Below are 57,671 nucleotides of genomic sequence, written 5' to 3' on the forward strand. Positions count from 1 at the left end.
GTCGCCATGTTGGACTCGAACCCGCTCGGATCGTCACCGCCGTACACCACGTGCCGGCCAAGCACGTCGGACCAGATCGCGGCGATCTGGTCGCCGGTGAGCGTCTCCGGGCCGACGACGTTGATCGTTGTCATCGGCAGTTTGCCCGGTGCCTCATCCCGACGGATCAGCTCTAGTGCGGCGAGCTCGGCTATGTCGCGCGCGTCGACCATGGCGACGCCCTTGCCGCCGATCGGTATTGGATAGACGCCGTGCTGCAAGATCACGTCCTTCACCATCACCTCGTTGTCGATGAAATAGGTTGGGCGCAAAATGGTCGCGCTGAAGTCCATTGCTTCGAGCATCCGCTCGGCACCGTATTTGACTGCGAAGTGCGGTACGTTGACCGCCCGGTCAGCGTCGAAGACCGACAGGTACACGATCCGCTCGACACCCGCCTCATGCGCAACGTTGAGGGTTACCAACGCCTGGGTAAACTCGTCGCCGGTCACGGCATTGAGCAGGAACAGCGTGCGGACGCCGACGAAAGCGGCACGCAGCCCATCGATGTCGAGCAGGTCTCCCTGGACGACCTCGACGTCGGCCGGGAAATCCGCCTTCGCAGTATCGCGCGTCAGGACACGAACACGGGCGTCGCGGTTCACGAGCTGGTCGACGACATGGCGGCCGACACGGCCGGTTGCACCAATCACGAGAATGGTCATTGGGTTACTCCTTCGATTTGTCTTGCTGACGAACCGAAGATGCGTGATCCATCCGCAAACGAATAGACGTGCAATCTGGACGCGCCGTCTCACCAGTGGAACGCTTATGGATCTGCTTGCGCTAGCCGACTTTACTCTTGTCGCCCGCCATGAGGGGTTCGGAAAAGCGGCGCGTGCGAGCCACCGCCCCAAGGCGACGTTGTCGCGACGCGTTTCCGAACTTGAAGCCGCGCTCGACGTGCGCCTGTTCGAGCGTGGTGCACGAACATTGAAGCTGACCGAAGAAGGCCGGGCGCTGTTCGCCCGTACTGGCCCATTGCTCGCCGAGTTGGAGGAGACCGCCGTCGCGATCGGTTCGGGTGGCGAGACGCCGCGCGGGCGGCTGCGGATCAGCGCGCCGCTATTGTTCTCGCAGACGGCCATGGGTCGGCTGGCCGCGGAATTCATCCGCCGTTACCCGGATGTTCGCCTGGAAGTGACCACGGACGACCGAATGGTGGACATGATCGAAGAGGGCTACGATCTCGTCATTCGGGTCAATCCCGCGCCAGACGATACGCTGGTCGGTCGTCCTTTCCTGCATGACCGACTGGTGGTGGTGGCTGGTCCCGGCATGGTGCGGTTGGCAGCGGGGATCATGCCCGCCGTGGTGCGCGGCAACGACCCTGAGCGAAGCTGGACCGTCGACACGACGGGCGGCCCTATCGAGATCGCGGTCAACCCTGTGCTGCGCCTGTCATCGCTGATCATGATCCGCGATGCAGTGCGTACCGGGGTCGGCGTGACCAAGCTGCCATTATCGCTCGTCAGCGAGGATATTGACTGCGGGCGGCTGGTGCCTTGGGGCAACGTTGCGAAATCTGAGATTGCGTTATGGGCGCTCTACCCAACGCGTCGGCTGCTTAACGCTCGCGTATCCGCCTTCCTGGATTTTCTGAGAAACTCCTTCCCGCGGGCCGCACCAGAAGAACTCGCTGCCTATCTAAAGAGGTAAGGCCGGCATCGACATGCTCCCAATTCGATCCCAATCAGAGATGCGTTACGCTGTTGCATGAGGCAGGACGTAGACGTCCGGATACCTTAGCAGTCGCTTTCCTACTTTATCGCTATGGCGGTGGGGACGCTAGAAAACGCGCAAGGCCTGATAGACCTGATCATGCCCCCTGTTCGAGCTTGTCTACGGGAGCAAGGCGCGCGCGCCTGTTGCACTTCGCCCGCTCAACTACGCTGATGACGAAGAACTCCCGATCATCTCCGCAACCTTGGCTGCCAGCCCTTGCATCGTGAAAGGCTTGGTGAGCAACGCCATCCCGGGTTCGAGATGCCCGTTACCGACCGCCGCATTCTCCGCATAGCCGGTAATGAAGAGCACCTTCAGGTCAGGGCGGAGAGAACGCGCCGCGTCAGCGACCTGCCGCCCGTTCATGCCGTTGGGTAAGCCGACGTCGGTGATCAGCAGCTCGATCTTGGCACCCGATTGCAACACCTTGATGCCTGCTGCGCCATCCGCTGCGCCAATCACGGTATATCCCTGCTCGTCGAGCACCTCGTCGATGAGATGTCGGATCGTCGATTCGTCATCGACCACCAGGATCGTCTCGCCGCTAGCCAAGGCAGCGGATGCGATCGCCTCTTCCTGATCACTCGGCAAGGCATCGCCCGCATAGCGAGGAAGATAGATGCAGATCGTGGTTCCCTGCCCCAGCTCGGAGGAGATCCTCACCTGTCCACCCGACTGGCGAGCGAAACCGTAAATCATCGAAAGACCGAGCCCGGTGCCCTGACCAATCGGCTTGGTCGTATAGAAGGGTTCGAAGGCGCGCTCGATCGTTGCCGGCGACATGCCCGTGCCGGTGTCGGTGACGCAGACCGACAGATATTGGCCGGGCGGCAGGTCGCGCTCCAGAGCCGCGCGATCGTCCAGCGATGTCTTCGCCGTATCGATCGTGATCCGCCCGCCTTCGGGCATGGCGTCCCGTGCGTTTATGCAGAGATTGAGAATCGCGCTTTCGAGTTGCGTCGCGTCGATCATCGCGGGCCACAGCCCGGCCGCGCCCACCACCTCGATATTGGCGGTCGACCCGACCGTCCGGCGCAGCAGATCCTCCATTCCCGCGATCAGGCGATTGACGTCGGTTGGCTTGGGATCGAGCGTCTGCCGACGCGAAAACGCGAGCAGCCGCTGCGTCAGGGAAGCGGCCCGCCGTCCGGCACCTTGGGCAGCGTTGATGAAGCGCTCGGCGTCGTCGAGCTTGCCACGTTCCAGGCGCAACTGGAGCAACTCCAGGTTGCCCATCATGCCGGTAAGGAGGTTGTTGAAGTCATGCGCCAGACCACCGGTAAGCTGGCCGACCGCTTCCATCTTCTGTGCTTGGCGTAGCTGATCTTCGATTTGCCGCTGCCCGGTCATATCGACGCCGACGCCGGTTCGCCGGACAGGTTTGCCGTTCTCGTCGAAATAGGTGTGTCCACGGGACAGCACCCATCGGACCGATCCGTCCGGATGAACCAATCGATATTCTAGCTCCAGATCTCCCGAGCGTTGCAGACCGCCAGACATTGTCTTCTGCAGCGAAATACGGTCCTGCGGATGAACGTTGGCGAGGAACTCCTCGCGAGGCAGGCCGGCGGCACCGCGCTCGGGGTCGAGTGCGTACAACGCCGAGACCGCCGCGTCGCAAAAGAAGAGGTCGGTGGCGACGTCGTAGGTCCACACGCCGACGCCCCCCACGGCCGACAGGGCGAGGCGCGCGAAATCCTGCTCGTCGTGCAGCCTCGCCTCCATCTCGCGCTCGGCCGTGACGTCGCGGCCGGTAGCGTAGGTGATGTCACCAGCCGGTGCGGCGACCCATGAGATCGTGCGGTTCGAGCCATCCTTGTGCCTATACCGGTTTTCGATTCTCAGCTGGTTCCCCGCCGCGGCCGTCTCATAGGCGTCGACCGTCTTGTCATGATCGTTCGGGACGACGAACTCGTTGACATGGTGTCCAATCAGCTCGTCGGGCTCATAGCCAAGAACCGTGGTCCAGGCCGGATTGACCCGGCGGAACATACCGTCGAAGTCGACCGCCACGAGAAGATCGGGCGAGGTGTCCCACATGCGGTCGCGCTCGGCCGTACGCTCATTGACCTGCCGCTCGAGCGTCGCGTTCAGCTTACGCAACTTCGCCTCGCTCGCTTGAAGAGCGGCCTCTGCATCGCGCCGGGCACTGATGTCGCTTGCCGCTCCGAACCATTCGATGATCTCGCCTGCCGCGCCCAGCAGCGGAACGGCGCGCGACTGCGTCCAGCCGACAGTGCCGTCCGAACGGACGACGCGATGTTCGAGATCGAACGTCGTCTTGAGCCGGATCGCGTCATCGATGGCTGCGGTCACCGCGGCGTGATCGGTCTCGGGAATATAGGACAGCAACCACGAACGATTCGGCTTCGACGAAGACGTGCTCGGCAGGAAGCCGCCGCCGTCGAGCTCCTTCATCTCTCCCCAGTCCGGACTCATTCGGTAGAGGACGTCCGAACTCGCTTCGGTCAGGAGGCGGAGGCGGGCTTCGCTCTCGCGCAAGCGCTGTTCGACGCTAACCGCATTCTCGGTCCGATCTGTCATAACGTCCTTAGCGCGCCGATCTATTCCAGCCATTTACCAACTGCCGAACACAGTGCAAATCGCACCTGATTACCTACGCAATTGAGGTGCTCCGATCGTTCCATAACGCGCCCGACCTCGGGCGGGTTCGAGCTGCGGCTTTGCGACTTTGCCGCGTATGCCGCTATTCGGATACGCGGTGTTTCAGCATGCTGGCTTTGTACAGAAGGCGTTCCATTTTTCCTATCGCGGCGCCCGACAACGTCAGGGGATCGTCGAGATCACCGGTGCCATCGCCGACGATCAGGCCCTCGACGGTCAAATGCAGGAGCCAACGGGATGCTACTGCGGCTGGAATGCGGTGCAACTCGCTGATGTCTCGCCCGGTCATGCGGACACTGCGCGCGTCGGCAATGAACAGTTCGAGAAGAAAGTCCCAGCTGGGTTCGCCGAACAGCGATGCGGGAAGTTCCTCGGTACGGCTGCGCCGGAAGGCCAGCATGAACGCCGCCAGATCGGCAGCTTCGTCATGATCGATCACCCCACGGCACTCCGATCTTCGCGTCTCTTCACAAACAACACCTACACGACGTGGTGGTTGCGACGGTTCAAGACGAAGGAGGAGTGGGCGCGTCCGCGACCGGTTCAAGGTGGTCACGCGCCCTACACATTTGGCAGCCATCACGGTCAAGTGTTCTCATCCCCTCGACCGACAGGCTGATATATCAACAGCCCGACCAGATCGTCCGCACCTGTCCGCCCCTGCCCCGCGCTTTCGTCCAGGTCGGACGCCAAACCCTCTGAAGACAGCCCCCTGAAAAGGCTCAGGGCTGCTCCCCGACCGGTGCGACATACTCGCCCATGTCGGGAGCCTCATCCTGCAACTCGCCGCGCTGCAGGTTCGAGTGGCGGATGCCATAGGCGAAATACAGCACCACCCCGCCCGCCAGGTACCAGAGGAAGAACATCAGGACCTTCATCGGCACCGTCGTGATCAGGTAGACGCACGACGCGATGCCCAGCAGGGGCACAACCGGATACAGCGGTACGGTGAAGCCACGCGGCAAGTCTGGCGCGGCGCGGCGCAGATAGATGACCGACAGGCAGACGATCGAGAACGCCGACAGCGTCCCGACCGAAGTCATGTCACCGAGCACGTTGATGTCGAAGAACCCCGCCGCCACCGCGGTGATGACGCCGACCAGGACCGTGTTGACATAGGGCGTCTTGAACGTCGGATGCACGGTCGCGAACACCCGCGGCAACAGGCCGTCGCGCGCCATCGTGTAGAAGATCCGAGTCTGGCCGTACATCAGCACCAGCACCACCGACGTCAGGCCGATGATCGCGCCGATCTTGATGAGCTTGGCGAGCCAGCTCCAGGTCGGGCCGAAACTGTCGACTACCACAGCGACCGGATCGGGCACGTTGAGCGCGGTATAGGGCACCAGCAGGGTCATGATCGCTGCCACGAGCATGTAGATCAGCGTGCAGACGACCAGCGCCCCGATGATCCCGAACGGCATGTCCTTCTTGGGATCCTTCGCTTCCTGCCCCGCCGTCGAGATCGCCTCGAAACCGACATAGGCGAAGAACACGATCGAGGCGGCGCGCATCACGCCGTCGACGCCGAACTTGCCGTCGCCCTGGCTGGCGGGGATGAACGGCGTCCAGTTGCGCGCGACCAGTTCGTTGAAGTGCGACAGCACGATCGCGCCGCCGACCGCGATGAAGGCGACCAGCACGCCGACCTTGATCGCTACGATGATCGTGTTGACCTTGGCCGATTCCGCTACGCCCCGCACCAGCAGCGCGGCAAGTGCGAGGCAGATCAGGAACGCCGGCAGGTTGAAGATCGTCGTCACAGGGTGTCCGTCGACCAGCACCGGCACGCCGCCCCGCATAAGCGGGTAACCGGCCGGCCCGGTGAACTGCGGCGGAATGTGCACGCCAAAATCGCCCAGCAGGCTGACGACATAGCCCGACCACCCGACCGCCACCACCGACGCCGCCAGCCCGTATTCGAGCATCAGCAGCGCACCCATCATCCAAGCGACGAACTCGCCGAGCGTCGTGTAGCCATAGGTGTAGGCCGACCCCGACACCGGCAACGTCGACGACAGCTCGGCATAGCACAGCCCGGCGAACGCGCAGACGATACCCGCCACGACGAACGACAGCAGCACCGCCGGTCCGGCATGCAGCGCGGCCGCCGAGCCGGTGCGCACGAAGATGCCCGCGCCGATAATGCAGCCGATGCCCAGCATCAGCAGGTTCCATTTGCCCAGCGTTCGCTTCAGCTCGCTCGCCGCGGTTTCGCGTTGCACCTGCGCAATGGATTTGCGCGCGAACATGCGCTCGACGATGCCCCTCGCGGCCTTGGTTGCCATATTTCCCCCGGGGTCAGATAAGCCAGCCAACGCGTCTAAGCGCAGCGACCAACCGGGACAACGCAATCTTCCTACTTTCTAGGGGGTTAGCGTTTCGAAGCCCGTGCCATTCACACAGCTGCCCTACGCTCCGTTACGCGACACAAGGCCAGTGTTGGTGATCGACTGCTGTCATCAATCGTATCCGAATAATCGATTGGACAAATGTCGGTCATTTCCTGCATCTTCCGATCACGCAGGTAACACTGATTGAGAGAGGACGCCGACATGGCCGATTACGAACAGCCCAAGAGCAGCGGTTGCCCGATGGGCCCCAATGGCGGCGGCGAGGTCAAGGCCCGCTCGCTGCTGGGTCGCACGAACAAGGATTGGTGGCCGGATGCGCTGCCGATCGACATGCTGCATCAGCATGGCGTCTCCCCCGACCCGATGGGCGAAGAGTTCGATTATGCCGAGTCGTTCCAGCAGCTCGACTATGGCGCGCTGAAGGCGGACCTGACCGCACTGATGACCGACAGCAAGTCCTGGTGGCCTGCCGATTACGGTCACTACGGCCCGTTCATGATCCGCATGGCGTGGCACGCCGCCGGCACCTACCGCGTGACCGATGGTCGCGGCGGGTCGTCGTCGGGCCAGCAGCGCTTCGAGCCGCTCAACTCGTGGCCGGACAACGGCAACCTCGACAAGGCACGTCGCCTGTTGTGGCCGCTGAAGCAGAAGTACGGCAAGAACATCAGCTGGGCCGATCTGTTCATCCTCGCCGGCAACGTCGCGATCGAGAGCATGGGCGGACCGGTCTTCGGTTTCGCCGGCGGCCGCAAGGACGTCTTCGCCTCCGAGGGCGACACGTTCTGGGGCGCTGAGGAGCTCTGGGTCAACGAGGGTGCGCAGACGCGCATCAGCGAGGATATGCCCGAGCTCGAAGGCCCGCTTGCTGCGATCCAGATGGGTCTCATCTACGTCAATCCGGAAGGCCCGGGCGGTGATCCGAACCCGCTCCTGTCGGCACGCGACATGAAGGCGACGTTCCTGCGGATGGCGATGAACTCCGAGGAAACCGTCGCGCTGACCGCCGGCGGCCACGCGTTCGGCAAGTCGCATGGCGCCAAGCCTGCCCCGCATTTCAAGGCTCCGTCTTCGGAATCCGTGCACATGCAGGGTCTCGGCTGGCTGACCGACAGCGAGGAGATCGGCCAGGGCCACATCACGACCTCGGGCATCGAGGGCGCATGGTCGAACAACCCGACCAAGTGGACCGGCGATTACCTGCGCCTGCTGTTCAAGTACGACTATGAACTGACCGAGAGCCCGGCCGGCGCAAAGCAGTGGCAGCCGGTCAACCCGGCACCGGAGGACATGGCACCCGACGCACGCGATCCCAACAAGCGCGTGCCGACGATGATGACCACCGCCGACATGGCACTGAAGACGGACCCCGAGTTCCGCGAGATCGCGCTGCGTTTCCGCGACGATCAGTCGGCGCTCGACGACGCGTTCGCACGCGCCTGGTTCAAGCTGACGCACCGCGACATGGGTCCGCGGGTTCGCTACCTCGGGCCTGAGGTTCCGGAAGAGACGCTGATCTGGCAGGATCCGGTTCCCGAGGGCACCGCGCCGTCGGACGCCGACGCCGCTGCGTTCAAGGACGCCGTGCTGTCGAGCGGGCTGACGATCGGCGAGCTGGTCAAGACCGCCTGGGCGTCGGCATCGAGCTATCGCCGGTCGGACCACCGCGGTGGTGCGAACGGTGCGCGCATCGCGCTCGCCCCGCAGAAGGACTGGCCGGTCAACGAGCCAGAGCAGCTGAGCAAGGTCTTGGCCAAGCTCAACGAACTTCGCGGCGATATGTCGCTCGCCGATGCGATCGTGCTTGCCGGTTCGGCAGCGGTCGAGAAGGCGGCGCGCGATGCCGGTCACGACGTTTCGGTGCCGTTCCTCGGTGGACGCGGCGATGCCACGCAGGAGTGGACGGATGTCGAGAGCTTCGTGTGGATGGAGCCGCAGGCTGATGGCTTCCGTAACTACCTGAAGACGCGTCACCCGGTGAAGACTGAGGAGCTGTTGCTCGACAAGGCGTCGCTGCTCGGCCTGTCCGCGCCGGAGATGACCGTGCTGGTCGGTGGCTTGCGCGTACTGGGTGCGAACTTCGGCGACGCGCCCGAGGGCATCCTCACCGAGCGTAAGGGCCAGCTGACCAACGACTTCTTCGTCAACCTGCTCGACAACGACACCTTCTGGGATCTGGTCGACACGTCGAGCGACGAGAAGTTCATCGGCTATGATCGTGGTGGTCGCGAGAAGAAGTGGCAGGCGACCCGTACCGACCTGATCTTCGGCTCGAACTCGCAGCTGCGCGCGACGGCCGAAGTCTATGCCGAGAACGGCCACGAGCAGAAGTTCGTTCGCGACTTCGTCAAGGCGTGGGTCAAGGTCATGAACGCCGATCGTTTCGACGTCACGGCCAAGCCTGTTTCGTCAAACCAGGCGACCTGAACTTCGGTGACATGAATATAAGCCGTGGTGGGTCGGACAATGTTCCGGAACACCACGGCTTAGCTATGACTGGCCTATGTAGTTCATAGGCAATTACACGGTACCCGCCCTCGCTCGTCGTCTGGGGCCATTGCGCTACACACGTATGCGAGGCGGTCTGCGAAAGCGCCGGTTATCAGATCTTCGCGAAGATGATCGCATTCGTCACGCCACTTCAGGAACGCCCAAAGTCACCCGTTTCGGCGGTAGACAGACGGATCGCGTGATCGTGACAGCGCCAGCCAGAGAAGCCGATTTTGACAGGTTCCTGGTAAAGCTCATCGACCCAACCAAAGTTACGCGGATGCCTTAGCTCACGGCGCAGTCCGTATGAGCATTTCGCGCTAAATCTTATAACTCTCGGCAAAGGCTCGGGAGGAGACGGAACCCTAACGTCTCGCAATTCTCGACGATGAGTTGAAGATCACCGTGCGAGCCAGCCGCCATCGACGGCAAGGATGTGGCCTTGCACGTAGTTGGCTGCCGCCGACGACAGGAACACCGCCGCACCGCCGAGATCGCTCGCGTCACCCCATTTGCCTGCCGGTATGCGGTCGAGGATCGAACGGTTGCGGGTCTCGTCCGCCTGGAGTGCAGCGGTGTTGTTCGTCGCGATGTATCCCGGTGCGATCGCGTTGACGTTGATGCCCTTGGCCGCCCATTCGTTCGCGAGGAGCTTGGTGAGGCCGCCGATCCCCGACTTCGATGCAGTATAGCTCGGCACGCGAATGCCGCCTTGAAACGTCAGCATCGAGGCGATGTTGACGATCTTGCCGCCACCGTTCGCGATCATGTGGCGACCGGCCGCCTGACACAGGAAGAACACCGACTTGAGGTTGGTGTCGATCACCGCGTCCCAGTCGGCTTCGGTGAAGTTGACCGCGTCGGCGCGGCGGATGATGCCGGCGTTGTTGATCAGGATGTCGAGACCGCCGAGCTTGGCCACCGTCTCGTCGACGACGCGCTGGACCGGTTCGATCGTCGACAGGTCGGCCGACACGATCTCCGCTTTCCGTCCGAGCGCGCGAATCTGCGCGAGGGTATCTTCGGCAGGCGTACGACCGACGCAGGCGACGTCCGCGCCGGCGGTCGCGAGCGCGAGGGCGATCGCCTGGCCGATGCCAGTGTTCGCGCCGGTGACGATGGCGACCTTGCCGGTGAGATCGAAGGGGTTTGTCATGCTTTCTCTCTCATTCCCCTCCCGCCTGCGGGAGGGGCTAGGGGAGGGGAAATGCGGACCAACGCTCGTGGACACGCCCTCCCCCGACCCCTCCCGTTAACGGGAGGGGAGCAGAAGTTACGCCAGCTGGCAGATATCCAGGACGTTCATGTCGGTATAATCCTGGTTCTCGCCCGCCATCGCCCAGATGAACGCGTACGCCTTCGTCCCCGAACCCATGTGGATCGACCAGGGCGGGCTGATCACCGCTTCCTCGTTCGCCATCACAATGTGGCGGGTCGCTTCGCCCTCGCCCATGTAGTGGAACACGCGATCCTTCTCGAGATCGTCGAGCTCGAAGTAGAAATAGATCTCGCTGCGACGTTCGTGGATATGCGGCGGCATCGTGTTCCAGACGCTGCCCGGCTTCAACACCGTGAGGCCCATCACCAGCTGTGCGCTGTCGCAGATCCCGGGAATGACCATTTGGTAGATCGTCCGCTCGTTCGAGTCCTCGAGGCTGCCGCGCTCCAGTGTCGTCGCATCACCGACCGAGATCACGCGGGTCGTGAACGCCTTGTGCGCCGGGCACGACGCCAGATAGAAGCGCGCGCCGTCGCCGGAAAACTGCACGTCCTTGGCGCCCATCGTCACGTACAGGCAATCCTTGTTGCCGAGCATGAACGTCTCGCCGTCGACCGTGACGGTGCCCGTGACCTTGCCGACGTTGACGACCGCGAGTTCGCGACGCTCGAGGAACGGGTGCCCTGCAGCCGATGCCGGCTCGGCCTGGTCGGGCAGCTTCACCGAGCCGCTTGCGACGGCGACGCCGCCGATAACGAAACGCTCGGCATGGGTGTAGTTGAGCACGCACTCACCGTCGCGGAACAGGTCCTGGATCAGGTATCGGTCGCGCAGTTCGTCGTTAGAGACGCACTCCATCATGTCGGGGTGCGTGGCGTAATAAGTGCGGTCGTACATGCGGGACTCCGATGGCCGAGAGATGGATGCCGGAAGCGACACCTCAGTTAATAGAACCGATACCGCTCCGCATATTTTGGCGCAAGTGACCACAATACGGGATTTTCAAATCAATCGCGACCGGCGTCGCCAAGACGGCGTTTGCCCAATGTCTCCGGCGATTGGATGGTCGCGCGGTCGAGCGCCTCGGGGATCAGCGCCATGCACTGGATCGCGGCGAGACCCCATTGCGCGGACGCGTTGGTCGAAACGCCGGGCCATTCGGTGACGTGCCCCTCGGTATGCCGCGGATCGGTCGGCCATGTACCAAGCCCCGCATCAACAGACAGGAATTCGCCCGCCGCTCGGGCAGCGAGTGTCGCATCCTGCGTTTCGTGCGCGACGTACGCGGTGAGCCGCGAATGCGCCTCGCGGAGGTTGCGTGGGCCGAACGGTGCGCCGAACTTCGCCAGATATTCGGCCTGGGGCGCGTTGTACCAGCGACAATAGTCGAGCCAGGCTGTCCGATAGCGCGGCACATCGAGCAGGCGGATCAGTTCGGAACTCACCTCGACAGCGCCGAATACCGCGTTCAGATGCGAGAGCCGGATACCGCGGTTCTGGTCGACGAACCGTCCCGAGGCGAGATCGAACGGCGCGCTGCCGGTCATCCAGCCGTGCGGCAGCCGCCCTATGCTATCGAGCCCGGCGACGATCCGGTCGCGCCAGCGGGAGTCGCCGGTCCGCTCCCATTCGGTCAGCCACGCCGCAGCGAGCGGGCACCAGGTCGTGCCGAAGGTCATCTCGATCGTTCCCGTCGGCAATACCGGCTTCTTCGCCCCCGGTACCTTCCGCCCGATCTCGACCTGCTGGAGCGTCTGGTCGGAGGTGAGCAGGTCGCGCATCAGGTCGCCGACGCGCTCGTCCGCGGTCAGGTAATAGAAGATGCGGCGATAGCTGGCGTTGCTGACGCGTGGCTGTTTCGAGCTGTCGCTCCAGTGCTGGACGCCGTGGCGCGTGCCCATGCCGGCGAAGCGACCGCCGTGATACACGTCGACCTCGCCGGTGTGGCGAGTCATCGCCTCGGCAAAGCGGAACGCCTGCGCGTTGCCGGTGCGCAGGACCGAATACCAGAGCCAGAGGTCGGGCGAGAGTTCGCTGTTATCCCACGCGAACCCGCCGATGTCGTACCGCCAGCGATGCCGGTCGCTGTCATAGGTATGCATGATGTCGCCGTGGTTCCAGAATCCGTACCAGGACCGGCGGTCCACTTCACCAGCGTAGAAATCGATCAAATTGTCGAGCTGGTTCTCGATCGCGGTGCGGTTCGGCGTCGAGCGATCGGGCAGGCCCCAATCGCCGAACACGTGCGCGGCGTGGAGGTGTTCGGGGCTCGCCATCAATTGCGGCGGTGTCGCTTGAGCCTTCGCCATCTGCGCGAGCGTCGCGGTGTCGGGCGTCGCAGGCAGCGCCCAGAGCGTCAGTTCACTGGTGCGGGCGATGCCGGATGCGTCGTCCCAGCCGGGCTCGTAATCCTCATAGGTGACGGACAGCCCCTCGTTTTGCGCGGCAAATCCCTCCATCCCCATTGTGCCGTGATACGGACGCAGGTCCATCGCTGGCGCCTCGGGCGACCATAGCCAGACGGTCAACTGCGCGGTGTCGTGGTCTGCGCCATCGATGTGAAGCGCGGTCGGATGACGCTGCCAGAAATAGCGCTGGCCGAGCGCGACGCCGCCGTCGGGACCGCCGACATACGCAAGACCCGGCGCCCGCGCGCCCTCGTCGGCGTCGATCCAGCCCTGGCCGGGCGCGGTTCGCTTGGTCAGTTGCCAGCCATTGGCGTTGGGCTGTTCGAGGCGGAAGTCGCCCCAGGCCGGAATCCGTTCGAGCGTATCGCGCACTGCGCGCGCCATGCCCGCAAGCGGCGGGGTGGCGTGACCGGCGATCTGCGCCTCGCGGAAGGTACGACCGGGATCACGGCGCAGGCCGGTCAGCGGTCGCACGCCCTCGGCGAACATCTGGCCGTCGGTGGCGATGCGGACATGGCGATCGTGGAGCGCGCCACGCATCGGCACGGACGCCTGCACGCCCAAGCTCGCAAGAAAGTCATGGCCCGCATTGCCGTCGAACACGAAGCTGTGGACGATCCGCAACGCCGCCGATCCGGCATAGGCATAGAGCCGCACCGTAAAGGGGAGCCAGCGACGATCGGCCATCGCGTGCCGTCCCTCGATCTTGACGACCGCGCGGACGGGTCCGCGTTGCTCGATGGTGACCTTTTCGATCTCGCCGGCGAACGACACGGGTTCGCCGTGGAGCGGGTCGGGCTTGACCGAACCGACCAGAGAAACGGCGCCGAGCACGGGCTTCCCGGACTGGCTGGCCGAGCGGACCAATGCGGGGCCGGTGCGACCGATCTCCCAGCGCAAGTCACCGACGTCGATGACCACTGCATCGGTCGACTCGGTGACCTTCACCGCGCGCGTTGGTGCCGTCGCCCGACCGCGCGTGACGATCAGGCCAGCGGGCGCGACATCGGCGGGTATCGCATGGGCGGTCCATTTGATCGAACCGTCGGGCCAGGTCGCGGTGGTCCAGGTCTGCGCGGGTATGTCGGCACCATCGGCGGTGCGAACCGCCAGCGCGGTGTTGCGCTTCAGAACGCCGCGCGGCCACGCGACGCCAAACGTCTGCCCCAAGTGCATCGTCGGCGCGGCCCCGTCGATCCAGCGGATCGGGGCGGGCTGGAACGCAGGCGCAGGCGCGGCATCGAGCCGGACCGGCAACAAAGCGGTCGCACCGCCGAGCAGTGCGACCTTCAGCGTATCGCGCCGCGTAGGGTTCATTGGGGTCATGATCGTCTCCATCAGCGGCGCGTGATCGACAGGTGGCGGATGCGCAGGTGGCTCCACGTGGTCCGCAGCCCGAACTGTCCGGACGCATAGGGTGCGGGATCGTCGAGCGTGAACACCCGCCGCCCGTCGCGCTCGACCGCCACCGTCCACCCGTCCGCGATCAGCCGGATCGTCGTCCAGCGATTGGGCTGAAGCATGTCGGCGATGTCGCGCCTGTCGTGCTGGGGCAGCAGCGGCCGGTCGCCGACGCGGCCGACATAGCGGCGGAAGCGGGCCGTCGTGTTCCGGTTGCCGCCGATACCGACATAATAGGTGCGCAGGCTGTCATAGTCTGCGAACGCACCACTGCGACGGTGCGTGAACACCGATCCGCCGTCGTCTTCGTGCGCCATCCAGAACGCGTTGAGGTCGCTGGTTTTGTCGTTCGCGCCACCTTCGGACACCGCCATCGCCTCGAACCGAATGACGACCGGCGCCGCGACGGGTTTGCGCCACCAGAGCGTCAGGCCCTTCGCGGTATCGATATCGATGATCCCGCCGCGTTCGGTGACTCGCGCCGCGGGATCCTCGGCTTCGACGACCCAATCGGCGAGCGGCTGGCGGGCGATCGACATCGACGGCACGCTGGCGAGGATACCCGCCGCGATGTGAAGCCGTGCATTCAAGAGCATGCTGCCCTCCCCGTGCGCTGTCATCGCGCTCCGCCATTGCATAGGCCGCGAAATCGCCGCCGCCAAGTTCGTGCCGAATATTAGTTATGCATTCCACATGATGGTTATTTCATCGAGATGCCGGTTGCTCTTTCCGGAACCTCGTCGCATCATGCGGGAAAGAAGACGCGGGAGAGTGTGGGTGAAGAACGGCCTGTTAATAGCCATCGCTCTGGGTGCGCCTTCATTGGGTGGTGCCTCCCCTGCCCCGATGCGGATCTTCATCGCCAGCGACTCGACCGCGCAGGATTACAAGGCTGACCGGTATCCGCAGTCGGGTTGGGGAACGATGCTGCGTTGTGCGGTGGCGCCAAACGTCAGCGTCGAGAACCGCGCGATCGGCGGGCGCAGCACCAACAGCTTCATCCGCGAGGGCCGGCTCGACAAGATCGCCGCGGACCTGCGGAAAGGCGACACGCTGCTGATCCAGTTCGGTCACAACGATGCGGGTGTCGACAAGCCTGAACGCTTCACGACTATCGAGCAGTATCGCGCGAACCTTCGCCGCTTTCTCGACGTCGCCAGCCATGCGGGTGCGAAGGCAGTGATCCTGACCCCGGTCGCGCGACGCGATTTCAAGGACGGAGTCGAGCAACCGAGCTTTCCGACCTATGCCGACGCGGCGCGACAGGTTGCACGCGAGACGCGGACGCCGCTGATCGACCTCGGCAAGACGTCACAGGCCTGGGTGCAGGCGGCCGGGGCCGACGCGGCGAAGGGCTATTATTTGCATTACACCGGGGCGGCAGGAGCGCCCGGCTATCCTACCGGCGTGGCCGACGACACGCATTTCAGCGAAATCGGCGCGCGGCGGGTTGCCGATCTCGTGGCAACCGGGCTCCACCGTCTGAAGCTGCCGATCGCGCGCTACGTGACGCCCGGGACTCCCGCCCTGACACGCGCGACGCCGGCGGGTGGCCCGTCGTGCAGCTGATCGGCGCGCTGGCTCTGGGATTTGCTTTGATGAGTACGGCGGCCGAAGCGCAGGTGCGACGGTTCGTGTTCGGTGGTGGCGCGGCCCCAAAGGACACCGTCTCGGTGGCGGCCGGGCGCGCTTATGCGGACGGCTTCGGTTTCGAGGGCGGTAACCCCGCGCTGTTCTCGGTTGGGGTCCCGCCGGGCAATTACCGGGTCACGGTGACTCTCGGCCTGCCCAAGATTCGTACCGACACCAGTATCAAGGCGGAGTCGCGACGGTTGATGCTCGATGCGGTCGTCGTGCCGGCAGGGCGATCAATCACGCAGAACTTCGTCGTCAACGTCCGTAACGCCGCACTCACCCCGCCGCCGCTGAATGCGCCGGGTGGGACCGGGGTGCTGCTCAAGCCACGCGAGCGCGGTTCGTTCAGTTGGGACGACCGGTTGACGCTGGAGATGCTCGGAACGCACACCGGGGTGACCGCGATCGCGATCGAGCCGGTGACGGTGCCGACGATATTCCTGCTCGGCGACTCCACCGTCACCGACCAGCCCGCCGAACCTGCTGCGAGTTGGGGGCAGATGCTCCCCACGTTCTTCCGTCCGGACATCGCCGTCGCCAATCACGCGGAATCGGGCGAGACGATGAAGTCGTTCATGACCGAATTGCGCTTCGCCAAGGTGCTGGAGTCGGCGAAGCCGGGCGATTGGGCGCTGATCCAGTTCGGGCATAACGACCAGAAGGCGCAGTGGCCGCAGACCTACGCCGCAGCCGAGACGACCTATCGAGATTACCTTCGCGCGTGGATCGCGGAGTTTCGTCGACGGGGCGTCGAGCCTGTGCTCGTGACCTCGCCAGAGCGGCGGATGTGGACCGGCGACAAGATCCGCCCAACGCTCACGGACTATGCCGCGGCGGTAAAGGCGGTCGGCGCGCAATTGCGCGTGCCGGTGATCGACCTGAATGCCGCGAGCATCCGCTTCTACGAAGCGCTCGGATCGACGCGCGCACCGCTCGCGTTCAACGATGGCGGCAAGGACGCGACACACCACGACAATTACGGCGCGTGGGTGCTCGCGCGGGCGGTCGCGGCGGGCATTGCTACCGCGAAACTGCCGCTCGCCGAGCATCTGAAGCCGGACCTGACAGCATTCGACGCGGGCCATCCGCCCGACCCTGCCACGTTCCGGCTTGCGCCGAGCGTGGCGCATGATTCCACCCGACCGGACGGAAACTGAGATGACCACGCGACGTGCGATCCTGGCCGGTGGTCTCGCGAGTGGGCTCACCAGCCTGTTGCCCCTCCGCGCGTTCGCACAGGATACGACGCTGGCGGTGGAGCAGTTCGCGCTCTGGCCAGGTGCCGCACCCGGCGGCCCGACACCGGCGATTATCGACCAGTGGGTCAAGCGATCGCCGACCGGCGCGGCGGACGACATCGCCTGGCCGCATGTCGCGACGCCGATGCTGACGGTAGTGCGGCCGGCCAAGCCCAACGGCGCGGCGGTGCTGATCTGTCCCGGCGGCGGTTACGCACGCGTAGCGGTCGGCCGGACCGGCGGCGGCATTGCACGCGATTTCGCGGCGCGCGGCATCACCGCGTTCGAGCTGCTCTATCGCCTGCCGCACGATGGCTGGGCGGCGGGACCAGATGCGCCATTGCAGGATGCACAGCGGGCAATGCGCGTGATCCGCGCGGGTGCGGGGACGCGCTGGACAGTCGACCCGGCGCGCGTTGCCGTCACCGGCTTTTCCGCCGGTGGGCATCTCGCGGCACGGCTGGCATCCCGGTCGAGTACGCCGACCTACACGCCGATCGACGCGGCCGATCGCCTGTCCGCAAAGCCCGTGATCGCCGGGCTCTTCTTTCCCGTCGTGACGATGCTCGACGACGGGGTGCACGCGCAGTCGCGTCGCGAATTGCTGGGTCCGCACGCCGCCGATCCAGCCTGGCAGCGGCGCTATTCGACGCAGATCGACCTTCCGGCCGACATGCCGCCGAGCTTCGTGATGGCGAACGCCGATGATCCAGCAGTGCCGGCGCGCAACAGCATCCTGCTGTACGAAGCGCTGCACGCCGCCAAGATCCCCACCGAACTGATGATATTCGAAAAGGGCGGCCACGGCCCCCCTGCCCCACACCGCGACGGGACGGCGATACCGTGGATGGACCTGTTCCTGGCCTGGTCGCGCGACCATGGCTGGCCTGCCTAACGAAGGATCTGACGATGCGAAACAGTGTATTCGGGCTGAGCATCGCGCTCGCCATCGCCGCACCCTCGATCGCGGCGAAACCAGTCTCGTGGGTCGATGCGAAGACTGGTCACCGGATCCTGCGACTGTCCGACGCGCCCGGCAATTACGCGCTCTATTTCAACTACAACGCCTACACGCCGCAGGGCGACCTGATGATATTCCAGACTGCCGACGGTATCTCGGTGGCGGATACGAAGACGTGGGCGGTCAGATCCTTGCTGCACCGGCCGGGCGCTCACCTGCTGTTCGCCGGTCACAAGACACGCACCGCGTATTTCTCCGAACAGGCCAAGGGTGGCGACGACGCGCTGATCACGATCTTTGCCGCCGACATCGATACGGCCAAGGTCCGCAGGATCGCGATGGTGCCGAAGGGTAGCCGCATCGATACGCTCAACGCCGACGAGACATTGCTTGCCGGGCAGGTCGCCTCGCGCGACATGCCGCTCCAGCCCAACGCGGCGGGGGTCGATATCAAGACCGGACAGACGGCGTACGCGGCGAACTGGCCCGACGGCCGGCCGATGGTCTATGCCGATGCCAAGGAATTCCGGCTGAACCAGCGGCTCGACGCCAAGATCCCGATGGAGATCTTCACCATCGACGTGACGACCGGGCAGCGGCGCAGCGTGGTGAAGGCGACCGACTGGCTCAACCACCTGCAATTCTCGCCGACCGACCCGACGCTACTGATGTATTGCCATGAGGGACCGTGGCACCGCGTCGATCGGATCTGGACCATTCGCACCGATGGCAGCCAGATGACCAAGGTTCACACTCGGACGATGAACATGGAGATCGCCGGCCACGAATTCTGGTCGCCCGACGGCAAGACGATCTGGTACGATCTGCAGACGCCGCGCGGCGAGGATTTCTGGCTGGCCGGCTATGACGTCGCTACCGCCAAGCGCCGTTGGTATCATCTCGAGCGCAACGAATGGTCGGTCCACTATAACGTCTCGGCGGATCAGACACTGTTCTCGGGCGACGGCGGCGACAGCGAGATGGTCGCGCACGCCCCCGACGGGAAGTGGATGTACCTCTTCCGTCCTAAGCCCGTGCCCGATGTCGCCGGGATCCGCGCCGACAATGCCGACAGCCTCATCGAAGCGGGAACCTTCGCCGCGGAGAAACTCGTCGACATGGGCAAGCAAGATTACAAACTCGAGCCCAACGCGCGCTTCTCGCCGGACGGAAAATGGCTGATCTTCCGTGCGAACATCGAGGGCAAGGCGGCGATCTACGCGGTGGAGATCGCCAAGGCTCGGCTCTGAGCGTCGGGCGCCTCAGTCGCCCTCGTCCGACGGCGTGAGGCTGCCCGGAAAATAGCCGAGATGCGGCGGCTGGTCATAGGCGGTGTTCTGCCACGCGACGCCCGCGCGGTAGACCGGGTCCTGCATCAGCGTGACGAGGCGGTGCCTGGCCGAGTACGGTGTCACGTAGATGCGCAGTTCGCGGTTGTCGGCCGAGCGCCAAACGACCTCCTCGCGCCAGTCGCCGAGAATGTCCGCCTGTAGCGCAGGGTTGGATTTGGTGCCGTTGTTCGAGGCGACGCCCTCCGGATGCAGCAATGGCGAGGCGGTGCCCGTCTTCCAGTTCCATTTGCTGATCGTCGTGCCGTCGAGCAGTTCCTGGAGCAGGTCGCCGTCCCAATAGAGCGCGAAGTTGGTCTGGCGCGGCGCCGGTCCGATCGCATTGCCCTTCACGTCGAACAGGTCGCGGCTGTTCGAGCCCCATAGCTCGGCCCCGACATGACGTGGGTCGATATCCGCGGCGAGCCCGCGGCCCGTGTCGGTATCGGCAGGCTTGGTCCACAGGACCGCGCCGGTGCGCGCGTCGAGCAGTGCCGAGCCGATCCCGCCATTGGTCTTTACCTGCTCATGCACACCCCATTTCTCGAGACCCGGACGCAACGGGTCGAGATCGGCGACATGCATCGCATCGCCGTGGAACAGCGGCACGGTCCACAATCCCTTGCCGTCGTCGTCGACCGCCATCGAGCCAAAGATTACCTCGTCGCGGCCATCGCCGTCGACATCGGCGATGCTCAGCTGGTGGTTGCCGCGGTCGGCATAGTCGGCGTTACCCGGCGCCGCGCTGTCGAACAGCCAGCGCTTGGTCAGCTTGCCGCCGCGATAATCCCAGGCGGCGATCGCGGTGCGCGCATAATAGCCGCGGCCGAAGATCATGCTGGGGTGCTGCCCGTCCAGATACGCTGTCCCGGCCAGGAACCGGTCGGAGCGGTTGGCATAGCCATCGCCCCAAGTCTCGCGCATCTGGTCGAAGCTTGGATTACCGCCGGGATAGCGAGGTGGATCATAGGCCGCGGTAGCGAGCGCCTTGCCGGAGCGGCCATCGAACACCGTCAGATATTCCGGGCCCTTCAGGATGCGGCCGACAAGCGGCGCAACCTTGGTGCCATCCGCGAGCACCTTCGCGCCGGTCTTATCTGGTTGCGGAACTTCGCCGTCGCGACTGCGCCAGTCCGCCTTGGTGTCGCCGATCGTGACTCCGGTGCCATCGACGGTACCGTCCGCAGTCTTCATCGCGATTTCGGCGCGGCCATCGCCATCGTAGTCGGCAACCTGGAACTGCGTGTAATGCGCACCCGCGCGGATGTTGCGGCCGAGGTCGATCCGCCAGAGCCGCTTGCCGTCGAGCGTATAGGCGTCGACAAAGACGTTGCCGGTGTAGCCCGCCTGGCTGTTGTCGTGGCTGTTGGTCGGATCCCATTTCAGGATCAGTTCGTAACGCCCGTCGCCATCGAGATCGCCGACGCTGGCATCGTTGGCGATATAAGTGAACGCGTCGCCATCGGGCGTCGTCCCGCCGGGCGGGGGCACGAGCGGGATCGAGAGATATCCGTTCGGTGCCATCAGCGCGCGGGCACTCGGCGCCCCCGCCTTGCTGCCGACGAGGGCACGAATGGTATAGCGGGCGCGATCATTGCCCTGGCGATCAACGAACGACGTCGCGTCGGTGACCGGCTGCGGCGTGATCTTGCGGCCGTCGCGATAGACGTCGAAGCGGGTCGCGGACGGATCGTCCCGCAACAGCCGCCAGCTGACGAGCCAGCCGCCGTCCTTCGCGGGCGTCGCGACGACGCCGCGATCCAGCCGCTCTACCGCGCGGGACGGCGATGCCGCCAGCGCGGGCATCGCAACGCCGACCATGAGCGCCAGAAACGCGCGGCTGCCTATAGTCATCATCATCTCCATCGCGGCGTGCCAATTATCGCACTTATCCCAATTATTATGATTGCCCTTCAGGAAATGGCAAACTAATAAACGGGACAGAGCTTCACAATATGGTTTTTCGTCGGTCATGGTACCGGCGTTGGCGACGGTAACGACCGCGCCGAGACGAGGGGATGATGATGACTGGACCCAGCACAGAAATCGATCGCGCAACATGCCGCAAGGCCTGTCGCGTCCGTGCCTTGTCGACGCGCCCAGCTGGCTAGCCCAGCCACCTAGCACGGTGACTTCACGATGGGCCGGCTACCGCATGCGTTGCCGCCCGGAACGTCTTTCGGGGGAAATATGATGACACTTCACACTTGTTCGGTGCGCAATCTGGCGATCACGACATCTGCAATGGCGCTGATGCTGGGCTCGGCGACCGCCGCTACCGCCCAGACTACCGCACCCACGACGCCCGCCACAGACGTTGCGCAACCCGCACAGAAGCCCGCGCCCGACGCGACCCTGCCGGACGGCGCAACCTCTGAAGACATCCTCGTCGTCGGCACGCGCGCGTCGCTGCAATCGGCGATCGCCCGCAAGCGCAAGGCCGGCACCGTGGTCGACTCGATCGTCGCCGACGACATCGCAAGCTTTCCCGACAAGAACCTCGGTGACTCGCTGGCCCGCGTCACCGGCGTGCAGCTCGACCGCGACTTCGGCGAAGGCACCAAGGTGTCGATCCGCGGCGTCGAACCCGATCTCAACCGCATCGAGATCAACGGCGTCACCCAGGCCAGCGCCGATGGCAGCCGCTCGGGCGATCTGCGCGATCTCGCGACCGAACTCGTCAAGTCGATCGACGTCTACAAGGGCTATAGTGCCGACCTGACCGAAGGCGGTCTCGGCGGCACGGTCAGCGTCGAGACGCGCCGCCCACTCGAACTGGCAAAGCCACTTCTCAGCGCAGTGGCCTCCGCCCAGCATCTCGACACCGCACAGAAATGGCGTCCCCGCCTCACCGGCATCTTCGGGACACCCCATTTCCTGCTCGATGGCCTCGGCATTCTGGGCACCGTCAACTACGAGAAGAAACAGCTTCGCCAGGACTATATCAGCAACACCAACTGGAAGCGGATCGCGGATTTCGATCGCTCGGACGAGAAGACCGTCGCCAACCCCGCTTATGCCAATTTCAACACCTATGGCAGTTGCGCAGGCGTCGGCGGAGCGAATGCGGCAGCGGCGACGACGCGCCGGCTGGCTTGCGAGACGCAGTTCTTCGACTGGGTCCCGACCGTGCCGCGCCTGCGCCAGCGCCGGATCGACGACCAGCGCCTGTCCGCCGATCTCCAGGTCCAGTATGAATTCGCGCCGAACTTCCGCGCATTTGCCGAAGCGATCATCACCAACCGCAAGCAGCAGTTCAACGACGTCAACTACTCGCTCGATCTCGGCCGTTTCGAGCGCTTCAACTACGACGCTGCGCTGCCGGTCGGCCTGAACGGCGCCACGTCGCGTCCGCAGATCACCGCGGGCACGTCGACCAGCGAGAACCACGTCGTCACCAGCGCGCTGACCGCGCTCAATTCGGTCAACGTCGGCACCGCCGCTGCACCGGTCTGGAACGGCGCCAGCAACATTCTGGGCGTCCAGCGTCGCGATTTCACCTATGACCAGCGCACCCGGTATTACCTGACCGGGTTCGATTGGACGTTCGACGATCTCAAGATCAAGGCACTCGCGTCGCATTCGACGGGCCGAACCGTCAACAATACCAACCTACTCGCCTATTCGACCGGCATCGGCGGGATCACCGTCGACCGCCGCAACGACCTCGGCATTCCGGTGTTCGTGTTCCCCGAGAACTTCGACCCGAATTCGACCGGGGCCTATGTCCGCCCCGGCACGATCAACGCGCCCGGACGGCAGGCTGGACCGACCGTCCAGTACCGCCCGGAGGACAAGAACAACAAGGAAGACCAGCTCAAGCTCGATGCGGACTGGAACACCAACCTGCCGTTCCTCACGAGCATCGAATATGGCGGGCAGTTCCGCTGGCAGGAGTATGAGAACTACAACGGCGGCGGCTCGCGCCTGCTGACGCCAGCGGTTTCGGCGAATCCGTCAACCGGCGCCGCGGCCGTCCCTGCCGTGTATCAAACGAGCGCCAACGTTTCGTACACCACCGTCGTCACCGATACGCCGCCGGCCGTGCGCGCCGCGAACACATATTACATGACGCAGGCCCAGTACGCACAGTTCATCGCGGCCAATACCGGTGGCTTGCCGGGCGCGGGCCTGTTCACCGGGCTCAAGGGTGCGCCGGCCGGCCTGCCGTCGCAACTGTCGGTACCGACGATCAATTTCGACCGACTGGGCCAGATCTACGACCTGTCGGGCTTCGATCAGGATCTGGTCCGCAACGCCGATGGCCAGTCGCAGATCCCGACCGTTTTCATCAAGGAAACCGTCGCCGCAGCATATCTGAAGGGTAATTTCGAACAGGACGTCCTCGGCATGCGGTTCAGCGGCAATGCCGGCGTTCGCTATATCAAGACGACCGACAAGGGCACCGGCACCAACATCAGCCGCCAGACGCGGATCCGTCCCGGCACGGGCGTGCCCGGTATTCCCGCAGTGATCGAAACGGTCACGCTTGCGGCAAACTCGCTGTCGTTGAAGAACAGCTACACCGACTGGCTTCCCGCGTTCAACGGCGCGCTGGAAATCACGCCGAACCTGACCTTCCGCGCCAACTGGGCTCGCAATCTCGCCCGTCCCAAGCCGACCGATCTGGTCCCCAACGTCAATTGTCTCGATGACTCGACCGACATCACCGGGCTGCAGGACGCCTGCACCGCGGGCAATCCCGATCTCGTGCCGTATCGCGCCGATCAATGGGAAGTGAACCTCGGCTGGTTCCCGAACAAGGACACCGCGGTCAGCATTGGCTATTTCAAGAAATACGAGAAGAGCTTCGTCATCTCGAACGTGACGCGCGGCGATGTCGATCTCTTCCAGGACGGCTCGCTGTTCACGGTCCGCCAGCCGGTCAACGGCTTCGGCGCGTTGCTGGACGGGATCGAAGGGAGCGTACAAACCGCCTTCACGTTCCTCCCCGCACCGTTCGATGGTCTCGGGGCCAGCGGCAACTTCACCTATGCGCGCGCCATCCGGACCAACCTGACCAACGTCGCCACCGGTCAACCGCTCAACGACTATCCCGGCCTATCGAAATGGACCGCGAATGCGAGCATCTTCTACGACAAGGATTGGCTCAACATCCGCGTCAACTACAATTACCGGTCGAACTGGCTGGCGGTCGTGTCCGACGTCAACTTCGACAACAGCCCGATCTATCGTCGCGGCGAAGGCTATTTCGATGCGAAGGTGACGTTCCGGTTCCCCGAGCAGCACACCCAGTTGTTCATGGAGATCCAGAACATCAACAAGGAGTCGTCGGCGAGCTACATCGACAAGGCGCGGCCGGTGGAATATTATTACGCGGGCCAGCGGTTCTTCGCCGGTCTTCAGCTGAAATTCTAGAGCGCTCCCTCCTCGGCCGACCGGCACAAGACGGTCGGCCATTTTTTCTCGGTTTTCCAATCGTGTAGCGCGGCCGGAATCGACTCAAGATTCGCCGATTGCCAGCATGTAGGAGGCCGTCTTATGGAGTGGGCATGAACACTTCCACGACGAACATCGACAAGTCGGAGTCGGCCGGAAACGGCGTCGGTGCCGGCAGCCAGACCCTCATGCGCGGGCTCGACCTGATCGAGGCGGTCAGCCACGAGGTACTGACGCTGAGCGAACTCGCGGTGAAGCTCGACCTGACCAAGAGCACGACACACCGGTTGCTGAGCGCGCTGGTCGATCGCGGGTATCTCGCGTTCACGCCGCGCTCCGGATACCGGCTCGGACCCAAGCTGTTGCTGCTCGGCACGCTTGCGCAGGCGCAGGCCGATCTGGTGCAGGTCGCCCGGCCCTATCTGGAAGAGCTTGCCGCGTCGACCGAGGACACCGTGCATCTTGGCGTGTTCGACGGTGATTTCGCGCTGTATCTCGACAAGGTGCCGGGGCGGCGGCGGATCACGATTTCGAGCCGGGTGGGCGATCGCCAGCCGCTCAGTTCGACCGGGCTTGGCAAGGCGCTGATGATCGATTCCCCCCCCAAATATTGGCAGGAGCGCTTCGACGCGGACCAGGCGGCGGGTGCGCCCAGGGCCGATGCGAAAGTGTGGCGCGAGCGGATGCAAGGCTATGCGACCTGCGGGCGCGCGTTCGATCTGGAGGAGAACGAGGATCAGATCCGCTGCGTTGCCGCGCCGATCCGCGATGCCGCGGGCAAGATCGTCGGCGCGATCAGCGTGTCGAGCGCTGCACAGTATATGAGCGACGACCGCATGACGACGCTGACCGACGAGGTTCGCGGCACCGCGGGCGCGATCAGCCGCGAACTCGGCTTCGAGCCGCCAACCGACTAACTGGGAGAAAATAATGTTGCTCGAAGGCAAGACCGTGCTGGTGACCGGCGCATCGGCAGGAATCGGCCGCGCGGTGGCTATCGGTTGTGCGCGACACGGCGCCGACGTCGCGCTGAATTTCGCGCGTGACGTGGCGGGTGCCGAGAGCGCCGTGGCCGAGATCGAGGCGCTCGGGCGGAAAGCCCTCGCGATCCAGGGCGACGTCGCCGATCCGGATACCGCGCGCGACTTCATCGACAAGGCCGTAGCGGCGCTCGGGCGAGTCGACGTGTTCGTCAACAACGCCGGGATCTGCCCGTTCCACGCGTTCCTCGACATGCCGGTCGAGACGTTCGAGCGGACCATGCGCGTCAACCTGCATGGCGCGTATTACATGGTCCAGGCCGCGGCCAACCAGATGGTCGAGCAGGGCGACGGCGGGTCGATCATCGCGATGTCGTCGATCTCGGCGCTGGTCGGCGGCGAGTATCAGACGCACTACACGCCGACCAAGGCTGGCCTGCATTCGCTGATGCAGTCGGTCGCGATCGCGCTCGGCAAGCACGGCATCCGCTGCAACTCGCTGTTCCCGGGGACGATCCTGACGGACATCAACAAGGACGATCTCGCCGACGAGGGCAAGCGGTCGTACATGGAAAAGCGCATTCCGCTTGGGCGGTTGGGCAAGCCGGACGATCTGGTCGGACCGACCGTGTTCCTCGCGTCCGATCTCGCGCAATACGTCACCGGAGCCTCGCTGCTGGTCGACGGCGGCATGTACGTGAACCTGCAATAAGCGGCTCTGGGGCCTTGTCCCTGACGCGCCGCGACGTCGGGTTGGGGATCGGCGCGGCGCTGCTTCCCTTCCCTGCGCATGCCGCGATGGTGAACGACGTGCGCAAACTCGGCGCGCGCGGCGATGGGAGCGCGATCGATAGCGCCGCGATCAATGCGGCGATCGTTGCCGCCGCGCGGCAAGGCGGCGGGACGGTGCTGATCCCCGCGGGACGGTACCTGTGTTTCTCGATCCGGCTGCTGAGCCATGTGACGATCCAGCTTGCCAGGGGCGCGGTAATCGAGGCGGCCGATCCGGCGCGCTATGCCGGGCACTACGACCTGCCCGAAGACCGCGGCGAGCAACTGTACCAGGACTTCGGCCACAGCCATTGGCGCAACAGCCTGTTCTGGGGCGAGGATGTCGAGAACGTCGCGATTGTCGGCCCCGGCCTGATCCACGGGATCGGGCTGACACGCGACGGTCCCGGTGCGCGGTGGAAGGCACAGACGGGCGAGCGGCCGCTGTCGATGCGCCAAATGACCGCGGCTGAGATCGCCCGGCTCGAACCCGATGCGCAACGCATGAACGGTCTCGGCAACAAGGCGATCGCGTTCCGGAACGGGCGCAATATCCGCCTGTCCGGTTTCTCGATGCTCAAATGCGGGCATTTCGCGATCCTCGCGACGGGCACGCGCGACCTGCAGATCCACGACCTGACGATCGATACCGACCGCGACGGAATCGACCTCGATTGCGTCCAGCGTACGATCGTCGAGCGGTGCCGCGTCAACACGCCCAACGACGACGCGATCGTCATCAAGAGCAGTTTCGCGCTCGGCCGCGCGATCGCTTCGGAGGACGTGACCGTTCGGCATTGCGCGGTTTCGGGTTACGACCTCGGGACCATGCTCGATGGCACGCGGCGGACGACGCAACTGCTCGCGCCCGACCGCGACCGCGTGACGGGGCGGATCAAGCTTGGGACCGAGAGCAACGGCGGATACCGGCGCATCCTGATCGAGAATTGCAGCTTTACGCATTGCCGGGGGCTCGCACTTGAGACCGTCGATGGCGGCGTCATGGAGGACGTCGTCGCGCGCCGCATCACGATGCGCGACGTGACGACCGCGCCGCTGTTCCTGCGGATCGGTGACCGACGCCGCGGTCCAGCCGGAACGCAGGTAGGCGCGATCCGGCGGGTGACGTTAAGCGACATCGACGCGACGGGGATCGATGACCGCTTCGCCGCGGCGATCGCCGGGCTCCCCGGCCATCCGGTCGAGGACATCTCGCTATCCCGCCTCCATCTGTCCTATCGCGGCGGCGGCACGCCCGAAGATGCCGCACGCAGGCCTGAAGACCTCGCGGGTGCCTATCCGGAGCCGAGCATGTTCGGCATACTGCCCGCCTGGGGCTTGTGGGTCCGGCATGCGAAGGGCCTTGTAATCGACCGCCTCGACCTCGCGACGACCACGCCCGACGCCCGCCCTCCCTTCGTTGTCGAGGACGCGACCGGACTTTCGGTGACACGGACCCAACTCTGGCGCGGTTAGCGTTTGACCTGAGCCCGGAACGCCTTTACCAAATCGTACATAGCAATACCACATAGTGGATTGGGAGGGTGCGATGTCGATCCATGCGTTCAGGATGCAGCTGAAGCCTTGCGTGGTCGACGAATACCGCAAGCGCCACGACGAAATCTGGCCCGAACTGTCCGCCTTGCTGACCGAAAGCGGCATCCATGATTATTCGATCTTCCTCGACGAGACGACGCTGGCGCTGTTCGCCGTTCTGCATCTCGCCGAACCGAACACCCGCGATGCCCTCCCCGATCACCCGGTGATGAAACGCTGGTGGGATCACATGGCGCCGCTGATGGAGGTTGAGGATAACAACCGCCCGAAGGAATGGTCGCTCCCGCTGATCTTCCATCATGATTGATCGCACGCGCCTGATCGCGCTGGCGCTCGCCACCGCGCTGACGCCGGTCGTCGCGACGGCGCAGGTCGCACGCCCGACGCAGAACCTCGCCGCGCCGGTCAAGACATTCGGCCGCGTGTCGTACGATGCACGGTCGCTGATGATCGATGGCAAGCGTCAGGTGATCTGGTCGAGCGAATTTCACCCGTTTCGCCTGCCCAGCCCCGATCTGTGGCGCGACATCCTGCAGAAGATGAAGGCGAGCGGCTTCAACACCGTCGCGCTGTATTTCGACTGGGGCTATCACAGCCCCAAACAGGGCGTGTACGACTTCACCGGCATCCGCAACGTCGAGCGCGTGCTGGCGATGGCGCAGGAGGAGGGGCTCTACGTCATCACCCGCGCCGGGCCGTACGTGAATGCCGAGCTGTCGCGCGGTGGGTTTCCGGGCTGGCTGGTCAACCAGAAGGCCCGCGCGAGGACCGACGATCCGGCGTATCTCGCCGCGGTCGACGAGTGGCTCACCCACGTCAACGCAATCATCGCGCGGCACCAGATCAACGGCGACGGCAAGGGCCATAGCGGCAGCGTCATCTTCCACCAGATCGAGAACGAACTGGCGCTGACCACGCCTGCACAACGCCGCTACATGGACCATCTCTATGCCAAGGCCCGCGCCGACGGCATCACCGTGCCGCTGTTCCACAACGATCAGGGCCGCAACGGATACTGGGTACCCGAGACCTCGACCGTCGCGAACGTCGTCAAGGGACCGGGCAATCTCTACGCGTTCGACGGTTATCCGGGTGGCACCTGCACCGTCGCGGGCAAGCCGACGCGCGGCGTGGCGGCACCCGACTGGGGGTTCTACGGTCCCGGTGGCGCGAAGGGCGGCGCGTCCGCTTCGCCCGACACGCCGGCTTTCCTCGCCGAGTTCGGTGGCGGCTGGTTCGATTACTGGGGCTCGAACGGCGGCTACGAATGCAACGCGGTGCAGCGCGGCAAGCGGTTCCAGCGCGTGTTCTACGGCACAAATCTCGCCAACGGGATCGACATCCAGAGCTTCTACATGGGCTATGGTGGGACGAGCTGGGGCTGGCTCCCTGCCCCCGTCGTGTTCACGAGCTACGATTACGGCGCGGCGATCTCCGAAGCGCGCGAGGTGCGGAGCAAGGCCGAGGAGATGAAACAGCTCGGCGGGCTGATCGCCGCGGTGCCTGACCTGGCGGGCATGGTCCCCGCCGCGCCGGTACAGGTGTCGTCGCCGAACGTGCAGGCGTATCACAACCGCAGTCCGGAAAGCGATGCGCGCTTCCTGATGGTGACCCACAAGCCGTCCAACGGCCAGACCGACGACCGCTTCACGATCACCGCAGACCTGCCCGACGGGCGCTACACCTTCCCGCAGGCCGAACCCATGCGGCTGAACGGGTTCGACGCGAAATGGCTGGTCGCGAGCGTGAATGTCGGCGGGCAGCGGCTGGTCTATTCGACGTCCGAACTGCAGACCGCGCTGACGATCGATCGCGGCGACATGATGCTGCTGTACGGTCGCGCGGGTGAGACCGGCGAGACGGTGCTGCGCTATGCGTCCGCGCCGACCGTGACACTGCTCGAAGGCACCGCCACCACCGCGTTCGACGCAGCGAAGGGCGATCTCCGGCTCGATTATACGCATGCCGGGCGCGCGGTAGTGCGAATTACCGGCGGCGGGCGCCCTGCCCTCACGCTGATCCTGGCCGACGAGGCCGAGGCGGTACGCTATTGGCGGGGCAGCGACGCGGTGCTCGTGCGTGGGCCCGCGTTGCTGCGCTCGACCAAGGCGACCGGCGGCACGCTGGCGCTGACCGGCGATACTGCCGACACGACTCCGCTCGAAATCTGGGCTCCTGCCGCGCTACGGTTGGTGCGGTGGAACGGGACGGCGGTTGCGACGAAGACGACCGCGATCGGTAGCCGAAACGCGACGACGGCATTGCCCGGTGCAGCGCCCGTCGTGCTCCCAGCATTGACCGGATGGCGGGAGGCCCAGGGTTCGCCCGAAGTCACGAGCGGCTTCGACGACAGCAGCTGGCAGGCAATCGACGGACGCGGCAGCGCGACGACGACCGCCAAACCCGACGGCCAACCGAACCTGACGATGGACTCCTACGGTTTCCACGACGGCGACGTCTGGTATCGCGGCCGCTTCACCGGCACGCCCGATGCGAAGCAGATCGCGCTGTTTTACGGCGCGGGCGGCTCCGGCATGGTGCAGGTCTGGGTCGATGGTCAGTTCCTCGGCCAGAATGAGCTGCCGAGCGGACTGCCGCGGCCGATCACGACCGGGCTCGCACGGTTCGACCTGCCCGCCTCCGCACAGTCGGGCGGCGAGCACGTCGTCAGCGTGATGGTGCGCAACAACGGGCATAACTGGGACCTTGATTCCGACGATTATCACAAGGAAGCGCGCGGGCTGATTTCCGCATCGATCGAAGCGCCGGGCGGACGCAGCTTCGGCGTACCGATCGCGTGGAAGATCCAGGGCAAGCTCGGCGGCGAGGACCTCCCCGATCCGGCGCGCGGCCCCGCCAACAACGGCGGCCAATATGGCGAACGGGTCGGCTGGCACCTGCCCGGCTTCGACGACAAGGCCTGGGCCGCAGCGACGATCCCCGCCACCACGGCGACGCCCGGCACGACCTGGTATCGTACGCACTTCGATCTCGCCGTGCCGAAGGGCCAGGACACGACGATCGCCCTCGCATTCGGCGACACGACGACGCCGCGCTCGGTCGCCCGCTACCGTGCGCTGCTGTTCGTCAACGGCTGGAACATGGGCCAATTTATCGCGCATGTCGGACCGCAGCGCGTGTTCCCGATTCCCGAGGGCATCCTCAACCACCACGGGGCGAACACCGTCGCGCTCGCAGTCACGTCCGACGGCGCGCCCGGCGATGCGATCGAGCAGGTCCGCGTGGTGACGATGCGCAACGTCAAGGGCGGCGTGCCGGTGCGGATGGTCGCGGCACCCGACCGGCTGGGCGCCGCCAAATGATCACGCGCAGAACATTTGGCGCGGGCGCTGGGGCGGCCTGTCTCGCCGGCATCGCACCAGCCGCAAAGGTCGCGAACGTTGCGAGGCCGTGGCCGTATCTGATCGGCGCGGACGTCTCGTGGATCCCGGAGGACGAGTTCGCCGGGGCAACGTATTTTGAGAACGGCGTCGCCAAGGACCCGCTCGCAATCCTGCGCGATGCGGGATTCAACGCGATCAAGCTGCGGCTTTTCGTCGATCCTGCGAAGGGGTATTCGAGTGGCAAGCCGGGCGGGCCGTGGTGCGACCTGCCGCGCACGATCGCGTTCGCCAAGCGGATCAAGGCCGCCGGTTTCCACCTGTCGCTGACGCTGCATTATTCGGACACCTGGGCCGATCCGCAGCATCAGGACAAGCCCGCCGCCTGGGCTGCGCTCACGTTCCCCCAACTGGTCGAGGCGGTCCACCGCCATACCGTCGACGCGCTGTCGGCAATGAAGCGGGCGGGCGCCGCCCCCGACCTCGTCGTGATCGGCAACGAGACGACCTTCGGCATGCTCTGGCCCGACGGACGCGTGCCGCTGACGATTCCGACCGGCAATCCGCAGACCGATGCGGTGCACATGAACGTGCCCGGCGCCGGCGGGTACGACCGGTTTGCGCTGCTGTTGAAGGCCGGGATTGCCGGCGCGCGCGAAGCGACGCCCGAGGCACGGGTGGCGGTGCACAATCATCTCGGGCGGCATTGGCCGATCGTCCGCTACTGGATGGACAATCTGCTCCAGCGCGGCGTCAAATTCGATGCCACCGGCTTCTCCTGCTACCAGCAACAGGCGCAGGGCGACTGGGCGCGAACCTTTACCGAGTTCGCCCAGGCCTATCCCGATCACGGCTTTCTCGCGCTCGAATATTCGTCGCGCAAACGGTACGTGAACGACCTCGTCCACGCGCAGCCGCACGGCTGGGGCAGCTTCATCTGGGAGCCGACGCGGCACCAGGAAGCGATCTTCACGCATGAAGGCACGCCCGCCGGCGAAGGGCCAAAGCCCGACCTCCTCTCGCAGGGGATCAACGCCGCCGAAGCACCCGGCGCCGTGACGACACCAACCGCACCGACGCCACCGAACGGCACGACGCCATCGACCGGTCATGGCGGCCGCTACGACGCGGACCCCGAATTTCTCACCCTCTATCGGACGATGGCGCGCGACTATGGGCTCGGCCCTGCGCGTCCCAACAGGAGACTATAAGTGGCTGCCCTCACCCATAATGTGCCGCGCGCGGACGTGACCGCTGCGATCGCCAAGCTGATGGACAACCTCGTCAACATCAAAGACGAGACCGGCGAGTTCCTGCTGCGCCTCGAAGACGGCCGGATCATCGACACCAAGGGCTGGGCCGGCTGGGAATGGACGCACGGCGTCGGCCTGTTCGGGATGTGGCGCTATTACGAGCAGACCGGCGACGCGGGCGCGCTGGCGATCATCAAGCAGTGGTTCGAGGATCGTTTCGCCGAGGGCACGCCGACCAAGAACATCAACACCGTCGCGCCGTTCATCACGCTCGCCTATCTCTACGAGCGCGAACCCGACCCGCGCTACATCCCCTATCTCGACACCTGGGCCGAGTGGCTGATGGCGCCGGACGGGCTGCCCAAGACCGAGGAGGGCGGGTTCCAGCACATCGTCTACAATGACGAGAACCCGGGCGAGATGTGGGACGACACGCTGATGATGTCGGTGTTGCCGCTTGCCAAGATCGGCCTGCTGCTGAACCGCCCGCACTATGTCGAGGAGGCGAAGCGGCAGTTCCTCGTCCATATCAAATACCTGTTCGACAAGAAGACCGGGCTCTGGTTCCACGGCTGGGACTTTAACGGACGGCATAACTTTGCGGAGGCGCTTTGGGCCCGCGGCAATTGCTGGGTGACGATCGCGATCCCGGAGATCATCGAGATCCTCGACCTGCCGGTGGGCGACGCGTTCCGCACCTTCCTGATCGATACGCTCGCAGCGCAGGTGAAGACGCTCGCCGAGACGCAGGACGAGAGCGGCCTATGGCACACGCTGGTGATGGACCCGACCAGCTATCTCGAGGCGTCGGCGACCGCGGGCTTCGCCTACGGCATCCTGAAGGGCGTCCGGAAGGGCTATCTGCCGCGCCATTACGAGGTGGTCGGGATCAAGGCCGTGCAGGGCGTGCTCGCCAATATCGACGAGGCCGGTGAACTGAAGCAGGTCAGCTTCGGCACAGCGATGGGCGACACGCAGCAATTCTACAAGGACATCGCGCTCACCTCGATGCCTTACGGCCAGAGCCTCGCGATGGTCGCGCTCGCCGAGTTCCTGCGGACCTATATCTGACCTTGCGGCGTGCCTTGCTTGCGGCCGCGCTATGGCTCGGGGCGCCAGCCTCAGCCGAGCCGGTCGCACGTCTCGTGTCGTTCGAGCCCGGGGCGGGTCTCGCACTGGCGGACGCGCAAGGCACGGCGCGCGTGGTGACGGCGCCGGGTGACCACGAGGTCGTCCGGATCGCCGCCGCCGACCTGACTAGCGACCTCCGGCGCGTGACCGGTGCGACAACCGCCAACGGCACGCAGATCTGGCTCGGCACGCTCGGTCGCAACCCCGCGATCGACCGGTTGGTCCGGCGTGGCATACTCGACGTCTCGAAACTGCGAGACGCATGGGAGAGCTTCGTGATCGCCACCGTCGCCAACCCCGCACCCGGTATCCCGGCAGCGCTGGTGATCGTCGGCAGCGATCGTCGCGGGACCGCGTTCGGCGCGTACGAGCTGTCGCGCGCGATCGGCGTGTCGCCGTGGCATTGGTGGGCCGACGCGACGCCCGAGCATCACGCCGCGATTTTTGCGGCGACCGGTCTCCACCGCTTCGGGCCGCCATCGGTCCGGTATCGCGGGATTTTCCTCAACGACGAGGACTGGGGGCTGCAACCCTGGGCTGCCGGCACGTTCGAGCCAGAGGCCGGCACGATCGGGCCGAAGACCTATGCCAAACTGTTCGAGCTCATGCTGCGGCTGAAGGCGAACATGGTCTGGCCGGCGATGCACAAGGTCACCGCGCCGTTCAACGCGAACCCCGAGAATGCGCGCCTTGCCGACCGCTATGCGATCGTCATGGGATCGAGCCATGCCGAGCCGATGCTGCGCAACAATGTCGGCGAATGGACGGCGCCGGCGACAGAGTTCAACTATCTGACCAACCCCGCCCGCGTCGCGGACTATTGGCGCACACGCGTCAGGGCGAACGGCCAGTACGAGAGCGTCTGGACGCTCGGGATGCGCGGCATCCACGACAGCGGAATCGTCGGCCCGACCACCGACGATGCGCGCCGATCATTGCTCGAACGCATATTCACCGACCAGCGCGCGATGCTGGCGCGCGGCGTGAACCGGGATCCGACGCGCGTCCCGCAGGTCTTCACGCCGTACAAGGAAGTCCTCGACGTGTACCGCGGCGGGCTGAAAATACCCGACGACGTCACGCTGATGTGGCCCGACGATAATTTCGGGTATATCCGTCACGTCCCCGACGCCGCCGAGCGCGCGCGAACGGGCGGATCGGGCATCTATTATCATTTGTCCTATCTCGGGGCGCCGCTGTCGTATCTCTGGCTGTCGACCACACCGCCCGCGCTGATCCGGGAGGAACTGGGACGTGCCTGGGATGCGGGTGCACGGCGGATGTGGGTCGCCAATGTCGGCGACCTCAAGCCCGCGGAACTCGCGACCGATTATTTCCTGCAGCTTGCGTGGGACGTACCGGGCACGCGCGGCAAACCGATCGATACGGTCGTCGCGAACTGGGCGGCGGATACTGTCGGCGCGGATGTCGCGCCGGAGATCGCCGCGATCATGGCCGAGCATCACCGGCTGAACTTCCAGCGCCGGCCTGAGCATCTGCAATGGTGGCTGCCCGGCGAACTGTCGAAGCCGAGCCCGCTTGCCCCTGCCGACATCCCGACCCGCCTCGCCGCCTTCGATACGTTGCGCGCGCGCGTCCGCTCGATCGCGCCGCGCATTGCGCCCGACCGACGCGACGCGTTTTTCGAACTGGTCGACTATCCGGTGACCGCGGCGGCGCTCGCCAATACGCGCATGTTCGATGCCGAGGCGCATGCTCGCCTGCGCGATACCGATCCGGTTGGTGCGGCAGTCGCAGGCGAGCGTTCGCGCGCAGCGGATACGGAAATCACCGCGCTGACGTACCGCTACAATAATGAGATCGCGGGCGGAAAGTGGCGAAGAATGATGGCGGTCGAACCCGCCGACGGGCAGTGGCGTCGCTATCGCTTGTCGCCACCGATCCTGCCCGCCCCAGCTATAACTCCGCGGCGAAGGACGGGGCCCAATTGGAATGCTCCTGGTGAAATCGTGCCGTCCTCCGTTACCTCACTCACTCCAACTGGGCCCCGGCCTTCGCCGGGGAACCGGGCAGTTTTGCAGGCTTCGACGATCGTGGTTGAGGCGGAGACTTCGGATAGCCCGCGCAACGGCTGGCGCGTGGTCGACGGCCTCGGCCGCGACGGTGCTGCGGTAGCCGCGGCGGCGCTGGCAACGCTGTCGTACACCGTCACGCTCCCGCCTGGTCGCTGGCAACTCGCAGCGGAAATCTTGCCGACCTATCCTACGACCGAAGGCGCCGACCTCGCGGTAACGATCGCGATCGACGGCGGGGCGCCCGTTCGTGTCGGTGTTCCACGCAAGACCGGCGACCGGGCATGGGCGCTCGCGGTGCTCGACAACCGTCTCGACCTTGCGCTGCCGACACCGCTCGCGGCCGGACGGCACAGTGTGACGATCGGGATCGACGACCCCGCGATCGTGTTCGACGCGCTGCGCTTCGATCCGCTTCCCGCCTCATCTCCAGCCGCCTCATCTTCAGCCAACGCCGGTACCCAAGGACTTTCGCATGGCCACTGATCCGATCGCCGCCTGTCCGGCCCTGCCGCTCGCGCCTGCCCGTCCGGTACGCTGGTATAATCTGCTCGCCTACGGATCGAACGACGTGCTCGGCGCGGGGTCGATGGCGGTCATCAGCACGTGGATCCTGATCTTCTACACCAGCTTTTGCGGACTGTCCGCGGCGCAGGCGACGATCATCTTCGGCGTCGCGCGCGTGCTCGATGCGTTTACCAGCCCGACGATCGGCCACCTGTCGGACAATCTCGGGCGAAGCTGGCTAGGGCGCAAGTTCGGACGGCGGCGGTTCTTCATCCTCGCCGCGATCCCGCTGCTGCCGTCGTTCGCGATCATGTGGGTCGCGGGGCAAGGCTTCTGGTATTACCTCGTGACGTACGTGCTGTTCGAGATGGTCTACGCGATGGAGATCATCCCGTACGAGACGCTCGCGTCGGAGATGGCGACCGACTACCGCACCAAGGCGAAGTTCGCCGGTGCGCGTATCCTGTGCGGCCAGTGCTCGGCGATCGCGGCGGCGTTCCTGCCGGGCTGGCTGATCGCGTATCTCGGGCCGGATTCGCCCGACACGTATCTGTATATGGGCATGATCTTCTCAGGTTTGTTCATGGGCGCCGCGGGTCTGCTGTACGCGTTCAGCTGGGAGCGGCAGCGGCCGGAGGGGCTCGACGAGGTCCAGGCCGTCGAGAAAGCGTCGCTCGGCGCGGGGTTCAAGGCGCTGTACCGCAACCTGTTCTCGACGCTGCGGATCCGCGCGTTCCGTCTGCATCTCGGCATGTATCTGGGCGGCTATATCAGCCAGGACATCTACAACGCGGCCTTCACCTATTTCGTGATCTTCGCGCTCGCCGGATCGACCGCGATCGTCGCGAACCTGGTCGGCGTGACGTACATCGTCCAGCTGGTCGCGGTCGTGCTGGCGATCAACTTCGCGCTGCGGCTGTCTCCGGCGGCCGCCTACCGGTTCGCGGCGTTGAGCTTCGCGATCGGCGTGGTGATCTTCCTCGCGATGTACGCGGCGGGCTATACCGCCACGTCGGCGCTATTCTGGCTGCCGGTGGTGTTCGCCGGGTTGGGGCGCGGCGCGCTGAACTACATCCCTTGGGCGACCTACAACTACATGGCCGACGTCGACGAGATCGTCACCGGGCGCCGTCGCGAGGGCGCGTTCGCCGGCGTGATGACGTTCGTGCGAAAGATGAGCCAGGCGCTGGCGGTGATCTTGGTCGGGCAGGTCATGCAGGCATCGGGCTTCGTCTCGAAGGCGACCGCACAGAGCCCCCAGGCGATCTATGCGATCGTCGCGGTGCTGGGCGCGGGGACGATCGCGATGCTGGTGTTCGGCGTGCTCGTGTCGACGCGGTTCCGGCTGACGCCCGCCACGCATGCCATCCTGCTGGAGGAGATCGAGCATCTGCGGCGTGGCGAGCGGACGCCATCGACGCCGGACAACGCGCGCGTGGTCGAGGACCTGTCGGGCTGGTCCTATGACAAGCTCTGGGGCAACAACCCCGTCGCGGCGGCGGGCACGCGGTGATCCTGCTCGCCGCTGCGTTGCTCGCAGGCGCAGGCTCGCCAGTCGCGCCGAAGCCGCTATTTCGCGATCCGGTGCACGACGGCGCCGCCGATCCCTCGACCGTCTACGATCCCGCCCGCCGCGAATGGGTGATGTTCTACACCAATCGCCGCGCCGACCTGCCGATGGCAGACGCGAAGGACGTGCGCTGGGTGCACGGTACCGCGATCGGCACCGCCCGCTCGTGGGATGGCGTGCACTGGCGTTACGGCGGCACCGCGGCGATCCCCGCATCCTGCACCGGCGCGACCTTGTGGGCGCCCGAGGTTCAGTACCTCGCGGGCCGGTGGCACATGTGGCTGACCGTCGTGCCGGGCGTCTTCCGCGACTGGAACGCCCCGCGGTTCATCGTTCACCTGACCTCTCGCGACCTGAAGCGCTGGACGTGTGGCGAGCGGCTGTCGCTCGGCTCCGACCGGGTGATCGATGCGAGCGTCGCGGCACTCCCCGGTGGCGGTTATCGGCTGTGGTACAATGACGAGCGGCTGAACAAAGCGATCCGCTACGCCGACAGCGACGATCTGGTCCACTGGCGCGTGAAGGGCACGATCGTCGACACGCCCGGCGAGGGACCGAAGGCGTTCCGCTGGAAGGGCCGCTGGTGGCTGATCTCCGACGCGTGGAAGGGATTGCTGGCGATGCGCTCGACGGATGGCGAGCACTGGACGCGACAACCGGACTATCTGCTCGCGACGCCCGGCCGCGCCGAGACCGATCGCGCCAAGGGGCAGCATCCCGACGTCATCGTCGCCGGCGATCGCGCCTACATCGTCTATTTCGTCCAGCAGTCCGGCGAACCACAGTCCACGCGCGATCCCGAATGGCACCGCCGCAGCGTGCTTCAGATTGCCGAACTGAAGGAAGCCGAAGGTATCCTCACCGTGGACCGCGACGCGCCGACCGAGATCCGGCTCGCGCGCCGCTAGTCGAGAAAACCGACCTGCCGCAGCCACGCCTCGCACAGCGTCGGCCAGATCGAGACGGGCAGCCCCTGCGTATCCAGCGCGAAACCATGCGGCGCGTCGGCGAAGACGTGGAGTTCCGCCGCACCGCCTGAGGCCTGCCACGCCGTGTGGAGCCGGCGGACATTCTCGACCGGGACGACGGGATCGTTGCCGGCATAGACGATGAACGCAGGCGGCGGCGACGGCAGAAGTTGCGCATCGGGTTGCAGCCGATCGTACATCGCCTGCTTCTCGACCGGCGGCAGCGGCGGCTTGTCGGCGATGATCGTCCGCCCCGCCGCGTTGGTGGAGATCGGGGCATAGCCAATAACCATCACGTCGGGCCGCGTCGGCTCGTTGGGATGGCGCGACGCTGGCGGCGTCCACTCGTCCGGATACGCCGCGGCGAGGCATGCAGCGAGGTGACCGCCAGACGACAGTCCGACCACGCCGAGCCCTGCCGCCGCCAGACCGCTCGCGCGGATGCGACGCATCGCTTCCCGCGCGTCGTCGAGTGGTGCGGCAATACCGTTCGCAGCGTTGGGGAAGCGGTGGATCAGGACGAACGCATGATAGCCGAGCCCCGTCAGCCAGGCCGCGACCTGCACCCCTTCCCTGCCCGCCATCAACTGCGTGTAGCCACCGCCGCCAAGCACGAGCATCACCCGGCCGTTGGGCTTGGCGGCACGAAACCCGAGCAGCACCGGCTGGTCGACCGCCGTCACGACCGCAACCTCGGCCGCGCCCGACGAATCTTCGAACGTCACCGCGGGTTCGTCCCCCCACAGCGGCCACACATCATCTGCACCCAGCATCACGAACACCCCGGTTTAGCATTGTCGAACGACGAGTGCCCCGGCGTGCAGGGATGCGTCGGATACGCCTCGCCGTCGAGTTCGGTCGCCTCGCGTACCACCGCCAGCCGATCGCCCTCGTCGCGCATCTCGTAGAGCTTACCGAGCGCGAAGTTGAACGGGCGGTGGAGGATCATCATCAGCCTGCCGTCGAACGCACGGAACAGCATGCCGTGGCCGCTGTCGCGTTCGACGAGCGGGCCGAGTTGCTCCCACGGACCTTCGATGCTGCCCGATCGCGACCGCGCCTGCCCCTCGACATAGCCCTTCTTGCCATAGCTCGACCATAGCATCAGCAGCGCACCAGTTTTGCTGCGATACAGTTCCGGGCCGTCGGTGACATAGACCGTGTCGCCATCGGGTTGTTTCTGGCCGACCACCCAGGCGGCGTCGTTCGCTCTGAACAGGCGCTTCGCCGAGCCCGCCGCGGACAGGTCGTCGTTCAGCGGCACGGCTTCCATCGTGCCGATCGTCGTCTGCCACCATTCATGCGCGTAGACGAGCCACGGCTTGCCCTTCGGGTCGACGTACAGCGTGCCGTCGAGCGACATCTGGTCCTTCGACACGATCGGCTCGCCGCCTCGGACCAATGCATAGGGCCCGTCGATCTTGTCCGCGACCGCGAGGACGGTCCCGCGGCGATAGGTCGCGCGCTTGCCGTTGGGCGTCAGCGGCGAGGCCGGATCGTGGAACGTCGCGAAAAGATACCAGCGGTTCTTCCAGCGGTGTACTTCCGGCGCCCAGCTTCCCGCCTTGGCCCAGACGTCGCCGGGCAGCACGAACACCGGCTTGGGCCTGGTCCAGTGCTTCAGGTCGCGGCTCGCATACATCATCGTGCCCAGCCGTGAGTCGCCGGTCATCGCGACCTCGTTGCGGGTGAAGAGGTAGTAGGTGCGACTGGCCTTGTCGGCGACGATCCACGGATCGTGGAGGTGCATCGCGGTCATCACCAGCGGGGCGTCGGGCTCGCGCGGCGGGGTTGCGGGTGCGGCCCCCGCGAGTGCAAACAGGCTGGCGGCGATCAGGTGCGCGATCCGGGTCATGCGACGGTCTCCACCGCTATGCTGTTGCCATAGCCGATCACCACGGTCGCGATCAGCAGCAGTGCCACGCCCGCCCAGACCACAGCCTTGATCCGCGCGCCGGCGTCCTTCCACTCGCGGAATGCAAAGCCCCACAGCGTGCCGAAAATGATGATGCTCGCCATGTGCAGCGTCCAGCTCGAGAAGCCGAGGCGGCCCATCTGGCTCTCCCCCATCGTGTAGAAGAAGAACTGGAAATACCAGGTGACGCCAGCGAGTGCGCTGAGCGCGTAGTTGCACAGGAGTGGCGGGCGGGCGCCTTCGGCGGTGCGGCCGAGCCATTGCTTGGCGCTGCGGTTCTTCACGATCAGCCAAGCGCACCAGGCGCCGTTGGTGACGAGGCCGCCCGCCATGATCAGGCATAAAACGGGGAGCCCGGTCCAGAGCGACCCGGTCCCGGCGGTCGCCGACAGCGCCTTGATCGGCTCGCCCGCAGCCAGCCCGAACGCGAAGCACGCGGACATGATCCCGGCGCCGATCGCAACGACGATGCCCTTGCGGAAGTCGAACTCGGCGACGACCGCCAGCTTTTGCTCCGGCGTCAGCAGCGCATCCTTCATCGCGCCCGCGATCGCGACGACGACGATGCCGGCCAGCGTCAGGCCGATGCCGGCGAGGACGATATTGCCGGATGTGGTCGCGATCAGCTTTTCGTGGAACTCGCCCGTGAACGCCGGCGGGATCAGCGTGCCGAACACGGTGCAAAGGCCAAGCACCACCGCCATACCGAGCGACAGCCCGAGATACCGCATGACGAGCCCGTAGCCGAGTCCGCCGAACCCCCACAACACGCCGAACACCATCGGCCACCAGAACGCGGTCGACGGCGCGCGCCCGAACACGCCGAGCAGGTCGTGCGTCTGGAGGCTGGCGAAGAACCACGGCGCGACCAGCCACGATACGACGCCGCCCGTCAGCCAGTAGATCTCCCACGACCAGCGCTTCACGCCGCGATAGGGCACGTAGAAGCTGGCCGACGCGAGCCCGCCGAGCCAGTGATACAGTACCCCGAGCAGCGGGTTCACAGGTCGAGACCCAGCCGGTAGATCCGGTTCGCATTGCCGCCGAACAGCGCGCTGCGTTCGTCTTCTGCGAAGTCCGCGACCAGCGAGTGATAGGTTTCGAGGTAGCGATCGATCGGCGCGAACAGCGTGTCGGTCGGCGCGTCGCTGGCGAACAGGCAGCGATCGGTGCCGAACAGGTCGATCGCTTCGAGCAGGAAGGGCCGCACGCTTTCCGGCGTCCAGGCGCGCGCGATGAAGCCGAGCCCCGACAGCTTGATCGCGACATGCGGCAGCGCCGCGAGCGCGCGCAGGCCGTCGCGCCATTCCGCGATGCCATCGGGATCGGCGAGCACGGGCATGCCGAGATGGTTGATGATCACCGGGATATCTGAATGACGCGCGATCAGCGGCGCGAGGCCCGGCATTTGCGCGGGGTAGCATTGCAGGTCGAACGAGAGCGCGTGCGTACACAGCAGCGCATAGCCCGCCTGCCACTGGGCATTCTGCGTCAGGTCGCGCGCTGTATAGGTGCGGGCCGGATCGGCGTGCCAGTTGACGATCTGGCGAATGCCCCGAACATGGGGGAACGCCGCCTGCGCGGCGAGGTGCATATCGACGTCGGCATCGTCCAGCGGTGCGTAGGCGACGATCGCGTTGGGCAAGCCGTGCTCGGCGGCGATTCCCTCCAGCCAGCGCGTCTCGTCGAGCGCTTGCACCGGATCCGCACCCGCATCGACATGCACCGCGCCGACGACATTCCACCGCGCGAGCGCCGCGCGGTACTCGGCGATTCCGAAGTCGCGCGCAATTGGCTCTACGCTACCGTTGGGGCCATCATCGGCGAACGGCGGCGACAGCCACGGATAGCGGATGTGGCTCAGGTCCCACAGGTGGATATGCGCGTCGACGAACGGGATCATCGCCTTCTCTCCTGGGTTTGTTGAACCGTACCGCCTCGTGCCGGGCAGCGTTGGCTGAGCGATTTGGGATGACAGTCGGAACGATCCTCCCCCGCCAGGGGGAGGTGGCGCCAAAGGCGACGGAGGGGGAGGATACGGAACAGCGGTTCCCCCTTTCCTCCCCCTCCGTCTGGCAAGTGCCAGCCCCCCCCCCCTGGCGGGGGAGGATACGAAAGTCCTCCTAGAACGTCGTCCGTCCCCCCGACGTGTCGAAGGTCGACGCCGTCGTGAAGCTGCATTCCTCGGACGCCATGAAGCAGACCATCGCGGTCGATTCCGGGATCTCGCCCAGTCGCCCCATCGGGATCTTCGAGCGCATATACTCGACCTGGCTCGCGGGCAGCTGCTCGAGGATCGGGCTCTCGAACGTCGCCGGGGTCAGCGCGTTGGCGATGATGCCCTTGCCCGCGAGTTCCTTGCCGAGACTCTTGGTCAGGCCGATCACCGCCGCCTTGGTCGCCGAATAGGCGGACGCGTTGGGATTGCCCTCCTTGCCCGCCACCGACGACACGTTGACGATGCGGCCATAACCGTTCGCCAACATCAGCGGCACAACCGTCCGGCAGCAATAGAACAGCCCGTTCAGGTTGATGTCGACGACACGCTTCCAGCTGTCGAGCGGGTATTCGTGGACCGGCGCGGTCGCCCCGGTGATCCCCGCCGAGCAGATCAGGATGTCGACCTTGCCGAGCACGGCCGCGCTCTCGGCCGCCGCCGCGACGACCGCGTCGACGTCGGACACGTCGAGCGCGACGACATGCGCCGCGCCGACCTCGTCCTTCGCGACTGCGAGCTTTGCGGCGTCGAGATCCCACAGCGCGACGCTGCCGCCCTCCGCGACGATCCGCTTGGCGACATCCTTGCCGAGCCCCGACGCGCCGCCGGTGACGATCGCGCAGCGACCGGCAAACCGCCCCCCATAGATCGTCATGCGATCGAACCTTCACCCAGATGGCGCCATTCGACGACCGACTGACGCTGCGTGCCGAGCCCGGCAATGCCGAGTTCCATCACGTCGCCGGCCTTCAGGAAGATCGATTCGGGCTTCTTGCCCTCGCCGACGCCCGGCGGCGTGCCGGTGATCAACAGGTCGCCGGGGTACAGCGTGATATATTCGCTGACGTAGGAAATGAGCTGCTTCAGGTCGAAGATCATCGTCTTCGTGTTGCCGGTCTGCATCCGCGCGCCGTTGACGTCGAGGTGCATGTCGAGGTCCTGCGCGTCGCCGATCTCGTCGGGCGTCACCAGCCACGGGCCGACCGGGCAGAAGGTGTCGTGGCCCTTGCCCTTGCTCCACTGCGACCCGCGCTGCTTCTGGTTGAAGCGCTCCGACACGTCGTTGGCGAGGACATAGCCCGCGACCTTGTCGAGCGCCTCGTCCTCCGAGACGTAGCGGCAGGTCTTGCCGATGATCACGCCCAGCTCGACCTCCCAGTCGCCATGCGTCGAACCGCGCGGCAGGACGACGTCGTCGTTCGCACCACTGAGGCTGGACAGCGGCTTCATAAACATCATCGGTTCGGTGGGGATCGGCAGGCCGGATTCGATCGCGTGATCGCGGTAGTTGAGGCCGATCGCGACGATCTTGCCAATGCCCTTGATCGGAACGCCGTAGCGCGGCGTACCGTCGACGACCGGCAGCGACGCGGGATCGGCCGCGAGCGCCTGCGCCAGCGTTGCGACGTTGAGGTCGTCGATCACGCCCGACAGGTCGCGGATCGCGCCGTCGGCATCGACGATGCCGGGCTTTTCCTGGCCGGGTTGGCCGTAGCGGCAGAGTTTCATGAGGGGACTTTCGGAAAAGAGAATGGCGAAAAGAGAGACTGGATCAATGCATGTAGGGGCGGTGCATCGCGATCTCGGGGTTGAGCGTGACGCCGAACCCCGGCGCATCGAGCGCGCTCGCCTTCATCCGGCCGTTCTGCGGCACGGGCTCGCCGAGCAGCTGCGGATGGAACATCGGCACCACCTCGGTCGGTCCCGGATGCATCATCAGGAACTCGGCGAACGGCGAATTGTGGCGCGTGATGACGAAATGGTAGCTGTAGACCGACGATCCGTGCGGCACGACCATCTTGCCGTGCGCATCGGCCAGCGCGCTGATCTTGAGCAGTTCGGTGACGCCACCGCACCAGCCGACATCGGGCTGGATGATGTCGCAACAGTCCATCTCGAGCAGCATCCGGAAGCCCCAGCGCGTCGCCTCGTGCTCGCCGGTGGTGACCAGCATGCCCTTGGGCACGTTGCGCTTCAGCTCGGCATAGCCCCAGTAATCGTCGGGGCTGATCGCCTCCTCGATCCATTTCAGACCATGTTCGTGCGCGGCGATCGCGAGCCGCGTGGCGTAATCGACGTCGAGCGCCATCCAGCAATCGAGCATCAGCCAGAAATCGGGACCGCATTTCTCGCGCATGTCGGCGATCATGGCGATGTTCTTCTTCATGCCCTCGGCGCCCTCGGCGGGGCCGTGGTGGAGCGGCATCTTGCCACCGATGAAGCCGAGCTCCTTGGCGACGTCGGGCCGCGCGCCGGTCGCGTAGAATTGCAGTTCGTCGCGTACCGCACCGCCGAGCAGGTGATAGACCGGCTCTTGGCGCAGCTTGCCCAGGAGATCCCACAGCGCGAGATCGACCCCAGAGATCGCGTTCACGACCAGCCCCTTGCGGCCGTAATATTGCGTCGAGAAGTACATCTGATCCCAGATCTTCTCGTACTCGGTCGGCGAGCGTCCTTCGAGGAAGCGCGCGAGGTGCTTCTCGACGATGAACGCCGCGGGCTCGCCACCGGTGGTGACCGCGAAGCCGACCGTGCCGTCCTCCGCCTCGATCTCGACGACCAGCGTGCCGAGCACGTTGATGCCGAAGCTCTGGCGCGACTCGCGGTATTCGGGATAGCGGCTCATCGGCGTCGCGATGTGGTCATCGATCCAGTGCCCCGCGCCCTGGTCGTGATAATCGGCACCACCACCACGGACGACGAACGCCCGGACGTGCTTGATCTTCGGCAAAGTCACAATCGCCACGCTCAACGCTCCTCATCCCCCGCGCCCCACCGAAGGCGCGTCGCACACACCATCGAACGATGTCCGCGTCCTGCCCGCCCGGTCTGCTCCGACCCGGCAACGCAGCACATTTACGTCTCACTCAATGATTTGCATCATCTCATTTTGTGAGACGAATGGTTACTTGATGAGAATGTCCGCGTCAAACGTAGACTTGAGCTGGTACCGGAAATCCCTCCTGCATGCCTGCGGACTGGCTCGCATCCGACCCCACGCGGAAAAGGCCTGACACGGCCGTAAATTGATGATATATGATCAGCCATCTTACAATGTGGTAAATCACCGAAGAGTGGTTCTGCGCAAAGGGGGGATACCAATGAACGGTTTACGTCTCACGGCCTGCATTCGTAGCGGCACATCGATGCTCGCGCTCCTCTCTGCCGGGGTTGCGACCACCGCCACGGCTCAGCAGGCATCCCCGCCGACGACGACAACTGCGGAGACGCCCCCCGAACCCGCCACGCCAGCCGACGCAATCCAGACCGACGACATCATCGTCACGGGTTTCCGCGCGTCGCTCACCACCGCGATCAACCAGAAGCGCAACGAGACCGCGGCAATCGACAGCATCGTCGCGGAGGACATCGGCAAGTTCCCGGACTCGAACCTGGCCGAATCGATGCAGCGCATTCCCGGCGTCGCGCTTGCCCGCGGCGACGGTGGCGAGGGCCGCAACATTTCGGTCCGCGGGCTGGGCGCGGCGTTCACCCGCGTCCGCATCAACGGCATGGAAGGCACGTCGCAGACCGGATCGTCCGACATCTATGGCGGCGGCAACAATGGCCGCAGTTTCGATTTCAACGTTTTCCCAACCGAGATCTTCTCGTCGCTCGCGGTGCGCAAGACGCCGTCCGCCGATGTCGAGGAAGGCTCGCTCGGCGCGACCGTCGACCTGTCCGCACCGAAGCCACTGGCCGGCAAGCAGGACTTCACGCTCAGCGCCACCGTACGCGGCGTCTACAGCGAGCTAGCAAAGAAGGTGAACCCGCGCGCCTCGCTGCTGATCGCGAAAAAATTCGACGACGGAAGGTTCGGCGTCCTCGGCTCGGTCGCCTATCAGGAGCGCGACATCCGCGAAGTCGGCTATTCCGCGGTCGACATCCTGTCCGCCAATACCAACGGGCTGTTCTGTTCGCCGGTCGGCTTCGCGCCCGCCACGCCGGCGATCGGCAGCAAGGGGGCCGATGCCGCGAACTGCTATCCCGGCACGCCGCGTACCAGCACCGCGGCGGCGTTCAACACGGTGCTCGCCGCGCGCCGCCCCGACCTGCCCAACACCGCCGGCAGCGGCGCGTTCTTCCCGCGCATCCCGCGCTATCTGAATTCGGAGCAGAAGCAGAAACGGCTCGGCGGGACGCTCAGCTTCCAATTCCAGCCCGACGCGGCGACCGATATTTCGCTCGACCTGCTCTATTCGCGCTTCCACGTCGTGCGCCGGGACAATTACATCGAGGCGATTTCGTTCGCGCGCTCGGCCGCGAACAACGGCCAGCCGGTGATGTCGATCAAGGACGTCCAGCTGACACCGCAAGGCGGCCTGATCTACGGCCTGTTCGACGGCGTCGACGTTCGCTCCGAAGGGCTGGTCGACGATTTCACGTCGACGTTCAAGCAGGCTAATCTCAACATCAAGCACGACTTCACCGACAGCTTCGGGATCACCGCGCTGTTCGGGCTCAACCAGGCCAAGGCGTTCGGCAAGCGGCGTTTCCAGTATTTCATGGACGCCATCGACACGCCCAATTTCTCGATCGACTACCGCGACGGCAAGGATACGCCGAAGCTCGGCTTCGGTTTCGACGTGTCCGATCCGACCCGCTTCAACTACGGACCTGCGCTTGCCGATGGCACCGTGCGCGGCGGCTACAGCTTCCAGGCGCGTCCCTCGACCAACACCAACAACGGACTGACCGCGGAAACGAACCTGCACTGGAAGGTCGCCGACGTGCTGACGCTGAAGGCGGGCGGCCAATATCGCCGCAGCGATTTCACACTGCGCAACGTCATTCCGTACACCGCCGACACGCTCACTAGGGCGCTGCCCGCCGGTACCACGCTCGCCGACATCACGCACCAGATCAGCGGCGTCGGCAATCTCTGGGGCAACGGCGCGCCGTCGAGCTGGGTTTCGCTCGATCCCGACAAGTTGATCAGCACGTTCAACCTGGATGCGGTGCGCTATTGCGGCACCGAATGCGGCGCGCAGTCCAGCCGGGTGCTCGAGGAAGTCTCGTCGGCTTATGCGATGGCGGCGTTCGATCTCGGCGACCGGCTCGGCGGCATCGGTGTCCGCGGCGATGCGGGCGTCCGCTTCGTCCACACCGACCAGCTGTCGTCGGGCTTCATCTCGGTCGCGCTCGCAGGCTCGCCAACCGGCGTGACCGGGCGGTTCGCCACCGCCAACAAGCGCTACAGCGACTGGCTGCCCTCCGGTAACCTCGTCATTGAGCCGATCGAAGACCTGTTGTTCCGCTTCTCGGGCGCGAAAGTGCTCGCCCGACCGGAACTCGGCGTGCTGACCCCCACCAGCGGCGTCAACGCGATCACGCGCAACGGCAGCGTACAGAACCCACAGCTCGATCCGATCCGCGCCAACACCTTCGATGCCGCGATCGAATGGTATTTCCGCCCGGGCGCACTGCTGTCCGCCGCGTTCTTCTACAAGGATCTGAAATCCTACGTGCAAAGCGTCAACACGCTCATCCCTTTCAGCGATCTCGGCCTACCGAACGAACTCCTTGCGGGCAGCAACACGTTGCCGAGCGAACAGTTCACGATCGCGCAGCCGCTCAACACGCCAGGTGGCCCGTTGAAGGGCGTCGAGGTCAACGCGCAGGTGCCGTTCACCTTCCTGCCAGGGTTCCTAAGGAACTTCGGCGCGCTGGCGAACTATACGCACGTCACCTCGCGGATCGACTATATCCTCGCCAGCGTGAACGGCGTGCCGACCGTCACGACCACCGCGAACCTGATCGGCCTGTCGAAGAACACCGCGTCCGGCACGCTCTATTACGAGGACAGTAAGTTCAGCATCCGCGGCACCGCCAATTACCGCGACGGCTTCATCCGCGGCATCCCCGCTTCCCCCGGCAGCGATCTCCAGGGCAATGACAGTACGCTGTTCGTCGATGCGTCCGCGTCGTTTGCGGTGACGGACACCGTGAAGCTCATCCTCGAGGGGACCAACCTGACCGACGAGCAGAACCGGCTTTATACCGACAGCGTCCGTCAGGACACGCTGTTCCAGACCCGGATCGGTCGCACGGTGACGTTCGGCGTCAACTTCAAGCTGTGACGATCGACCCAAACGGGTGAAAAATCCCCTTCAACGACGGCCGCGTGGTCGGCCAAGCCGATAGGGACTTGGCTTCCTGTCGCGGCGCTCATAAAGCGGGCGTTGATTCGAAAGACCGTCACGATAGCCGAGAGCCCTAGATAGCATGCAAATAATCGTTCGCGACAATAACGTCGACCAGGCCCTCCGCGCCTTGAAGAAGAAGCTGCAGCGCGAAGGCGTGTACCGCGAGATGAAGCTTCGTCGTCATTACGAGAAGCCGTCGGAGAAGCGTGCCCGCGAGCATGCTGCAGCTGTCAGCCGTGCACGCAAGGCCGATCGCAAGCGCGCCGAGCGCGATAACTGATCGTTCCCGGACCGGGCCTTGCACGAGAATGGTCGTGCAATGTCCGGTCCGACATAATGCGCCGTTCCGGAATGGCGCCTGCGGCACTGGCCGATTGATTCGCGACATCGCGTATCCACTCGATCCCGACATCCTGCCGACGTAACCGTGAGTTCACAGCAGCAGCATCGCTGCTGACGATCACGGCTGCCTGACGACTTTGACATTAGAGACCGTCCCAGCTCCGCCCTAGGCCTCACGCCGCCATCCATACCTTGACGCGTCTATTCCGGGGCGACACCGTCCGCGTTGACCAGGTCGGCGCCGACGAGAGTACCACGCACGCGCACCCGCTTCTCGACCAGATCGACCGGTACGCGGTGCAGCTCGAGCTGATAGCGACCGCCGATGTCCCGACGCAGATAGAATGCACCGCCATCGCGAAGCAGCATCCCGGTCTCGTCGATTACTGTCCCGATTGTCGTCATGCGCGTGCCATTCCCGTTGATCGAGATAGCGCGTATCCCAAGAAGCGAGGCGTTTCCATGCAGTTACGCCGCATATTATTTCTCCGCCCCAACGACTAGGTCGATCACTGCATAGAACGATAGTCTCCGCATCGATGCCAGCCGCACGCTAATGGCCGCCCTCGACCCACGGGACGCCCGCCTCTCGAAACGCATCGGCGAGCGCGGCTTCGAGTTCGAGCGACTCCCATTGCTGCATAGGGTTCAGATGCTCGACGAGCCCGGGCAGCAGATGCGCCCCGAACCTCCTGACCGCACCGCTCGCCTTGTACCCCAGCTTGTGCTGATCGAACCGCCAGTCCGGATCGCGCGACGTCTGCCCGACATATAGTCCCCAGCGCTCCGGGGACCGCGAGTCATGCAGCAACACGATATAGACGGAGTGCTTGGCGTTGCGCGAACCGGCGGTCGCGGCGCGAAAATTCTCACAGGCTCGCCGAGCCGCCGGCATCCAGCCGATCGATGTCATCCTCGTCGATTCGCCGACAGGTCGATACGGTCCGAAACCTCTAGACGTCTTTCCCAGTCTTGGTCTTGCCCGAGCGCGCCGGCAGGCGGTTCTCTTTCGCCAGTTCGGAGAGATGCTCCGCCGCCCGGATGTGCATGGCGCGGATCTCTGTAATCGGCGAGGCGACCGCCGCAGCGATATGCCTGGCCAGTTGTTCCCGCGGATCGTTCAGGAACGGTGATTGCGCCACGCTCTACTCCCCTACTACGCCGCGCACGTCGCGCGTGTCGGCTGCCGTTCAAACGCTGCGGGCCCTCGTTCGGTTCACCCCGCTACGCAGTCGCCTGCCCTCACCCCATCATCCGCCCACGAAGGTTGAACAGGATCACCAACGTACCCGACACCATCAGCGCGATGATGAGCGTGGAGAAGAGGATCAGTTGCAGGTCGTGCCGCGACGAGCGCTTCAGGCTGATGTGGAGGAAACAGCGGAACTGCACCGCCATCTGCACGAGGCCCAGCGCCAGCACGCCGCCGAAGATCGCACGCGCACCGAACGACGGCCAGCGGACCATCGCGAAGGCCGCCACGGTCAGCGCGAGCGACAAGGCATAGCCGACCGCATAGGTGCGCAGCTCGCGGGTCCGGTCGCTCATCCGATGTTCCCTTGCAGATAGACGACCGAGAAGATCGCGATCCAGACGATATCGAGCAGGTGCCAGAACAGCCCCAGCCGCAACAGGTTGATCCGCACTCGCGCATCGAGGCCGTACGCGCAGACCTGCCCGACCATCACGACCAGCCAGAAGCACGCGACCGCGACGTGGAGTCCGTGCAGCCCGACCAGCGCAAAGAACGACGACAGGAAACCGCTGCGCATCGGATAAGCACCGTGCGCGAACATCGTCGCGAAGTCGTTCGCCTCGAGCGCGAGGAAGACGAGGCCGAGGCCCAGCGTCGCGCCGAGCCACCCGAACAGCACGCGGCGCGGTTCGTCGTACTTCATGGCGATCGTCGCGCGGCCGAACGTCGCGCTGCTCGTCAGCAACAGCAGCGTCTCGACGAACGCGGGCAGCAGCTTGAACTCGGAGGCGGGCGTCGGGCCGCCGACGGTGCTGGCGATCATCGTGCCATAGGTCGCGAACAGCAGCGCGAAGATCACCGCGTCGCTCATCAGGAATATCCAGAAGCCGAAGATCGCGTTCTCCGCCTGGTCCTGCGTCAGCGCGCCGGTGTCGCCGAGGTTGAGGCCGGCATGCGACAGTTCGGGTTCGCTCACGCCACGATCTCCGCAAGGCCACGATTGACCGCGGCGGTCTCCAGTTGCCGCGGAATCGCGGGCGTCGCCCGGACGCGCGTCAGCCAGGCCTCATGCTCGCGCGCGACCTCCGCAGCGGGAATGGTCCGATGCTGGTCGCGACCGAAGCTGCGTAGCACGACCGCCGCGACGATCACCTGAAACGCGACGATCGTCAGCCCCCAGATCTCCCAGATCAGGCCGAACGCGGCGACTGCGGCTGTGAGCCCGATCACGACGCTGGTCGCGCTGCCCTTCGGCACGACGATGTCCTCGTAGGCTAGTGGCGAGGCGTAAGGATCAGGCTGGCCCTCGTCATGCTTGTGATCGTAGAACGGGTTGCGTCCGTCGATGAGCGGCAGCACCGCGAAGTTGTATTCGGGCGGCGGTGCGCTGACCGACCATTCGAGCCCGCGGCCATCCCACGGGTCGCCCGCTTCCACGCGTGTCTTGGCACGATCGCGGATGCTCACCCACAACTGGATGCCGAGCGACGTCAGTGCCGCCAGCAGGACGAACGCGCCGACGCCGGCGACGTACAGCCACGGCCAAAACGACGGTTCGAAGATCGCCTGCGTCCGCCGCGCCATCCCGCTCGCGCCGAGCACGTACAGCGGGAAGAAGGCGAGGTAGAACCCGACCACCCAGCAGGAGAACGCGATCCGCCCCCAGCGCTCGTCGAGGCGGAACCCGAACGCCTTGGGAAACCAGTAATGATAGCCCGCCAGCATCCCGTACAGCAGCCCCGGGATCAGCATGTTGTGGAAATGCGCGACCAGGAACAGCGTGTTGTGGACGAGGTAGTCGAGCGGCGGCATCGCCAGGATAATGCCGGTGAAGCCGCCCAGCACGAACGTCATCATGAACGCGAGCGCGTACAGCATCGGCACAGTGAAGCGCACCTCGCCGCGAAACATCGTCCAGATCCAGTCGTAGATCTTGACGCCGGTCGGCACGCCGATCGTCATCGTCGCGATCCCGAACGCCGCGTTGACGTTAGCCGACTGCCCCATCGTGAAGAAATGATGGACCCACACGGTGAAGCTTAGCACCGCGATCGCCATCGTCGCGATCACCAGCGAGGTGTAGCCGTACAGGTCCTTGGTGGAGAAGGTCGACACGACCTCCGAATACACGCCGAACGCGGGCAGGATCAGGATGTAGACCTCGGGATGACCGAACAGCCAGAACATGTTGGCATAGTTCATCATGTTGCCGCCGAGGTCGTTGGTGAAGAAATGGAACCCCAGGTAGCGGTCTAGCGCGAGCAGCAGCGTGGCGACGGTCAGCGGCGGCATCGCGAAGATCATCAGGATCGACGTGCACAGGCTGGTCCATGCGAACATCTGCATCCGCATGAACCGCATCCCCGGCGCACGCAGCTTGTAGACGGTGCAGGCGATGTTGATCCCCGCCATCGTCGAGCCGATCGACCCCAACGTCACCGCCCAGATCCAGTAGTCGACACCGACGCCGGGGCTGAACGCGCGCTCGGTATAGGGCGGGTAGCCGCTCCATCCGCCGGTCGAGAATTCGCCGACGACGAGGCTGGCCATCATCAGCCCCGCGGCGCCGATGGTGAGCCACAACGCGATCGAATTGGCCCAGGGAAATGCCATGTCGCGCGCGCCGATCTGGAGCGGCAGGACATAGTTGATCATCCCCGTCAGGAACGGCATCGCCATGAAGAAGATCATGATCGAGCCGTGCGTCGAGAACAGCTGGCCGAAATGGTCGGGCGTCAGGAAGCCGGGGTTCTCGATCGCCACCGCCTGCTGCATCCGCATCAGCACCGCCTCGACCAGCGCGCGCGACAGCATCACGAACGCGACGACGATATACATGATGCCGATCTTCTTGTGGTCGAGGCTGGTGAGCCACTCGGTCCACAGATACCGCCACTTGCCATAACGCGTCAGCAGCGCCGCGACGACGACCGCGCCGACCACCACCAGCGCGCCTGCGAACGCGCCGATGATCTCGCTGATCGTCGGGTTCTCCCATGCGCGCACGAACGGCAGGTCCTGCCAGCCGAACCGGCCGAGCACGGCGGGCCAGAGGGGAACGGAAACGGTCATCGAACGGCTTTCGGAGAAGAATGGGTCATGCCGCCAGTCGCGGCGACGACGTGCTCGAAAAGGTGTGGCGTGACATGCGCGAACTCGACGGGCCGGGTGATGATCGACCGCGCGGACAGCCGTCGCCAGGTTTGTGCGTCGAGCGTGCGCTTGCCGCTTCGTGTAGCAGCCGCCCAGCGGTCATAGTCGGCTGGCGACACTGCAACGACATCGAACTTCTGCTGCTGGAAGCCGGCGCCGTTATACTGCGTGTTCTCGCCGCGGAACCGTCCCGGCCGGTGCGCCTGGATATTCAACTCGGTGGTCATGCCGCCCATCGCGTAGATCTGCCCGGCGAGTTGCGGGATCAGCATCGACTGCATTACCGTGCCGCTGGTCAGCTTGATATGTACCGGCCGTCCAGCGTGAATGGTCAGTCGATCGACCGACGCGACGCCGAGGTCGGGATAGACGAACACCCATTTCCAATCGAGCGCGATCGCCTGAACCTCGACCGGCGCCGCGCCCGGCAACCGCCGATACGGATCGTCGATCTGTGTCCAGTGCCACAGCAGCACGGCGAGCCCGATGACAATGCCGGCGGGCGGGATCCAGATCAGGCCTTCCACCCACCAGGAGAAATTCCACTTCGGCCGGTACGCGTCGCCGCGGTTGGACAGCCTGTAATGCCACGCGAACAGCGGCGTCAGCAGCAGCACCGGTCCGGCGACGAACAGCAGCACGATCGATACGGTGACGAACAGGTCGCGCTCATGCCCCGCGACCGGCCCCTGCGGGTTGAAGAACCCGTGCGACAGCGCCGTGCAGCCCCCTAGCCCCATCAGGATCGAGAGCGGCGCCAACCGCGATAGACTCCACTTCAATCGAACGAACACCTGGCCCCCTTGTCGCACCGCCCGCGCCCAGGAACGGTTTCGCGCCGGCTCCGTAAAGAAGCCATCCCACAGCGTGATGCTCCAGGGTCCCCTTCGCCGCAACGCACGACTACCAGTACGGCTGCTCTTTAACAAAAACTTCATACCGATATCCGGTTTCCGTTCGATCGTCCAAATGCTCCGCGTGACACCGTCGTCACTTGCTCGTGACCGTCGCTTCGATAGTCTTCCGCCGGGGATCAAGGGTCGGGATCGGGAGACGGGCATGCGCGGACGGGTTCGGTTGGGTGTGCTCGCGCTGTTGAGCCTGACGGCGGCTGGGCCGGCGGTGGCTGCGTGCAAGGTCAGCAAGATCGCCGAACTGCCCGTGACCCTCACCGGTCGCCGCGCGATGGTCGATGCGAAGTTCGGCACGCACGACACGCGATTCATCGTCGATAGCGGCGCCTTCTACAGTACGGTGTCGCGCGCGTCGGCTGCGGAGTTCGGGCTGTCGAGCGAGCCGGCTCCCCCCTGGTTCCGGCTGCGCGGGGTCAACGGCGACACGTCCGCAGCGATCGCCAGCGCAAAGGACTTCTCGCTCGCCGGCCTGCCGATCCCGCGGGTGAGCTTCATCGTCGGCGGCACCGACACGGGGACGGCCGGTCTGCTCGGCCAGAACATCCTCGGTCTCGCCGATGTCGAATACGATTTGCCGCACAGCGCGGTGCGGCTGATGCGGGTCGATGGCTGCGGCAATGTCGGGCTGGCCTATTGGGCCGCGGGAAAACCGTTTTCGACGATCCCGCTCGAACGCGGCGGCACCGGACCGTGGAAGCCGCACACGATCGGCACCGTCCTGGTCAACGGCGTCAAGATGCGCGCGGTGTTCGATTCAGGCGCGCAAACCACCGTCATGACGCTCGCCGCGGCCAAGCGGGCAGGCATCACACCGACCAGTCCCGGCGTGACCGCGGTCGGATTGAACTCGGGCATCGGTTCGAAGCAGCTCGCGACCTGGCGCGCTCCATTCGATACGATCGACCTCGGCGGCGAGACCGTGCCGCACCCGAAATTCCAGATCGCCGACATCCGGATCGACGGCGACATGCTGATCGGGTTCGATTTCTTCCTGACGCACCGCATCTTCGTGTCGAACGCGAACCACCTGCTCTACATGACCTATGAAGGCGGCCCGGTCTTCGGGCTGACGCCGAGCGGCGCGCGTACCACCGCGGGCGAAAAGCTCGACCTGACCGACACCGCCGCCGTGCCGACCGATGCCGAGGGGTTCAGCCGACGCGCCGCGGTGTTCCTGTCGAAGCGCCGGATCGAGGAGGGGCTCGCCGATCTCGACAAGGCGGTGGCGATGGCGCCGACCGAAGGACGCTACGTGTATCAGCGCGCACAAGCCCGGCTCGCGCACGGCCAGCTCCTGCTCGCCGCGGCCGATCTCGACAAGGCCGTGACGCTCATGCCCGACAACACCGATGTCCGCCTGTTGCGCGCACGCCTCCGCTTGATGAGCCGCGATCCAGATGGCGCGGGCGAAGATGCCAAGGTCGCCGGTCGCGCGCTGCCGGCCGGGTCGGATCGCCGGCTCCAGCTTGCCGGCCTGTACGAAAATCTCGACCAGCCCGAGCTCGCGATCGTCAATTACGATGCCTGGCTGAAGATGCATCCCGAGGACGCCGCCCGCTCCACCGCGTTTAACGGCCGATGCTGGGCGCGCGCGCTGCTGAACCGCGAACTCGATCGTGCGATGTCCGACTGCAACACTGCCCTGAAGCTCCGTCCCGGCTATGCCGCGTATCTGGACAGCCGCGCGCTGGTGAACCTGCGTCTCGGCAAGCTCGACGCCGCGCTCGTCGACTATGACGCCGCGGTCAAAGCCAACCCGCGCAACGCCTGGTCGCTCTACACCCGCGCGATCGCGGAACGACGCGCGGGCAAGATTGAAGCGGCGGACGCGGACCGCAAGGCCGCGCTCGCGATCAACCCAAACGTCGCCAAACGCGCGGCGCGGTACGGGCTCGACGGCTGACCGGACGCCGACGTCTACCTGCTGGCGCCCGGCGCAGCACCCTTATCGCGGCTGAGACCCGAACGACGGCGGACGGTCCGCCTTGGCAGTGCCGAACGACGACGGCTTCGGTCCCATCGTGAATTCGAGTTCGCCACCCTGCGCGATGTCGGCGTGTGCGATCCAGTTCCGTGTCCAGGGCTTGCCGTTCCAGCGGACCGACTGGACATAGGGGCTGGCCGGCGCATTGCCCTTGGCGACGACGCGCAACGTGCGTCCCTGGCCGAGATCGACCTGCGCCGTGTCGAACAGCGGCGAACCGAAGACATAGACGCCACTGACCGGGTCGACCGGGTAGAAGCCGAGCGCGGAGAGGATGAACCACGCGCTCATCTGGCCGCAATCGTCGTTGCCGATGACGCCGTCGGGCTCGGCCTTGTACATCTCGGTCAGCAGGCGACGGACCATAGCCTGCGTCTTCCACGGCGCGCCCGCATAGGCGTAGAGATAGGCGGCGTGCTGGTCCGGCTCGTTACCGTGCGCGTACTGGCCGACCAGCCCGGTGATGTCGGGCGGCGCGTTCTTGGGCAGCGTCGACGGCGCGGTGAACAGCGCATCGAGCTTTGTCACGAACCCCGCATCCCCGCCGAACAGCGCAATCAGGCCATAGACGTCGTGCTGGTTGAGGAACGTCGCCTGCCACCCGTTCGCCTCGGTATAGTCGCGCTGTTTCTCAGGGTTGTGGCCGAGCTGGATCGGGTCGTAATCGGCCCACCAGCTGCCATCGGCAAAGCGCGGCCGGGCGAAACCGATCCTGGGATCGATGACGTTGCGGTAGTTGAGGCTGCGCTTACGCAGCGCGGCGGCGTCGGCCTTGACGCCTGCCGCATCGGCGAGCACCGCCATCGCCCAGTCGTCATAGGCATATTCCTGCGTGCGGCTGACCGACTCCCAGGTCTTGTCCGCGGGCAC

Annotated in this window: 44 protein-coding genes and 1 pseudogene (2 of these 45 only partly in view); 20 read left to right on the forward strand and 25 right to left on the reverse strand. The window is 65.2% G+C overall.

Features of this window, described 5'->3' with window-relative positions:
• A protein-coding gene (locus J4O76_RS09235) for an SDR family oxidoreductase (RefSeq protein WP_426281439.1) crosses the window boundary here: on the reverse strand, nt 1-704 show its 5' portion. Its footprint begins 163 nt before the window's first position; 704 of the gene's 867 nt are visible here — the first part of the coding sequence; it begins with the start codon at nt 702-704; the stop codon falls past the left edge of the window.
• A 106-nt stretch (nt 705-810) separates the two neighbouring features.
• Here J4O76_RS09235 and J4O76_RS09240 point away from each other — a divergent pair, with 106 nt between their 5' ends.
• Nucleotides 811-1,698, forward strand: coding sequence for a LysR family transcriptional regulator (locus J4O76_RS09240; protein ID WP_426281440.1), 888 nt, complete (start codon nt 811-813; stop codon nt 1,696-1,698).
• A gap of 228 nt (nt 1,699-1,926) precedes the next feature.
• On the opposite strand, the gene J4O76_RS09245 is transcribed toward J4O76_RS09240, so the two are convergent.
• From J4O76_RS09245 to J4O76_RS09255, 3 genes are all read right to left on the reverse strand, one after another.
• Entirely contained in the window at nt 1,927-4,308 is a 2,382-nt protein-coding gene (locus J4O76_RS09245) for a PAS domain-containing protein (protein WP_426281441.1), read from the reverse strand.
• Between the two features lie 163 nt (nt 4,309-4,471).
• Complete coding sequence (locus tag J4O76_RS09250; protein WP_426281443.1) at nt 4,472-4,828, reverse strand: hypothetical protein; 357 nt, start codon at nt 4,826-4,828, stop codon at nt 4,472-4,474.
• 283 nt (nt 4,829-5,111) lie between these two features.
• Nucleotides 5,112-6,677, reverse strand: coding sequence for an amino acid permease (locus J4O76_RS09255; protein ID WP_426281444.1), 1,566 nt, complete (start codon nt 6,675-6,677; stop codon nt 5,112-5,114).
• A gap of 267 nt (nt 6,678-6,944) precedes the next feature.
• Here J4O76_RS09255 and katG point away from each other — a divergent pair, with 267 nt between their 5' ends.
• On the forward strand, nt 6,945-9,170 hold the full coding sequence (gene katG / locus J4O76_RS09260; protein ID WP_426281445.1) for a catalase/peroxidase HPI: 2,226 nt from the start codon (nt 6,945-6,947) through the stop codon (nt 9,168-9,170).
• A gap of 463 nt (nt 9,171-9,633) precedes the next feature.
• Here katG and kduD read toward each other — a convergent pair whose 3' ends face one another.
• From kduD to J4O76_RS09285, 5 genes and pseudogenes are all read right to left on the reverse strand, one after another.
• Nucleotides 9,634-10,389 carry a 2-dehydro-3-deoxy-D-gluconate 5-dehydrogenase KduD gene (gene kduD, locus J4O76_RS09265; protein ID WP_426281446.1) on the reverse strand — a complete coding sequence of 252 codons (756 nt, stop codon included), beginning with the start codon at nt 10,387-10,389 and terminating at the stop codon, nt 9,634-9,636.
• A 117-nt stretch (nt 10,390-10,506) separates the two neighbouring features.
• Nucleotides 10,507-11,349 carry a 5-dehydro-4-deoxy-D-glucuronate isomerase gene (kduI, locus tag J4O76_RS09270; RefSeq protein ID WP_426281447.1) on the reverse strand — a complete coding sequence of 281 codons (843 nt, stop codon included), beginning with the start codon at nt 11,347-11,349 and terminating at the stop codon, nt 10,507-10,509.
• 110 nt (nt 11,350-11,459) lie between these two features.
• Nucleotides 11,460-12,761, reverse strand: coding sequence for a hypothetical protein (locus J4O76_RS09275; protein WP_426281843.1), 1,302 nt, complete (start codon nt 12,759-12,761; stop codon nt 11,460-11,462).
• A gap of 3 nt (nt 12,762-12,764) precedes the next feature.
• Nucleotides 12,765-14,198: pseudogene (locus J4O76_RS09280) on the reverse strand (Tat pathway signal sequence domain protein); the annotation flags it as partial.
• Nucleotides 14,198-14,857 (reverse strand): DUF6250 domain-containing protein, encoded by a 660-nt coding sequence (locus J4O76_RS09285; RefSeq protein WP_426281448.1) that lies wholly within the window; start codon nt 14,855-14,857, stop codon nt 14,198-14,200. The pseudogene J4O76_RS09280 and the gene J4O76_RS09285, both read right to left, overlap by 1 nt.
• Nucleotides 14,858-15,038: 181 nt before the next feature.
• Here J4O76_RS09285 and J4O76_RS09290 point away from each other — a divergent pair, with 181 nt between their 5' ends.
• The 4 genes from J4O76_RS09290 to J4O76_RS09305 are packed head-to-tail and all read left to right on the forward strand — an operon-like array spanning nt 15,039 to nt 19,345.
• Nucleotides 15,039-15,830: a rhamnogalacturonan acetylesterase gene (locus J4O76_RS09290; RefSeq protein ID WP_426281449.1), complete on the forward strand. Its 792-nt coding sequence runs from the start codon at nt 15,039-15,041 to the stop codon at nt 15,828-15,830.
• A 29-nt stretch (nt 15,831-15,859) separates the two neighbouring features.
• The gene (locus J4O76_RS09295; protein WP_426281450.1) at nt 15,860-17,053 is read left to right on the forward strand and encodes a rhamnogalacturonan acetylesterase; all 1,194 of its coding nucleotides are present in this window, start codon (nt 15,860-15,862) and stop codon (nt 17,051-17,053) included.
• A 1-nt stretch (nt 17,054) separates the two neighbouring features.
• The gene (locus J4O76_RS09300; RefSeq protein WP_426281451.1) at nt 17,055-18,029 is read left to right on the forward strand and encodes an alpha/beta hydrolase; all 975 of its coding nucleotides are present in this window, start codon (nt 17,055-17,057) and stop codon (nt 18,027-18,029) included.
• Between the two features lie 14 nt (nt 18,030-18,043).
• A complete protein-coding gene (locus J4O76_RS09305; RefSeq protein WP_426281453.1) occupies nt 18,044-19,345 on the forward strand; it encodes an oligogalacturonate lyase family protein in 1,302 nt (433 codons plus the stop codon).
• 12 nt (nt 19,346-19,357) lie between these two features.
• Here the strand turns inward: J4O76_RS09305 and J4O76_RS09310 are convergent, their stop codons facing one another.
• Entirely contained in the window at nt 19,358-21,289 is a 1,932-nt protein-coding gene (locus J4O76_RS09310) for a rhamnogalacturonan lyase (RefSeq protein ID WP_426281455.1), read from the reverse strand.
• Between the two features lie 324 nt (nt 21,290-21,613).
• Between J4O76_RS09310 and J4O76_RS09315 the strand changes: the two genes are divergently transcribed.
• The 11 genes from J4O76_RS09315 (at nt 21,614) to J4O76_RS09365 (ending at nt 38,874) form a co-directional block, all read left to right on the forward strand.
• Nucleotides 21,614-24,802: a TonB-dependent receptor gene (locus J4O76_RS09315; protein WP_426281456.1), complete on the forward strand. Its 3,189-nt coding sequence runs from the start codon at nt 21,614-21,616 to the stop codon at nt 24,800-24,802.
• 134 nt (nt 24,803-24,936) lie between these two features.
• Nucleotides 24,937-25,740: an IclR family transcriptional regulator gene (locus tag J4O76_RS09320; RefSeq protein ID WP_056064869.1), complete on the forward strand. Its 804-nt coding sequence runs from the start codon at nt 24,937-24,939 to the stop codon at nt 25,738-25,740.
• Nucleotides 25,741-25,750: 10 nt separating this feature from the next.
• Nucleotides 25,751-26,515: an SDR family NAD(P)-dependent oxidoreductase gene (locus J4O76_RS09325; RefSeq protein ID WP_426281844.1), complete on the forward strand. Its 765-nt coding sequence runs from the start codon at nt 25,751-25,753 to the stop codon at nt 26,513-26,515.
• Nucleotides 26,516-26,529: 14 nt separating this feature from the next.
• On the forward strand, nt 26,530-28,050 hold the full coding sequence (locus J4O76_RS09330) for a rhamnogalacturonidase (RefSeq protein WP_426281458.1): 1,521 nt from the start codon (nt 26,530-26,532) through the stop codon (nt 28,048-28,050).
• A gap of 73 nt (nt 28,051-28,123) precedes the next feature.
• A complete protein-coding gene (locus tag J4O76_RS09335) occupies nt 28,124-28,438 on the forward strand; it encodes an L-rhamnose mutarotase (RefSeq protein ID WP_426281460.1) in 315 nt (104 codons plus the stop codon).
• Nucleotides 28,431-31,454, forward strand: a complete 3,024-nt coding sequence (locus J4O76_RS09340; RefSeq protein WP_426281462.1) for a glycoside hydrolase family 35 protein — start codon at nt 28,431-28,433, stop codon at nt 31,452-31,454. The genes J4O76_RS09335 and J4O76_RS09340 overlap by 8 nt, the downstream gene beginning before the upstream one ends.
• A complete protein-coding gene (locus tag J4O76_RS09345; protein WP_426281463.1) occupies nt 31,451-32,683 on the forward strand; it encodes a glycosyl hydrolase 53 family protein in 1,233 nt (410 codons plus the stop codon). Before J4O76_RS09340 ends, J4O76_RS09345 begins: the two co-directional genes overlap by 4 nt.
• Entirely contained in the window at nt 32,684-33,796 is a 1,113-nt protein-coding gene (locus J4O76_RS09350; protein WP_426281465.1) for a glycoside hydrolase family 88/105 protein, read from the forward strand. It abuts the gene before it with no gap.
• A 2-nt stretch (nt 33,797-33,798) separates the two neighbouring features.
• On the forward strand, nt 33,799-36,375 hold the full coding sequence (locus tag J4O76_RS09355) for a glycosyl hydrolase 115 family protein (protein ID WP_426281466.1): 2,577 nt from the start codon (nt 33,799-33,801) through the stop codon (nt 36,373-36,375).
• Nucleotides 36,365-37,909, forward strand: a complete 1,545-nt coding sequence (locus J4O76_RS09360; protein WP_426281468.1) for an MFS transporter — start codon at nt 36,365-36,367, stop codon at nt 37,907-37,909. The genes J4O76_RS09355 and J4O76_RS09360 overlap by 11 nt, the downstream gene beginning before the upstream one ends.
• The gene (locus J4O76_RS09365) at nt 37,906-38,874 is read left to right on the forward strand and encodes a glycoside hydrolase family 43 (protein ID WP_426281470.1); all 969 of its coding nucleotides are present in this window, start codon (nt 37,906-37,908) and stop codon (nt 38,872-38,874) included. Before J4O76_RS09360 ends, J4O76_RS09365 begins: the two co-directional genes overlap by 4 nt.
• Here the strand turns inward: J4O76_RS09365 and J4O76_RS09370 are convergent.
• The 7 genes from J4O76_RS09370 to rhmD all read right to left on the reverse strand — a co-directional run bounded on the left by J4O76_RS09370 (nt 38,871) and on the right by rhmD (nt 45,804).
• Nucleotides 38,871-39,707 (reverse strand): alpha/beta hydrolase, encoded by an 837-nt coding sequence (locus J4O76_RS09370; protein WP_426281471.1) that lies wholly within the window; start codon nt 39,705-39,707, stop codon nt 38,871-38,873. The two genes, J4O76_RS09365 and J4O76_RS09370, sit on opposite strands and share 4 nt — an antisense overlap.
• A complete protein-coding gene (locus tag J4O76_RS09375; protein ID WP_426281472.1) occupies nt 39,707-40,789 on the reverse strand; it encodes a glycoside hydrolase family 43 protein in 1,083 nt (360 codons plus the stop codon). The genes J4O76_RS09370 and J4O76_RS09375 overlap by 1 nt, the downstream gene beginning before the upstream one ends.
• Nucleotides 40,786-41,853 carry an L-rhamnose/proton symporter RhaT gene (rhaT, locus tag J4O76_RS09380; RefSeq protein WP_426281473.1) on the reverse strand — a complete coding sequence of 356 codons (1,068 nt, stop codon included), beginning with the start codon at nt 41,851-41,853 and terminating at the stop codon, nt 40,786-40,788. Before rhaT ends, J4O76_RS09375 begins: the two co-directional genes overlap by 4 nt.
• Nucleotides 41,850-42,752 carry an amidohydrolase family protein gene (locus J4O76_RS09385; RefSeq protein WP_426281474.1) on the reverse strand — a complete coding sequence of 301 codons (903 nt, stop codon included), beginning with the start codon at nt 42,750-42,752 and terminating at the stop codon, nt 41,850-41,852. The genes rhaT and J4O76_RS09385 overlap by 4 nt, the downstream gene beginning before the upstream one ends.
• Nucleotides 42,753-42,972: 220 nt before the next feature.
• On the reverse strand, nt 42,973-43,722 hold the full coding sequence (locus J4O76_RS09390; protein WP_426281475.1) for an SDR family NAD(P)-dependent oxidoreductase: 750 nt from the start codon (nt 43,720-43,722) through the stop codon (nt 42,973-42,975).
• Nucleotides 43,719-44,576 carry a fumarylacetoacetate hydrolase family protein gene (locus J4O76_RS09395; RefSeq protein WP_426281477.1) on the reverse strand — a complete coding sequence of 286 codons (858 nt, stop codon included), beginning with the start codon at nt 44,574-44,576 and terminating at the stop codon, nt 43,719-43,721. Before J4O76_RS09395 ends, J4O76_RS09390 begins: the two co-directional genes overlap by 4 nt.
• A gap of 43 nt (nt 44,577-44,619) precedes the next feature.
• Entirely contained in the window at nt 44,620-45,804 is a 1,185-nt protein-coding gene (gene rhmD, locus J4O76_RS09400) for an L-rhamnonate dehydratase (RefSeq protein ID WP_426281845.1), read from the reverse strand.
• A gap of 364 nt (nt 45,805-46,168) precedes the next feature.
• On the opposite strand from rhmD, the gene J4O76_RS09405 reads away from it, so the two are divergent.
• Together J4O76_RS09405 and rpsU are read left to right on the forward strand one after the other, a co-directional pair.
• A complete protein-coding gene (locus J4O76_RS09405) occupies nt 46,169-49,147 on the forward strand; it encodes a TonB-dependent receptor (protein WP_426281478.1) in 2,979 nt (992 codons plus the stop codon).
• A 145-nt stretch (nt 49,148-49,292) separates the two neighbouring features.
• Complete coding sequence (gene rpsU / locus J4O76_RS09410) at nt 49,293-49,493, forward strand: 30S ribosomal protein S21 (RefSeq protein ID WP_031393196.1); 201 nt, start codon at nt 49,293-49,295, stop codon at nt 49,491-49,493.
• A gap of 263 nt (nt 49,494-49,756) precedes the next feature.
• Here rpsU and J4O76_RS09415 read toward each other — a convergent pair whose 3' ends face one another.
• From J4O76_RS09415 to J4O76_RS09445, 7 genes are all read right to left on the reverse strand, one after another.
• Entirely contained in the window at nt 49,757-49,960 is a 204-nt protein-coding gene (locus tag J4O76_RS09415; protein WP_120301000.1) for a DUF5818 domain-containing protein, read from the reverse strand.
• A gap of 148 nt (nt 49,961-50,108) precedes the next feature.
• The gene (locus J4O76_RS09420) at nt 50,109-50,468 is read right to left on the reverse strand and encodes a hypothetical protein (protein ID WP_426281480.1); all 360 of its coding nucleotides are present in this window, start codon (nt 50,466-50,468) and stop codon (nt 50,109-50,111) included.
• Between the two features lie 40 nt (nt 50,469-50,508).
• On the reverse strand, nt 50,509-50,697 hold the full coding sequence (locus J4O76_RS09425) for a hypothetical protein (RefSeq protein WP_426281482.1): 189 nt from the start codon (nt 50,695-50,697) through the stop codon (nt 50,509-50,511).
• A gap of 100 nt (nt 50,698-50,797) precedes the next feature.
• Complete coding sequence (locus J4O76_RS09430; RefSeq protein ID WP_426281483.1) at nt 50,798-51,103, reverse strand: cytochrome o ubiquinol oxidase subunit IV; 306 nt, start codon at nt 51,101-51,103, stop codon at nt 50,798-50,800.
• Entirely contained in the window at nt 51,100-51,726 is a 627-nt protein-coding gene (locus tag J4O76_RS09435; RefSeq protein WP_426281484.1) for a cytochrome c oxidase subunit 3, read from the reverse strand. Before J4O76_RS09435 ends, J4O76_RS09430 begins: the two co-directional genes overlap by 4 nt.
• The gene (locus J4O76_RS09440) at nt 51,723-53,822 is read right to left on the reverse strand and encodes a cbb3-type cytochrome c oxidase subunit I (RefSeq protein ID WP_426281486.1); all 2,100 of its coding nucleotides are present in this window, start codon (nt 53,820-53,822) and stop codon (nt 51,723-51,725) included. Before J4O76_RS09440 ends, J4O76_RS09435 begins: the two co-directional genes overlap by 4 nt.
• The gene (locus J4O76_RS09445) at nt 53,819-54,697 is read right to left on the reverse strand and encodes a cytochrome ubiquinol oxidase subunit II (protein WP_426281488.1); all 879 of its coding nucleotides are present in this window, start codon (nt 54,695-54,697) and stop codon (nt 53,819-53,821) included. The genes J4O76_RS09440 and J4O76_RS09445 overlap by 4 nt, the downstream gene beginning before the upstream one ends.
• A gap of 265 nt (nt 54,698-54,962) precedes the next feature.
• Here J4O76_RS09445 and J4O76_RS09450 point away from each other — a divergent pair, with 265 nt between their 5' ends.
• Nucleotides 54,963-56,720, forward strand: a complete 1,758-nt coding sequence (locus J4O76_RS09450; RefSeq protein ID WP_426281489.1) for an aspartyl protease family protein — start codon at nt 54,963-54,965, stop codon at nt 56,718-56,720.
• 42 nt (nt 56,721-56,762) lie between these two features.
• Here the strand turns inward: J4O76_RS09450 and J4O76_RS09455 are convergent, their stop codons facing one another.
• Nucleotides 56,763-57,671, reverse strand: the 3' end of a protein-coding gene (locus J4O76_RS09455) for a GH92 family glycosyl hydrolase (RefSeq protein ID WP_426281490.1). The gene runs 1,419 nt beyond the window's last position; 909 of the gene's 2,328 nt are visible here — the last part of the coding sequence; its start codon lies beyond the right edge, outside the window; it ends in the stop codon at nt 56,763-56,765.

This window comes from Sphingomonas sp. NFX23 (genome assembly GCF_049887795.1).
In the GTDB taxonomy this organism is placed as follows: Bacteria; Pseudomonadota; Alphaproteobacteria; order Sphingomonadales; family Sphingomonadaceae; genus Sphingomonas.

Coding starts and splice junctions, on each gene's coding strand:
- katG (WP_426281445.1), top strand. CDS start 6,945: ATGGCCGATTACGAACAGCCCAAGAGCAGCGGTTGCCCGATGGGCCCC.
- J4O76_RS09370 (WP_426281471.1), bottom strand. CDS start 39,707: ATGCTGGGTGCAGATGATGTGTGGCCGCTGTGGGGGGACGAACCCGCG.
- rpsU (WP_031393196.1), top strand. CDS start 49,293: ATGCAAATAATCGTTCGCGACAATAACGTCGACCAGGCCCTCCGCGCC.
- J4O76_RS09450 (WP_426281489.1), top strand. CDS start 54,963: ATGCGCGGACGGGTTCGGTTGGGTGTGCTCGCGCTGTTGAGCCTGACG.
- J4O76_RS09285 (WP_426281448.1), bottom strand. CDS start 14,857: ATGCTCTTGAATGCACGGCTTCACATCGCGGCGGGTATCCTCGCCAGC.
- J4O76_RS09300 (WP_426281451.1), top strand. CDS start 17,055: ATGACCACGCGACGTGCGATCCTGGCCGGTGGTCTCGCGAGTGGGCTC.
- kduD (WP_426281446.1), bottom strand. CDS start 10,389: ATGACAAACCCCTTCGATCTCACCGGCAAGGTCGCCATCGTCACCGGC.
- J4O76_RS09315 (WP_426281456.1), top strand. CDS start 21,614: ATGATGACACTTCACACTTGTTCGGTGCGCAATCTGGCGATCACGACA.
- J4O76_RS09390 (WP_426281475.1), bottom strand. CDS start 43,722: ATGACGATCTATGGGGGGCGGTTTGCCGGTCGCTGCGCGATCGTCACC.
- J4O76_RS09440 (WP_426281486.1), bottom strand. CDS start 53,822: ATGACCGTTTCCGTTCCCCTCTGGCCCGCCGTGCTCGGCCGGTTCGGC.
- J4O76_RS09320 (WP_056064869.1), top strand. CDS start 24,937: ATGAACACTTCCACGACGAACATCGACAAGTCGGAGTCGGCCGGAAAC.
- J4O76_RS09385 (WP_426281474.1), bottom strand. CDS start 42,752: ATGATCCCGTTCGTCGACGCGCATATCCACCTGTGGGACCTGAGCCAC.
- J4O76_RS09345 (WP_426281463.1), top strand. CDS start 31,451: ATGATCACGCGCAGAACATTTGGCGCGGGCGCTGGGGCGGCCTGTCTC.
- J4O76_RS09305 (WP_426281453.1), top strand. CDS start 18,044: ATGCGAAACAGTGTATTCGGGCTGAGCATCGCGCTCGCCATCGCCGCA.
- J4O76_RS09395 (WP_426281477.1), bottom strand. CDS start 44,576: ATGAAACTCTGCCGCTACGGCCAACCCGGCCAGGAAAAGCCCGGCATC.
- J4O76_RS09340 (WP_426281462.1), top strand. CDS start 28,431: ATGATTGATCGCACGCGCCTGATCGCGCTGGCGCTCGCCACCGCGCTG.
- J4O76_RS09375 (WP_426281472.1), bottom strand. CDS start 40,789: ATGACCCGGATCGCGCACCTGATCGCCGCCAGCCTGTTTGCACTCGCG.
- J4O76_RS09415 (WP_120301000.1), bottom strand. CDS start 49,960: ATGACGACAATCGGGACAGTAATCGACGAGACCGGGATGCTGCTTCGC.
- J4O76_RS09360 (WP_426281468.1), top strand. CDS start 36,365: ATGGCCACTGATCCGATCGCCGCCTGTCCGGCCCTGCCGCTCGCGCCT.
- J4O76_RS09430 (WP_426281483.1), bottom strand. CDS start 51,103: ATGAGCGACCGGACCCGCGAGCTGCGCACCTATGCGGTCGGCTATGCC.
- J4O76_RS09310 (WP_426281455.1), bottom strand. CDS start 21,289: ATGGAGATGATGATGACTATAGGCAGCCGCGCGTTTCTGGCGCTCATG.
- kduI (WP_426281447.1), bottom strand. CDS start 11,349: ATGTACGACCGCACTTATTACGCCACGCACCCCGACATGATGGAGTGC.
- J4O76_RS09240 (WP_426281440.1), top strand. CDS start 811: ATGGATCTGCTTGCGCTAGCCGACTTTACTCTTGTCGCCCGCCATGAG.
- J4O76_RS09295 (WP_426281450.1), top strand. CDS start 15,860: ATGAGTACGGCGGCCGAAGCGCAGGTGCGACGGTTCGTGTTCGGTGGT.
- J4O76_RS09255 (WP_426281444.1), bottom strand. CDS start 6,677: ATGGCAACCAAGGCCGCGAGGGGCATCGTCGAGCGCATGTTCGCGCGC.
- J4O76_RS09420 (WP_426281480.1), bottom strand. CDS start 50,468: ATGACATCGATCGGCTGGATGCCGGCGGCTCGGCGAGCCTGTGAGAAT.
- J4O76_RS09405 (WP_426281478.1), top strand. CDS start 46,169: ATGAACGGTTTACGTCTCACGGCCTGCATTCGTAGCGGCACATCGATG.
- J4O76_RS09275 (WP_426281843.1), bottom strand. CDS start 12,761: ATGGCGAAGGCTCAAGCGACACCGCCGCAATTGATGGCGAGCCCCGAA.
- J4O76_RS09245 (WP_426281441.1), bottom strand. CDS start 4,308: ATGACAGATCGGACCGAGAATGCGGTTAGCGTCGAACAGCGCTTGCGC.
- J4O76_RS09335 (WP_426281460.1), top strand. CDS start 28,124: ATGTCGATCCATGCGTTCAGGATGCAGCTGAAGCCTTGCGTGGTCGAC.